Source organism: Streptomyces sp. MB09-02B (assembly GCF_033794485.1).
Lineage (GTDB): Bacteria > Actinomycetota > Actinomycetes > Streptomycetales > Streptomycetaceae > Streptomyces.
Window position 1 is genome coordinate 1 of record NZ_JARGEE010000001.1, and the last position, 57,671, is coordinate 57,671.

42 protein-coding genes and 2 pseudogenes (1 of these 44 running past the window's edge) are annotated in these 57,671 nt (G+C 72.0%); 21 read left to right on the forward strand and 23 right to left on the reverse strand.

Features of this window, described 5'->3' with window-relative positions; translation table 11 throughout:
- Positions 1–43 precede the first annotated feature (43 nt).
- On the forward strand, positions 44–1,729 hold the full coding sequence (locus tag P1P70_RS00005; RefSeq protein ID WP_319233418.1) for a cellulase family glycosylhydrolase: 1,686 nt from the start codon (positions 44–46) through the stop codon (positions 1,727–1,729).
- Between the two features lie 59 nt (positions 1,730–1,788).
- Here P1P70_RS00005 and P1P70_RS00010 read toward each other — a convergent pair whose 3' ends face one another.
- On the reverse strand, positions 1,789–3,276 hold the full coding sequence (locus P1P70_RS00010; protein WP_319233420.1) for an MFS transporter: 1,488 nt from the start codon (positions 3,274–3,276) through the stop codon (positions 1,789–1,791).
- A gap of 309 nt (positions 3,277–3,585) precedes the next feature.
- Here P1P70_RS00010 and P1P70_RS00015 point away from each other — a divergent pair, with 309 nt between their 5' ends.
- The 14 genes from P1P70_RS00015 (at position 3,586) to P1P70_RS00080 (ending at position 20,429) form a co-directional block, all read left to right on the forward strand.
- Positions 3,586–5,169: a hypothetical protein gene (locus tag P1P70_RS00015; protein ID WP_319233422.1), complete on the forward strand. Its 1,584-nt coding sequence runs from the start codon at positions 3,586–3,588 to the stop codon at positions 5,167–5,169.
- A 138-nt stretch (positions 5,170–5,307) separates the two neighbouring features.
- The gene (locus P1P70_RS00020) at positions 5,308–6,561 is read left to right on the forward strand and encodes a MoxR family ATPase (protein ID WP_319233423.1); all 1,254 of its coding nucleotides are present in this window, start codon (positions 5,308–5,310) and stop codon (positions 6,559–6,561) included.
- On the forward strand, positions 6,558–7,814 hold the full coding sequence (locus tag P1P70_RS00025) for a DUF2201 family putative metallopeptidase (RefSeq protein ID WP_319233425.1): 1,257 nt from the start codon (positions 6,558–6,560) through the stop codon (positions 7,812–7,814). The genes P1P70_RS00020 and P1P70_RS00025 overlap by 4 nt, the downstream gene beginning before the upstream one ends.
- A 166-nt stretch (positions 7,815–7,980) precedes the next feature.
- Positions 7,981–9,237, forward strand: a complete 1,257-nt coding sequence (locus tag P1P70_RS00030) for an ATP-grasp domain-containing protein (RefSeq protein WP_319233426.1) — start codon at positions 7,981–7,983, stop codon at positions 9,235–9,237.
- Positions 9,234–10,085, forward strand: a complete 852-nt coding sequence (locus P1P70_RS00035) for a Rossmann-like domain-containing protein (protein ID WP_319233428.1) — start codon at positions 9,234–9,236, stop codon at positions 10,083–10,085. The genes P1P70_RS00030 and P1P70_RS00035 overlap by 4 nt, the downstream gene beginning before the upstream one ends.
- Positions 10,082–11,170 carry a cysteine synthase family protein gene (locus P1P70_RS00040; RefSeq protein ID WP_319233430.1) on the forward strand — a complete coding sequence of 363 codons (1,089 nt, stop codon included), beginning with the start codon at positions 10,082–10,084 and terminating at the stop codon, positions 11,168–11,170. Before P1P70_RS00035 ends, P1P70_RS00040 begins: the two co-directional genes overlap by 4 nt.
- The gene (locus P1P70_RS00045) at positions 11,167–12,252 is read left to right on the forward strand and encodes a dipeptide epimerase (RefSeq protein ID WP_319233432.1); all 1,086 of its coding nucleotides are present in this window, start codon (positions 11,167–11,169) and stop codon (positions 12,250–12,252) included. The genes P1P70_RS00040 and P1P70_RS00045 overlap by 4 nt, the downstream gene beginning before the upstream one ends.
- A complete protein-coding gene (locus P1P70_RS00050) occupies positions 12,236–13,498 on the forward strand; it encodes an MFS transporter (protein WP_319233434.1) in 1,263 nt (420 codons plus the stop codon). Before P1P70_RS00045 ends, P1P70_RS00050 begins: the two co-directional genes overlap by 17 nt.
- Positions 13,495–14,286, forward strand: coding sequence for a class I SAM-dependent methyltransferase (locus P1P70_RS00055; RefSeq protein WP_319233436.1), 792 nt, complete (start codon positions 13,495–13,497; stop codon positions 14,284–14,286). The genes P1P70_RS00050 and P1P70_RS00055 overlap by 4 nt, the downstream gene beginning before the upstream one ends.
- Positions 14,287–14,353: 67 nt before the next feature.
- Positions 14,354–15,946: an ABC transporter substrate-binding protein gene (locus P1P70_RS00060; RefSeq protein WP_319233439.1), complete on the forward strand. Its 1,593-nt coding sequence runs from the start codon at positions 14,354–14,356 to the stop codon at positions 15,944–15,946.
- A 29-nt stretch (positions 15,947–15,975) separates the two neighbouring features.
- Positions 15,976–16,968, forward strand: coding sequence for an ABC transporter permease (locus P1P70_RS00065; protein WP_319233562.1), 993 nt, complete (start codon positions 15,976–15,978; stop codon positions 16,966–16,968).
- Positions 16,965–17,840 (forward strand): ABC transporter permease, encoded by an 876-nt coding sequence (locus P1P70_RS00070; protein ID WP_413471396.1) that lies wholly within the window; start codon positions 16,965–16,967, stop codon positions 17,838–17,840. The genes P1P70_RS00065 and P1P70_RS00070 overlap by 4 nt, the downstream gene beginning before the upstream one ends.
- Positions 17,837–19,579: an ABC transporter ATP-binding protein gene (locus P1P70_RS00075; protein ID WP_319233441.1), complete on the forward strand. Its 1,743-nt coding sequence runs from the start codon at positions 17,837–17,839 to the stop codon at positions 19,577–19,579. Before P1P70_RS00070 ends, P1P70_RS00075 begins: the two co-directional genes overlap by 4 nt.
- Positions 19,580–19,886: 307 nt before the next feature.
- Positions 19,887–20,429 (forward strand): hypothetical protein, encoded by a 543-nt coding sequence (locus tag P1P70_RS00080; protein WP_319233443.1) that lies wholly within the window; start codon positions 19,887–19,889, stop codon positions 20,427–20,429.
- A 24-nt stretch (positions 20,430–20,453) separates the two neighbouring features.
- On the opposite strand, the gene P1P70_RS00085 is transcribed toward P1P70_RS00080, so the two are convergent.
- A complete protein-coding gene (locus tag P1P70_RS00085; RefSeq protein ID WP_319233445.1) occupies positions 20,454–23,828 on the reverse strand; it encodes a pyruvate carboxylase in 3,375 nt (1,124 codons plus the stop codon).
- A 451-nt stretch (positions 23,829–24,279) separates the two neighbouring features.
- Here P1P70_RS00085 and P1P70_RS00090 point away from each other — a divergent pair, with 451 nt between their 5' ends.
- Together P1P70_RS00090 and P1P70_RS00095 are read left to right on the forward strand one after the other, a co-directional pair.
- Positions 24,280–27,489: a family 78 glycoside hydrolase catalytic domain gene (locus P1P70_RS00090; protein WP_319233447.1), complete on the forward strand. Its 3,210-nt coding sequence runs from the start codon at positions 24,280–24,282 to the stop codon at positions 27,487–27,489.
- A 110-nt stretch (positions 27,490–27,599) separates the two neighbouring features.
- Positions 27,600–29,396 carry a protein kinase domain-containing protein gene (locus P1P70_RS00095; protein ID WP_319233449.1) on the forward strand — a complete coding sequence of 599 codons (1,797 nt, stop codon included), beginning with the start codon at positions 27,600–27,602 and terminating at the stop codon, positions 29,394–29,396.
- Positions 29,397–29,467: 71 nt separating this feature from the next.
- Here the strand turns inward: P1P70_RS00095 and P1P70_RS00100 are convergent, their stop codons facing one another.
- The 5 genes and pseudogenes from P1P70_RS00100 to P1P70_RS00120 all read right to left on the reverse strand — a co-directional run bounded on the left by P1P70_RS00100 (position 29,468) and on the right by P1P70_RS00120 (position 33,925).
- Positions 29,468–30,310 (reverse strand): MurR/RpiR family transcriptional regulator, encoded by an 843-nt coding sequence (locus tag P1P70_RS00100; protein ID WP_319233565.1) that lies wholly within the window; start codon positions 30,308–30,310, stop codon positions 29,468–29,470.
- Between the two features lie 113 nt (positions 30,311–30,423).
- Positions 30,424–31,347, reverse strand: coding sequence for an ABC transporter substrate-binding protein (locus tag P1P70_RS00105; protein ID WP_319233567.1), 924 nt, complete (start codon positions 31,345–31,347; stop codon positions 30,424–30,426).
- 28 nt (positions 31,348–31,375) lie between these two features.
- Positions 31,376–32,065: an ABC transporter permease gene (locus P1P70_RS00110; protein ID WP_319233451.1), complete on the reverse strand. Its 690-nt coding sequence runs from the start codon at positions 32,063–32,065 to the stop codon at positions 31,376–31,378.
- A complete protein-coding gene (locus P1P70_RS00115; RefSeq protein WP_033532706.1) occupies positions 32,062–32,727 on the reverse strand; it encodes an ABC transporter permease in 666 nt (221 codons plus the stop codon). The genes P1P70_RS00110 and P1P70_RS00115 overlap by 4 nt, the downstream gene beginning before the upstream one ends.
- A pseudogene (locus P1P70_RS00120) lies at positions 32,724–33,925 on the reverse strand (ATP-binding cassette domain-containing protein). Before P1P70_RS00120 ends, P1P70_RS00115 begins: the two are co-directional and overlap by 4 nt.
- Before the next feature lie 207 nt (positions 33,926–34,132).
- On the opposite strand from P1P70_RS00120, the gene P1P70_RS00125 reads away from it, so the two are divergent.
- On the forward strand, positions 34,133–35,038 hold the full coding sequence (locus P1P70_RS00125; RefSeq protein WP_319233457.1) for an amidohydrolase family protein: 906 nt from the start codon (positions 34,133–34,135) through the stop codon (positions 35,036–35,038).
- A 120-nt stretch (positions 35,039–35,158) separates the two neighbouring features.
- Here the strand turns inward: P1P70_RS00125 and P1P70_RS00130 are convergent, their stop codons facing one another.
- From P1P70_RS00130 to P1P70_RS00140, 3 genes are all read right to left on the reverse strand, one after another.
- Positions 35,159–36,595, reverse strand: coding sequence for a cytochrome P450 (locus P1P70_RS00130; protein ID WP_319233458.1), 1,437 nt, complete (start codon positions 36,593–36,595; stop codon positions 35,159–35,161).
- Positions 36,596–36,756: 161 nt separating this feature from the next.
- On the reverse strand, positions 36,757–37,374 hold the full coding sequence (locus P1P70_RS00135) for a phosphoribosylanthranilate isomerase (protein ID WP_319233460.1): 618 nt from the start codon (positions 37,372–37,374) through the stop codon (positions 36,757–36,759).
- 101 nt (positions 37,375–37,475) lie between these two features.
- On the reverse strand, positions 37,476–38,720 hold the full coding sequence (locus P1P70_RS00140) for a helix-turn-helix domain-containing protein (RefSeq protein WP_319233462.1): 1,245 nt from the start codon (positions 38,718–38,720) through the stop codon (positions 37,476–37,478).
- A gap of 359 nt (positions 38,721–39,079) precedes the next feature.
- Here P1P70_RS00140 and P1P70_RS00145 point away from each other — a divergent pair, with 359 nt between their 5' ends.
- Complete coding sequence (locus tag P1P70_RS00145; RefSeq protein ID WP_319233464.1) at positions 39,080–39,943, forward strand: DUF4394 domain-containing protein; 864 nt, start codon at positions 39,080–39,082, stop codon at positions 39,941–39,943.
- Positions 39,944–40,030: 87 nt separating this feature from the next.
- Here the strand turns inward: P1P70_RS00145 and P1P70_RS00150 are convergent, their stop codons facing one another.
- The 5 genes from P1P70_RS00150 to P1P70_RS00170 form a co-directional block, all read right to left on the reverse strand.
- On the reverse strand, positions 40,031–41,344 hold the full coding sequence (locus tag P1P70_RS00150) for an LCP family protein (protein WP_319233569.1): 1,314 nt from the start codon (positions 41,342–41,344) through the stop codon (positions 40,031–40,033).
- A 259-nt stretch (positions 41,345–41,603) separates the two neighbouring features.
- Positions 41,604–42,017: a hypothetical protein gene (locus P1P70_RS00155; protein WP_239751372.1), complete on the reverse strand. Its 414-nt coding sequence runs from the start codon at positions 42,015–42,017 to the stop codon at positions 41,604–41,606.
- Between the two features lie 112 nt (positions 42,018–42,129).
- Positions 42,130–42,600, reverse strand: coding sequence for an SHOCT domain-containing protein (locus tag P1P70_RS00160; RefSeq protein WP_319233468.1), 471 nt, complete (start codon positions 42,598–42,600; stop codon positions 42,130–42,132).
- A gap of 114 nt (positions 42,601–42,714) precedes the next feature.
- Positions 42,715–44,082 carry a hypothetical protein gene (locus P1P70_RS00165; RefSeq protein ID WP_413471397.1) on the reverse strand — a complete coding sequence of 456 codons (1,368 nt, stop codon included), beginning with the start codon at positions 44,080–44,082 and terminating at the stop codon, positions 42,715–42,717.
- A 159-nt stretch (positions 44,083–44,241) separates the two neighbouring features.
- On the reverse strand, positions 44,242–44,952 hold the full coding sequence (locus tag P1P70_RS00170; protein WP_319233471.1) for an HdeD family acid-resistance protein: 711 nt from the start codon (positions 44,950–44,952) through the stop codon (positions 44,242–44,244).
- 265 nt (positions 44,953–45,217) lie between these two features.
- Here P1P70_RS00170 and P1P70_RS00175 point away from each other — a divergent pair, with 265 nt between their 5' ends.
- Positions 45,218–46,633: a DUF2252 domain-containing protein gene (locus P1P70_RS00175; RefSeq protein ID WP_319233472.1), complete on the forward strand. Its 1,416-nt coding sequence runs from the start codon at positions 45,218–45,220 to the stop codon at positions 46,631–46,633.
- A gap of 1 nt (position 46,634) precedes the next feature.
- Here P1P70_RS00175 and P1P70_RS00180 read toward each other — a convergent pair whose 3' ends face one another.
- The 5 genes and pseudogenes from P1P70_RS00180 to P1P70_RS00200 form a co-directional block, all read right to left on the reverse strand.
- Positions 46,635–46,832, reverse strand: a complete 198-nt coding sequence (locus P1P70_RS00180; RefSeq protein ID WP_045560456.1) for a hypothetical protein — start codon at positions 46,830–46,832, stop codon at positions 46,635–46,637.
- A 196-nt stretch (positions 46,833–47,028) separates the two neighbouring features.
- A complete protein-coding gene (locus tag P1P70_RS00185) occupies positions 47,029–47,550 on the reverse strand; it encodes a hypothetical protein (protein ID WP_319233473.1) in 522 nt (173 codons plus the stop codon).
- 96 nt (positions 47,551–47,646) lie between these two features.
- Positions 47,647–49,275: an MFS transporter gene (locus tag P1P70_RS00190; protein WP_319233570.1), complete on the reverse strand. Its 1,629-nt coding sequence runs from the start codon at positions 49,273–49,275 to the stop codon at positions 47,647–47,649.
- A gap of 217 nt (positions 49,276–49,492) precedes the next feature.
- The gene (locus P1P70_RS00195; RefSeq protein WP_319233474.1) at positions 49,493–50,842 is read right to left on the reverse strand and encodes a hypothetical protein; all 1,350 of its coding nucleotides are present in this window, start codon (positions 50,840–50,842) and stop codon (positions 49,493–49,495) included.
- A 259-nt stretch (positions 50,843–51,101) separates the two neighbouring features.
- Positions 51,102–52,375, reverse strand: a pseudogene (locus P1P70_RS00200) (ArgE/DapE family deacylase).
- 170 nt (positions 52,376–52,545) lie between these two features.
- Here P1P70_RS00200 and P1P70_RS00205 point away from each other — a divergent pair.
- Positions 52,546–52,983: an Lrp/AsnC family transcriptional regulator gene (locus P1P70_RS00205; RefSeq protein ID WP_319233477.1), complete on the forward strand. Its 438-nt coding sequence runs from the start codon at positions 52,546–52,548 to the stop codon at positions 52,981–52,983.
- Between the two features lie 236 nt (positions 52,984–53,219).
- Here P1P70_RS00205 and P1P70_RS00210 read toward each other — a convergent pair whose 3' ends face one another.
- From P1P70_RS00210 to P1P70_RS00225, 3 genes are all read right to left on the reverse strand, one after another.
- Positions 53,220–54,437 carry an acetylhydrolase gene (locus P1P70_RS00210; protein WP_319233478.1) on the reverse strand — a complete coding sequence of 406 codons (1,218 nt, stop codon included), beginning with the start codon at positions 54,435–54,437 and terminating at the stop codon, positions 53,220–53,222.
- Positions 54,438–55,359: 922 nt separating this feature from the next.
- Positions 55,360–56,448, reverse strand: a complete 1,089-nt coding sequence (locus P1P70_RS00220) for a LacI family DNA-binding transcriptional regulator (RefSeq protein WP_319233479.1) — start codon at positions 56,446–56,448, stop codon at positions 55,360–55,362.
- 321 nt (positions 56,449–56,769) lie between these two features.
- On the reverse strand, positions 56,770–57,671 hold the 3' portion of the coding sequence (locus tag P1P70_RS00225) for an acyltransferase (protein WP_319233480.1). The gene runs 331 nt beyond the window's last position; only the last 902 of its 1,233 coding nucleotides appear in the window; the start codon falls outside the window, past its right edge; the stop codon is at positions 56,770–56,772.

The window sequence follows — 57,671 nt, forward strand, 5'->3', positions numbered from 1 at the left end:
ATCCACCAGCGCCCCTCCTCACTCCCCGTCTGCTGGAGCCGCCATGAGATTCCGTACGCGTCCCCCGGGCCGCCCACGCCCCACACAGCCCGCACGCCCCGTACTCGCCTCCGCGCTCGCCGCCGCCCTCCTCGGCTTGCTGCTCCCCCTGTTCGCCTTCGGCGCTCCGGCGCAGGCGGCCCGGGCGGCCCCGGCGGCCCCCGCCGGTTTCCGGGTGGAGAACGGTCGGCTGCTGGAGCGGTCGGGCGACGACTTCGTGATGCGCGGCGTCAACCACGCCCACACCTGGTATCCGAACCAGATCGGCGCCCTGGCCCACATCAAGGCCAAGGGCGCCAACACGGTCCGCGTGGTCCTCTCCAGCGGAGACCGGTGGACCCGCAACGACACCGCCGACGTGGCGAACGTCGTGGCGCAGTGCAAGCGCAACCGGCTGATCTGTGTGCTGGAGGTGCACGACACCACGGGGTACGGCGAGCAGAGCGGGGCGGTCACGCTCGCGCGGGCAGCCGACTACTGGATCGGTGTGCAGGGCGCGCTCACCGGCCAGGAGGACCACGTCATCGTCAACATCGGCAACGAGCCCTACGGCAACAACAACTACGCGGGCTGGACGGCCGACACCAAGGCGGCGATCCAGAAGCTGCGCGCCGCCGGATTCGACCACACGATCATGGTGGACGCCCCCAACTGGGGCCAGGACTGGGCGTTCACGATGCGCGACAACGCGGCGTCGGTCTTCGCGGCCGACCCGGACGCCAACACGGTCTTCTCCATCCACATGTACGGCGTCTACGACACGGCGGCCGAGGTGAGCGACTACCTCAACCGGTTCGTCGCCGCGAAACTCCCCCTCGTGGTGGGCGAGTTCGGGCACGACCACTCCGACGGCAACCCCGACGAGGACGCCATCCTCGCCACCGCGCAGCGCCTCGGCCTCGGCTACCTCGGCTGGTCCTGGAGCGGCAACGGCGGCGGCGTCGAGTATCTGGACATGGTCACGAACTTCGACCCGAACCAGTTGACCGGCTGGGGGCAACGCCTGTTCAACGGCGCGAACGGGATCGCCGCCACGGCGAAGGAGGCCGCGATCTACTCGGCCTCCGGCGGTGACACCACTCCCCCGACCGCGCCCGGCACCCCGACCGCGTCCGGGGTGACCTCCTCGTCGGCGACGCTGACCTGGGCCGCCGCCACCGACGCGGTCGGTGTCACCGGCTATGACGTGGTCCGTGTCAACGGCTCGACGGAGACCACCTCGACGACCACGACCGGCACCTCCGCCACGCTCACGGGCCTGACGCCCGCCACCTCCTACACCTTCGCCGTCTACGCGCGCGACGCGGCCGGCAACCGCTCGCCGCGCTCGGGGACCGTGACCCTCACGACGGCCTCCGGTGGCTCCACGGCGGCCTGCGCCGTCGGCTACCGGGTGACGGGCGAGTGGTCCGGTGGCTTCCAGGGCGAGCTCGTCCTGCGCAACACCGGCACCTCGGCGGTCAACGGCTGGACCCTCCGCTGGGCCTTCGCCGGTGGGCAGCGCGTCTCCCACCTGTGGGGTGGTACGGCGACCCAGTCCGGCGCGGACGTGACCGTCACCGCGGCCTCGTACACCGCGAACATCCCCGCGTCGGGTTCGGTGACCCTCGGCTTCACGGCGACACGCGGCGCCGCCAACCCCGCACCGACCGCGTTCACGCTGAACGGCGCTGCCTGCACCACCACTTGAGGCGCGCTCAACGGGGCTGCCTGCAGCACCAGTTGACACACGCTCCGGCGTGCCGCGCCTCAGCCGGGCGGCGCGCCGGGGCCCATCCCGCCCTTCAGCCGCTCCAGGTCGGAGGGCCGTACCTGGATGGCCAGGACGGCGATCAGGGCCGCGATCACGGTGAAGATCGCCGCCATGACGAAGGCGGCCGAGACACCCGCGGTGAGCACCTCGTCGGACCAGGGCTTCGGCAGCTGCCCGGTCCGCTCGAACTCCAGACGCTCCGCCGGGGTCGCCTGTGAGAGGAAGTCCGGGACCTGTTTCTCCGCCTCGTTGGTGCTGGCCGTGCCGAACATCGTGACGAGGATGGAGAGGCCGAGGGAACCGCCGACCTGCTGGGTGGCGTTGAGGAGTCCGGAGGCGGCGCCGGTCTCCGCGGGGGTGACGTCGGAGAGCGCCATCAGGGTCAGTGCGACGAACTCCATGCCCATGCCCAGGCTGAAGACGAGCATCGGGCCGAGCACACTGCCGGCATAGGTGGAGTCCACGTCGGTCAGGGTCAGCCACCCCAGGCCGGCCGCCGCGAGGATCGCGCCCACCACCATGAACGGTTTGGGTCCGTACACGGGCAGGAACCGTGAGGTCAGCCCGGCGCCGACCGCGATGACCGCGCTGACCGGCAGGAACGCGAACCCGGTGGCCAGCGGGCTGAAGTCCAGGACGTTCTGGGTGAAGAGCGTCAGGAAGAAGAACATGCCGAAGATCGCGGCGGCCAGGCACAGCATGATCCCGTAGGTGCCCGCGCGGTTGCGGTCGGCGAACATGTGCAGCGGGGTGATCGGCTGCCGGGACCGCCTCTCCACGAGCACGAACACCACGAGCAGCACCACGGCCCCGGCGAACGACGCCAGCGTCAGCCCGTCACGCCAGCCCTCCTGCGCGGCCCGGATGAAGCCGTACACCAGGAGCACCATGCCCAGCGTGGAGGTCAGCGCGCCGGTGATGTCGAAGTGACCCGGGTGTCGTTCGGACTCCTTGATCCAGCGGGGCGTGGCCAGCGCGATCAGCAGGCCGATCGGCACGTTGACGAAGAGCACCCACCGCCAGTTCAGCCACTCCACGAGGATGCCGCCCGCGAGCAGCCCGATGGCCCCGCCGCCCGCCGACACGGCCGCGAACACCCCGAAGGCCCGGTTGCGTTCGGGTCCTTCGCGGAACGTCGTACTGATCAGCGCCAGGGAGGTCGGGGACGCGATGGCGCCGCCGACGCCCTGGAGGGCGCGGGCGGCGAGGAGTTGGGCCTCGTTCTGGGCGAGGCCGCCGAGGAGCGAGGCCAGCACGAACAGCAGCACACCGAAGATGAACACCCGCCGCCGGCCGAGGATGTCCCCGGCCCGTCCGCCCAGCAGCAGCAGACCGCCGAAGGTGAGTGTGTACGCGTTGACCACCCACGCGAGGCTCGTCGTCGAGAAGTCCAGCGACCGCTGGATGTCCGGCAGCGCGATGTTCACGATGGTGATGTCGAGCACCACCATCAACTGGCACGAGGCGATGACGAACAGCGCCATCGCGCTTCCACCACCACCTGGTTCCGAGGTGGTGGTCGGCGCTGGGGAGGTCGGCCGCGAGTCGCTCATGAGGTGTCGCCAAGGCGTCGCTGAGGCAGGGTGCGGTGCACGGTCGCGTCCACCGCCGCGTTCACTGTTCGACCGTACGCCGGTGCCCTGACCCTCACCACTTGGGCACGGTGAACCCGGGCGCGCACACCAGGTCGAAAAAAACAGGTGCGGGAGCGAGAGGCGTGGCGCTACGATCCCCGCGATGACTACTCATTCCCTCAGCAGATCGGGGGTCCCGTCCGCGCAAGGTGAGTGCTGATGCTCACCGATGTCGCGAACGGGGACTCCCGGCTTTCCTTCTGGTGGCGCGTGCGCGAGTTCGCCGTGCCACCCTCCATGATCGAGACTGCGACCGCCCGCCGTGCTGTCGGCGACTGGGCCGGGGCATGTGCCGCCGCAGCCATCGACATCGATCTCGACCTGCGTTCCCTGACGAGCCGTCACGGCTCGGAGCTGGCCGGCCGAGTCCGGTCGGATCTACGGCACTTGGCGCCTGACCTGCTGCGCTGGCACATGCCGAGGATCGCTCCCGACGGGCTGCTGCGCCCGGGCCTGACCCTCACTCTGGCGCGGTACCGGACGGCGGGTGATGCCGGCCCGGGGCCGGTGCATCTGGTGGCCCGCACTCCGCCCGCGTGGGCGGACGCCGGTCAGCGGATCGGTCTCGCGCTGTGGGAGGGTTCCGGGCCCGAGGCCCGGGGTCATCCCCATCCACGGCCCAGCCGTCGCCACCGGTTCGATCTGCATCGCCACCTCTGGGACGCGCGCAGGGCCGGTGAGCTGCGGAGCCGTGCGGGAGCGGACCGGCCGACGGTCGACGGGGCACCGCCACCGCCGGACCCGCAGCCGCACCCGCACCCGCACCCGCACCCGCCGCTGTCTCTTCCTGCGTATGCGCATGCGCCTGCGCCTCCGCCCCAGCCTCTGCCTCTGCCTCTGCCTCTGCCTCTGCCTCTGCCTCTGCCTCTATCGACGGCATCGGACGAGTTGTGGGCATGGGCGGCGGAGCACGGTGGTGCTGTCGAGCGGTGGGCGGAGGAAGCGGCGATCGTGTTGCGCGCCGAAGGGCGGTCCACCGGCTCCGTCGTCGTACGGTGCGGCGCCCGGCGGCTCGTCCTCGACCTGGGCCCGGATGCCGTCACAGGCCGGGCACCGGGCGAGGACGCCCGCCCGGCGGCTGGGGACGGCGCCCGGCCGTCCGTGCCACGGCTCACGGCCGTGTCCGGGGACGACGGTGCCCTCGGCGCGTTGCCGGTGCTGCCCGACGCCGCGACCTGGGTCCTGCCCGATCTGGAGCTGATCCGTGCCGGTGCGATCGACGTCCATCGGTTGCATCCGCTGGTCGCGTCGGCGCTGGTAGAGGACCATGTGCCGTCGGTCCCGGCCGAGGCGCCGGACCGGGCGGGGCAGCCGCGGATCGTGGAGTGCCGGGGAGAGCGCCACCGGATCGGTCTGGTCGACGGCGTGCTGGTGGCCCTCGACCACGACCCGGACGAACTCCGGCGTGAGGACCTGCTGGTCGCACTGACCGGTACCCCGCTGCCCTGTCTGCGGGCCATCGACGAGGCACACCGTCGCCCGGACTGTCTGTCCGGTGTGCGCGAGCGCCTGGACCACGGGGACGTCGCCGGTGCGCTGGCGGTCGTCGAAGGGCTCCTGGGTCCCGACGCGGTCCTGCGTGACGGCCCGCTGCGGGACGAGTTGGAGTCCGCCGCGCACCGGCGCATCGTCTACGGGCTGTACCGGGCCGGTCTCGCCGAACCCCTCCCCGGCCGGGTCCGCTCCAACGTCGGCCGTCGCCCGTCCCGCCAGCGCCGCCCCCGCGTGGCGACCTTCTTCTGACCACGCACCTCACGCGCTGACGACCGCGCATCTCACGCGCTGACGCCTGCGCACCTCACACGCTTCCGACCGCGCCATTCGCGTGCGCCCGACCGCGCACGTCCGACTTCGGCTCTCTACACCCCAAGGTGATCACACATGTCCACACGCACGCCGTTCGCCCTCCCCTCCGACGCCGACCCGCTCTCCCAACTCGACGTGGCCGCAGACCTGTTGAGCATGCTGCGCACCACGTCCACCGAACCGCGCCCCGACATCCAGCTGGAGGCGCTGACCCTGGCCGTCGCCGCGGACCTGCCCGTACTGCTGTGGGGTGAGCCGGGCATCGGCAAGACCGCGGCGCTGACCCAGCTCGCGGCCTCGCTGGATCTTCCGCTGACGACCGTGATCGCCAGCGTCCACGAGCCGTCCGACTTCTCCGGCCTGCCGATCGTGGGGGACGACCCGGCCGAGCAGGGTGTCCCCATGGCTCCGCCGGACTGGGCGGTGCGGCTGGTGCGCGCCGGCCGGGGGCTGCTGTTCCTGGACGAGCTGTCGACGGCGCCGCCCGCAGTCCAGGCCGCGTTGTTGCGGCTGGTGCTGGAGCGCAGGATCGGCACGCTCCAACTGCCGCCGGACGTCAGGATCGTGGCCGCCGCCAACCCCAGGTCCTCGGCGGCCGACGGCTGGGAGCTGAGTCCGCCGCTGGCCAACCGGTTCGTACACCTGCAGTGGACGCACGACCACGAGGTGGTCGTACGAGGGCTCGGGGGAACCTGGCCCCGGGCCACCCTGCCGCGGCTGGCACCGGAGCGGCTGGCGGAGGCCGTGGACTTCGCCCGGCGCGCGGTGTGCACGCTGCTGGCCGCGCGGCCCAAGCTGGTGCATCAGCTGCCCAACAGCGAGACCCGACGGGGCGGGCCGTGGCCGTCGCCGCGGAGCTGGGAGATGACGCTGCGTCTGATCGCCTTCGCGACGGCCTCCGGTGTCTCGCGCGAGGTGCTGTCCCTCCTGGTACGGGGCACCGTCGGCGACGGTCCGGGGCTGGAGCTGCTGGCCGGACTGGACCGGCTGGACCTCCCCGATCCCGAGGTGCTGCTCGCCGATCCGACGGCGGAGGAACTGCCCCAGCGGGGGGACTTGCGGCAGGCGGTGCTCGACGGGGTGGTGGCGGCGGTCCGGTCGCGGCCGGACAAGGCACGCTGGGACGCGGCATGGACGCTGCTGGTCCGGGCGTTGGAGACAGGGGCGCCGGATCTGGTGGTCGTGCCCGCCACCACCCTGGCCTCACTGCGCCGCGACGACTGGGACGTTCCGACGGCGATCGAGAACCTCGCCGGAGTGGTCACCCTCTCCCGGCGGGCGGACGAGGCGGCGGCCCGCGCGAAGACGGCGACGAAGGTCCGCCGATGAGCACGGACACCGGGCACGACATCGGCGACGGCGCCCTCGACCTCGACAAGCTCTTCACCGCCCGGCTCCAGGCGGCGCGGGCCCGGCCGTATCTGGCGACGGCCCTCTTCGCGCTGCACACCGTCGAGTCCCGGCGGGTCCCCACGATGGCCGTGGACCGGTACTGGCGGTGCTACGTCTCCCCCGGCTTCGTGGACCGCACGCCGGTGGAGGAGCTGGCCGGGGTGTGGGTGCACGAGGTGTCCCATCTGCTGCGGGACCATCACGGGCGCAGCGACCGGGTCGCCAAGGAGCGGGAACTCACCGGCCCCGGGGAGCGGCTGCGGATGAACATCGCCGCCGACTGCGAGATCAACGACGACATCTTCGGCGACGGACTGGTCAAGCCCGCGGGGGCCGTCGAACCGGCGTTCCTGAAGCTGCCCCCGGGACAGTTGATGGAGGACTATCTACGGCAGTTCCAACTCGGCGCTGCCACCTTGGAGTTGGCGTGGCTGGACTGCGGCAGCGGCGCCGACGGGCTGGAGCGGGGGTGGGAACTGGGCCCGGACGGGGCGCACGGACTGACCGCGCAGGAACGGGACGCGGTCCGGTTCCGGGTGGCCCAGGGCATCAAGGGCCGTCCGGGATCCGCGCCCGAGGGCTGGCAGCGCTGGGCGGAGGAGGCGTTCCATCCGCCGCAGCCGTGGCGGGCGTTGCTGGGTGCGGCGGTCCGGTCCGCGGCGTCCGCGCCGGGCGCCGGCGAGGACTACAGCTACGGCCGGCCGTCGCGGCGCTCCGCCGGTGTGCCGGGCACGGTGCTGCCGAGCCTGCGGCGCCGCCCGCCCCACGTCTCCGTGATCATCGACACCTCGGGGTCGGTCAGCGACGCGGAGCTGGGCAGCGCGCTGCTGGAGGTCGCCGCGATCTCCCGGGCCGTGGGAGGCCGCCGTGACCTCGTCACCGTCGTCCCGTGCGACGCGGCGGCCCGGATCGCCCACCCGCTGTGCCGGGCGGAGGGCATCCCGCTGATGGGCGGCGGCGGGACGAACCTGCGCGCGGGGTTCGCCAAGGCGCTCCGCAGCCACCCCAGGCCCGACGTGATCGTGGTCCTCACCGACGGGCAGACCCCCTGGCCCAGCTCGCGGCCCCCGTGCCGGACGGTGGTCGGCCTCTTCCCCCGTCACCACGCGCACACCACGTACGACGAGGACGATCCCGACTACGTACCGGACACACCGCCCGACTGGGCCCGCGTGGTCCAGATCGGCTAGGCCGGGACGGGTCCCGCCCTTCCTCCACCTCCTCCGTCTCCTCCACACTCCCCGATGACAATGAAAACGATTATCGATAAGGTGCACACGTCAAGCCGGGCGCCTCCTGGTCGAGGTGCCGTCGGGCTGCCCTGACGCCTGAACGCACCGCACGAAAAGGGGAGCTGTGGCTCATCTGTTGGTCGTCGAGAGCTGGGTCGGATCGATGAGCAGGCTGCTCCCACGGGCCATCCGGGAGGGCGGACACGAGTTCACGTTCCTCACCCGCGACCTGCACCACTACCTGCGCTCGGCCCCCGAGGGCACGGCCCATCCGCTGCTGGGCGCGCGGAACGTGGTCACGGCCGACACCAACGACCTCGACACCCTGCTGCCGGAGACGGAACGCCTGCACACGGTGTTCGGCTTCGACGGGGTGATCTCGTCCTGCGACTACTACCTGCCGACGGTGGCCCGGATCGCCGGGCTCCTCGGGCTCCCCGGACCGGGCCCGCAGGCCGTGGCGGACGCCTGCCGCAAGGACGCCACCCGCCGGGTCCTCGCCGACGCCGGTGTGCCCGGACCCCGCTTCGCCCTGCACGAGGAGTGGGCCGACATCGCCCGCGCGGCACGGGAGATCGGCTATCCGCTGGTGGTCAAACCCGTCGACCTGTGCGCGGGCATGTATGTGCGCAGGGTGGACGACGAGACCGAACTCGCCTCGGCTGTACGGTCGTTGGCCGACTTCCCGCTGAACGCGCGCGGGCAGCGCCGGGTACCCGCCGTCCTCCTCGAAGAGCTGCTGACCGGCCCCGAGGTGAGCGTCGAGACCGTGTCCCACGCGGGGGCGGTGCACGTCGTGGGCGTGACCGACAAGAGCGTCGGCGGGGCGCCCGCGTTCATCGAGACCGGGCACATGTTCCCCGCCGCGCTGACGGGCGCCGACACCGAGGCGGCCGAACAGACCGCGCTGGGGGCGCTCAAGGCACTCGGGCTGACCGACGGCGTCGTCGCCCACACCGAGATCAAGCTGACCCCGGCCGGCCCACGCGTGGTCGAGGTGAACCCCCGGCCCGCCGGGAACCGCATCACCGAGCTGGTCCGCCATGTCACCGGCATCGACCTCGCCGCGGCCGCCGTGGAGGTCGCCCTCGGCCGCGAACCCGACCTGCGGCGGCGGGAGACCGGCCTGCGCAGCGCGGCCGTCGGCTTCCTCGTACCGGAGACCTCGGGCACCCTCGAAGCCCTGGACGGCGGTGAACTCGCCGACGGGGCGAACGTGTTGGAGGTCCAGCTCGCCGAGCCAGGCCGGCAGGTCAGGTCGGCCGGCAGCAACAACGAGTATCTCGGCCACGTCATGGTGGGCGACCCCGGTGGACCGGGCGCCCGCGACCATGTCGAGTCGCTGTTGGGCGAGTTGAGTGCCGCACTGGTGATCCGGTGAGCACCGTCGCGCCGGTGGCCGGGACGGTCACGTACGAAGAGCTGCTGGAGCGGGCGCGGGCCGGTCGGCTCGGTCCGGACCCCGGAACGCTGCGCATCGCGGTCGCGTTCGTGACCCGGCAGGCCGTGCGGCACGACGGGCGGGGCACCGGCTACCGCAACGAGGTGCTCAGTCTGCGTCTCGCCGGCGCCGTGGGATCCTGCGCGGTCGAGCCCGGAGCCCTGCCGGACGCGGCGATCGACGACTGTGTCGGCGCCGATGTCGCCCGGCTCCTGGACCATCCGCTGCCGCCGGTGCGGGTGGCCGCCCTGGACGCCTATCTGATGCACGTCGGCCCGCACACACCCGAGAACGGCGCCCGGCCGTTCCCCCTCCCGGCCGGTACGTCTCTGGAGAAGTCGCGGGCGCGGGCGCGGGCCGTCGTCGAACTGCTCGACCTGCCGCCGGGCGCGACCGTGCTCGTGGTCGGGGTCGTCAACTCCCTCCTGGAGGCCCTGCGTTCACGAGGGCTGCGGTATGTGCCGTGCGACCTCAAGGGCGGGACCACGGAGTGGGGCGAGGAGGTCGTCACCGACGCGCTCGACGCGGCCGAACGCTGCGACGCGCTGCTGGTCTCCGGGATGACACTGAGCAACGGCACCTTCGAGCCGTTGCGGCGCCACGCCCTGTCGCACGGCAAGCAGCTGGTGATGTTCGCGCAGACGGGCAGCGCGGTACTGCCCCGGTTCCTCGGGCACGGGGTGAGCGCGGTGTGCGCGGAGCCGTACCCCTTCTTCTGGCTGGACGCGGGCGCGGGCACGCTGCACCGCTACCGCGTGGAGAGCCCGGGATCGGGAGACCGCCCGTGACCTCGTCGACCGTTCTGCGCACCGTCGCCCGGCCGGAGCTGCTGTCCCTCGTCGGACGGACCCCGCTGGCGCGCATCACCGCGGATCTGCCCGGCCCGCAGCCCGGGTTCTGGGCCAAGCTGGAGGGACTCGCGGCGGGCGGGATGAAGGCACGGGCCGCCGTGTCCATGCTGCTGGGTGCCCGGGAGCGCGGTGAACTGCGGCCCGGCGCACCCGTGGTGGAGTCGACCTCCGGCACGCTGGGCATCGGTCTCGCCTTCGCCGGGCAGGCCCTCGGCCATCCGGTCGTGCTGGTCGGCGACAGCGAACTGGAGCCGTCCATGCGGCAGTTGCTGCGCTCGCACGGTGTACGCCTGGAGCTGGTGGACCGCCCGGCGGCGCAGGGCGGCTGGCAGGCGGCGCGCCTCACGCGACTGCGGGAGCTGCTCGCCGTACTGCCCGGTGCGTACTGGCCCGACCAGTACAACAACCCCGACAACACGGCCGGTTACGCCTCGCTCGCCGCCGAACTCGCCGTGCAGCTCGACCACTTGGACGTACTCGTGTGCAGCGTCGGCACCGGCGGCCACAGCGCGGGCATCATCGGCCCGCTGCGACGGCACTGGCCCTCGCTGCGCCTCATCGGGGTCGACTCCCCCGGTTCGACGATCTTCGGCCAGCCGGCCCGGCCGAGGCTGATGCGCGGTCTCGGCAGCAGCATCCATCCGCGCAACGTCGCCTACGACGCTTTCGACGAGGTGCACTGGGTCGGCCCGGCGGAGGCCGTCGACAGCTGTCGCCGCCTCGCCCGGGGCAGCTTCGTCAGCGGCGGCTGGAGCACCGGCGCGGTCGCGCTGGTCGCGGCCTGGGCGGCCCGCGTCCACCCGGGCGCCGTCGTCGCCACCGTGTTCCCGGACGGCCCGCACCGCTACCTCGGCAGCGTCTTCGACGACGACTTCGCCACCGCCCACGGCCTCGACCCGGCCTCCGCCGCCGCGCGGCCCGTCGAGATCCCCCGTCCGGGCGCGGCCGAGGCCGTCGGCTGGGTGCGGTGCGGCAGGGTCGCCGACCCGCTCAAGGTCCCCGCTTCGGAAGAGAGACTGTGAAGGTCAGCCAGCGCACCGTACGCCTCGAACTCACCGAGCCGTTGCGCATCTCCCGCTCCACCATGGCCGCGCGTGACGCGGTGTGGCTCACCGTCCAGGACGACGACGGGGTCCAGGGCCACGGTGAGGCCGTCACCAGCGTCTACTACGGCCTCGACGCCCACACGTTGGGCCGGCTCCTCACGGACGCCTCCTCCGACCTGCGGCGCTTCCCCGATCCGGAGAGCGCACTGGAGGCCCTCCGGGACGGCGAGGTCGCCGGTTCTCCGGAGACTCCCCCGGCCGTGACCGCCGCCGTCGGCGCCGCGCTCCTCGATCTCGTCGGCAAGCGGGCCGGAGCCCCGGTGCACCGACTGCTGGGCGCGCCGAGCGCGCCGATGGCCATGACCGCCCGGACCATCGGCCTCACCTCACCGACCCGGGCCGCGGCCGAGGCGCGCCGCCTCGCCGCGAACGGCTTCGAGGTCCTCAAGGTCAAGGCCGGAGCGCCCGACCCCGAGAGCGACGTCGAACGCGTACGGGTCGTCCGTGACGCCGCCCCCGGGGCCCGGCTCCTCCTCGACCCCAACGGCGCCTGGACGGTGCCACAGGCGGAGGCGCTGCTGCCGCGCTTCGCGGAGCTGGGCGTGGAGGCGGTCGAGCAGCCGCTCGCCCCGGGCGACCCGGACGCGCTGGCCGCGCTGGCCGAGCGCTCCCCGCTGCCGGTCGTCGCCGACGAGGACGCCGTGGGGCTGGAGGACGTCCGGCGCCTCGCGGGTCGGGTGCACGGGGTCAACGTCAAGCTCGCCAAGTGCGGTGGTGTCCACGCGGCGTTGCGGATCGCCGCGCTGATCGAGGGCAGCGGGACGGAGCTGATGCTCGGCTGCCTGACTGCCAGCAGTCTCGGTCTCGCCCCGGCCGTCCACCTCGCCGACCGCGCCCGCTGGGTGGACCTCGACGGACACCTCCTCCTCGCGGACGACCCGTGGACCGGTATCGGCGGCACCGACGGGGTCGTACGGACGACGGACGTGCCAGGACTGGGAGTTCGGCCGCGAGCGGCGGACGGGACCAGGGAGGCACGCCGTGCGGACGTGGCATGAGATACGTCGTTTCCCGTTCGCGGTCCGCCTGCTCCTGGTCAACCAGCTCGGCGTCAACATCGGGTTCTACCTGCTGATCCCCTACCTCGCCACGCACCTCACCGAGAACCTGGACATGTCGGCGGCCGTCGTCGGCGTCGTCCTGGGTGTCCGCAACCTCAGTCAGCAGGGCCTGTTCATCATCGGCGGTTCCGCCTCGGACCGGCTCGGCGCGCGGGGCGTGATCATCGCCGGGTGCGCCCTGCGGACCGTCGGGTTCGGGCTGTTCGCGCTCGGCGACGGACTGGCGGTGCTGCTCGCCGCGTCGGTGCTCAGCGGGCTCGCCGGGGCGCTGTTCAACCCGGCGGTGCGGGCGTATCTCTCCCAGGAGGCCGGGGAGCGCAAGGCCGAGGCGTTCGCGCTGTTCAACGTGTTCGCGACAACGGGTGCGCTGATCGGGCCGCTGCTGGGCAGCGCCCTGCTGCTGGTGGACTTCCGGACGTCCGCCCTCACGGCCGCCGGGATCTTCGCCGTCCTCACCGTCGCCCAGGCCCTCGTCCTGCCGGCACGAAAGGCCGAGCCGAGCGGCGGCAGAGTCCTCGGGGACTGGCGGGAGGTGCTCGGCAACCGGGCGTTCCTGGCCTTCGCGCTCGCCATGGTCGGCATGTTCACCCTGGAGAACCAGCTGTATCTGCTGCTGCCGGCCGGGGCCCGCGAGGCCACCGGCTGGGACGGGGCGGCGGGGCTCGTCTTCCTCGTCGGCACACTCGCCAACCTCGCGCTGCAGCTCCGTATCACCAAGTCGCTCAAGTCACGTGGCGACCGGGCCCGTTGGATCAGTGTGGGACTCGCCGTGACCGGTCTGGCGTTCCTGCCGCCGGCCCTGGGGGCCGTGCTCGGCGCCTCCGGGTGGACCGCCGCCGTCTCCGTCCTCCTCGGCGCGCTGCTCCTCCACCTCGGCCTCATGGTGGCCTCGCCGTTCGTGATGGAGCTGATCCCCCGCTTCGGCCGCCCGGAGCTGACCGGCACGTACTTCGGGATCTTCTACGTCGTCTCGGGCGTCGCCGCCGCCGTCGGCAACACCGTCGTCGGGTGGGCCATGGACACCGGGGAAGGGGACGGCCACACCTGGCTGCCGTGGGTGTGCTGCGCCGTGTTCGGCCTGATGTCGGCGGCCGGCGTCGGCTGGCTGCACCGGCTGGGCGCGCTGCCCGCGAACCCCGAACCCGTGGTTCCCGCCACGGCCGGTGAGAGGAGCAGGGCATGACGCACGCCAACCTCCTCACCGACAACCCGGAGCTGTACGAGGCCCGCTTCCCCGACCCCGAGCGGCTGGCCGGGCGCTGGGCCGAGGACTGCCTGCGGCGCCGCGGCGCCGGTCCACGGGTCCTGGACCTGGGCTGCGGCACCGGACGCGACGCCGCCCACCTGCATGACGCCGGCCGTACGGTGACCGGCGCCGATCTGTCCGAGGCGATGCTCTCCCACGCCCGCGCCCGGTATCCGGGTCCGGCGTACAAACGGGCCGACCTGCATGGCTTCGACCTGGGCCGGGCGGCCTTCGACGCGGTCGTCTGCCTGGACAGCTCCGCGCTGTACTGCCACACCAACGACCAGCTCGACGGCTTCCTCTCCTCCTGCCGCCGGGCCCTGGCACCCGGCGGGCTGCTGGTCGCCGAGATGCGCAACGGCGCCTACTTCCTGGGCCGTACCGACCTGCTCGACACTCCGGCCGTCAACTCCTTCACCTGGCAGGGCACCGCCTACCGGTCCACCACCACCCTCGCCGTGGACCGCACCGCCCAACTGCTGCGCCGTACCCGCGTCTGGACCTCGGACGACGGCAGTCCACCCGTCGAACAGCGGTCCGCCTGGCGGCTGTTGTTCCCACAGGAGCTGCGCCACTTCCTGACCGCGCACGGTTTCGACGTGCTCGAACTGCACGACGGGCCGGGCCCGCGCACCGAACCGCCGTGGCGGGAGGGCTTGTTGCCGGGCCGAACGGCGGACGCGGACCGTCTGCACGTCGTCGCGCGCCTCGCCGCCACCCACTGATCCCTCCTCGCCCCCACCCCTGATCCCTCCTCGCTCCCTCCTCCCCATCGACATCCAAGGAACCCTCATGCACGACGAACGTTTCCCCGGTCTGCGCCGACGCGGCTTCCTCGCCGCCACGGGCGCCGCCACACTCGGCGCTCTCGCCCTGACCGCGTGCGGCGCGGGCGGCACCGACACCGACTCCGAGGCCGGCGGCGACGGCGGCACCCCCAAGCGGGGCGGACGGCTGCGGGCCGCGTTCGCGGGCGGCGGTGCCAGCGAGACCCTCGACCCGCACCTGGCCAACCTGTTCGCCGACGTCGCCCGTGCCAAGGCCCTCTACGACAAGCTCGCCGACTACGGGGCCGACCTGTCGGCGCGGCCGCGCCTGGCCACCGAGTGGCAGCCGAACAAGACCTTGGACCGCTGGCAGGTCACCCTGCGCGAGGCCACCTTCCACGACGGCAGGCCGGTCACCGCGAAGGACGTCCTCTACAGCTACCGCCGGATCGCCGACCCCGAGAAGGCGTTCCGCGCGAAGGCGTCCCTGGAGCCCATCGACCTCGACGCGAGCCGGGCCACCGGTGAGCGGTCCATCGAGTTCGTGCTGAAGCGCCCGACCGCCGAGTTCCCCAACGTGCTGGCCGCGTTCGGGGCGTACATCGTGCCGGAGAACGCCGGGAAGAACGCCGGCGACTTCGACAAGAAGCCGATCGGCTCCGGCCCCTTCCGCTTCGTCTCCTTCTCCCCCGGCCGCTCGGCCGTCTTCCGCCGCTTCGACGCCTACTGGGAGGGCGCCCCGCACCTCGACGAGCTCGAGTTCGTCGTCGCCAACGAGGAGTCGGCCCGGGTCAACGCCCTCCTCGGCGGCCAGGTCGAGTACGCCCACGAGCTCAACCCCACCACCGCCCGCGCCCATGAGGGCAAGGGACAGATCGAGATCGTCCGACTGCGGGGCAGCGCCATGCAGGCGTTCTGCATGAAGACCGACCGGCCGCCCTTCGACGACAAGCGGGTCCGGGAGGCCTTCTTCCTGATCGCCGACCGGCAGGAACTCGTCGACGGCGCCCTGTCCGGCGCGGGCGTCGTCGGCAACGACCTGTTCGGCAAGGGCTACGAGTACTACGCCGCCGACCTCCCGCAGCGCGAGCAGGACCTCGACCGGGCCCGGGCCCTGCTGAAGCAGGCCGGCGCGGAGAAGCTGAAGGTCACCCTGGACACCTCGGCCGTGGCCGCCGGGTTCACCGAGGCCGCCAGCATCTTCAAGGACCAGGCCGCGAAGGCGGGCGTCACGATCGACGTGCGGATGGGCAGCAAGGACTCGTACTGGAGCGACATCCTCGACTCCGGCACCCTCTCCTGCTACCGGTCCGGCGCCATGCCCATCGAGGCCCACATCTCGCAGCGGCTGCTCACCGACTCCACCACCAACGCCACCAAGTGGCACCACAAGGACTTCGACGCCCTCTACCAGCAGGCCCAGTCGACACGGGACAAGACTCAGCGGGCTGCCGTATACGAGCGGATGCAGCGTCGGCTGTACACCGAGGGCGGCTTCCTGATCTGGGGGTTCGCCGACTGGATCCTCGGCACGGCCAGGACGGTGAAGGGAGTGGAGACCAAGGCCCCCGCCAACACGCTCGACTGGGCCCGCTTCGACAAGGTGTGGCTGGCGTGACGACGAGCGCCCCGAAGGGGCGCGGGGAGCTGCGCGACCAGCCACGACGGCGCCCCGGCCGCCGGACGACGGATCGCGGCACGTCGTTCGTCGTCCGGCGGCTGTTCCTCGGTGTCGCGCAGACCGCCGCCGTCGTGCTGCTGGTCTTCGCGCTCACCGAGGCGCTGCCGGGCGACGCCGCGGTCGCGCTGGCCGGCGACCAGCCCGACCCGGCGCGCATCGCCGCCATCCGCGAGGCGATGCACCTCGACCGGCCGGTGCACGAACGGCTGGCCGAATGGGCGACAGGTCTGCTGCACGGCGACTTCGGCACCTCGCTGACCTCCGGCCGCCCGGTCGCCCAGTACATCGCCGACGGTTTCGGGCCGACGCTGCTGCTCGCCTCGCTCACCGTGGCGCTGCTCGTCCCGGTCGGCTTCGGACTCGGCGTGCTGGCCGCCCGCCACGAGGGCGGCCCGGTCGACCGGCTGGTCAGCTCCCTGACGCTCGCCGTGTACGCGGTCCCCGAGTTCGCGCTCGGGGTGCTGCTGGTGACGGTGTTCGCGCTGCGACTGGGCTGGCTGCCGCCGACCGCCGTCGGCTACGGCACCGATCTCCTCGCCCACCCGGCCGCCCTCGTCCTGCCCGTGCTCGTCCTGCTGTCCCGGCCGGTCTGCTCCCTCGTCCGGCTGGTCCGGGCCGGCATGATCGACACCCTCGCCTCCCCGTACGTCGCCCACGCCCGACGGTACGGCGTGTCGGGCACCCGCGTCCTCTACACCCACGCCCTCCCGAACGCCCTCGCCCCGGCCGCCCAGCAACTCGCCCGCACCATCGACTGGTTGCTGTGCGGCGTCATCGTCGTGGAGGCCCTCTACGTGATCCCCGGACTCGGCACCGTCCTCCTCAACGCCGTCGCCGAACGCGACGTCCCCGTCGTCCAGGGCCTCGCCGTGGTCTTCGGTGTCCTGACCGTCGTGCTCAACCTGGGCGCGGACGTGGTCGCCCGCCGGCTGGCACCCCGGGCGGGGGTGGCGGCGTGACGACGGGCACGGACCTCCGCACGCCCGGCACGGTTGCCGTCCCACGCACCGGGCGCGGGCGGCCCACGGCACGTTTCGCACTCGGCGTCACGGTCATCGCCGTCCCCCTCGTCCTCGCCCTGCTGGGACCGGTGTTCGCGGGGGAGCCGACCGCACGGGCCGCGTCCTTCACGCTGGGCGACGGGCACTGGCTCGGCACGGACTTCGTGGGCCGGGACGTCTGGCAGCAGGTGCTCCACGGCGGCCGGCCGGTCGTGCTCACGGCGCTCGGCGCCGGAGCGCTGGCCTATCTCGTCGCCCTGCCGATCGGTCTCGTCGCCGCGCTGACGCAGCGGCGCTGGCTGGAGGAACTGCTGATGCGCCCGCTGGACGTCCTGATCGCCGTCCCGTCGCTGCTGCTGATCCTGCTGGTCGCGTCGGTCCTCACCCCCGGAGCCGTGGGCCTCGCCCTGCTCGTCGCGCTGGTCAACGTGCCCGACGCGGCCCGCCTCGTGCGCGCCGCCGCCACGGAGGCCGCCGCCCGGCCGGTCGTCGAGGCGCTGCGTCTGCAGGGCGAGAGCTGGTGGCGCACGGCTGTCGGCTACGTCGGCCGGACGATCCTGCGCACCCTCGGCGCCGACGCCGGCACCCGGCTGACCGGGGTGCTGTACCTGGTCGCCACGGCCGCCTTCCTCGGCGTCGGGGTGACTCCGGACGCCGCCGACTGGGCGGTGATGGTCGACCGCAACCGCACGGGCCTGTTCGTGCAGCCGTGGGCGGTGGTCGTCCCCGCCCTGCTGATTGTCGCCCTCACCACGGGCACGAACCTCCTCTTCGACGCGGCGCTGGAGAAACCCGGTGGTCGACAGGCACGGAAGGAACGACGTTCGTGACGCGGTACGACGACGGGAGCGGCACGACCGCCCCGGCCCCCCTGGCCGAGCTCACGGACCTCCGGGTCGAGGTGGGCGGACGGGCGATCGTGGACGGGGTGAGTCTGCGGGTGCTTCCCGGCAGGGTCACCGCGCTGGTGGGCGCCTCGGGCAGCGGGAAGACCACCACCGGGCTGGCGCTGCTCGGCGAGTTCCCGGCGGGCGCGCGCGTCACCGGTGAGGTCCGGTCGGCCGCAGGAGGATCCGGCGGGGCCGAGGGCCTCGTCGGCTACGTCCCCCAGCATCCGGCCTCCGTCCTCAACCCCGCCCGCCGGATCGGCGCCCTCCTGACCGACATCGCCCGCCCACGCGTACGTCATCTCCCGCGCGGCCGGCGCCGGGCGGCCGCGCGGGCACAGGTGCTCCGCGCTCTCGCCGACGCCCGACTCCCGGACGGCGAGACGCTGTTGCGCCGCCACCCGCACCAGCTCTCCGGCGGTCAGCAGCAACGTGTGGTCCTCGCCCAGGCCCTCCTGCTCGGCGCCGAGGTCGTCGTCGCCGACGAGCCCACCACCGGCCAGGACGCGCTGACCAAGAGCCTTGTCGTCGAACAGCTGGCGACGGTCGCCGCGCGCGGCATCGCGGTCGTCCTGCTCAGCCACGACCTCGACGTCGTCCGCTCGCTCGCCGACGAGGTCCATGTCATGCGAGCGGGACGTGTCGTGGAATCCGGACCCACACAGCAGGTGTGGTCCGCGCCCCGGCATGAATGGACGCGCCAACTCCTGGATGCCCAGGCGTCGTTCACCCACCGGGGCACCACGGACGAGCCGGACGGAACAGCGGCCACGGGCGGCGACCGACCGGTGCTGCGCGTACGAAGCCTCGTCGCCCGCCACCGCGACGGCTCACGGGGTGCTTCGGTGACCGTGCGGGCGCCCGAACTCGACTTCCACGCGGGACAGTTGCTGGCCGTCGTCGGCCGTTCGGGCAGCGGCAAGACCACGCTGGCCCGCTGCCTCGCCGGACTCCACCGCGACCACGACGGCGAAGTCCTCCTCGACGGCACCCCGCTGCCCCGCAGCCTTCGCGACCGCACCCGGGGCCAGTTGGCGTCCGTGCAGTACGTCTTCCAGGACGCCCGCGCCACGTTCGACGAACACCGCCCGGTCCTGCGGCAGGTCGCCCGCACGGCGGTCCGGCTGCGCGGAGTGGACACGCGAACCGCTGAGACCGAGGCGCTGGCGATCCTGACCCGCCTGGGCCTCCTCCCGGAACTGGCCCAGCGCCTCCCCACCCAGCTGTCGGGTGGCGAACTCCAGCGAGCCGCCCTGGCCCGCGCGCTGCTCGCCCACCCCCGCGTCCTGATCTGCGACGAGATCACCTCGGGCCTGGACACGGTCAGCCGACGCGGCATCCTCGACGTCCTCACGGGCCTGCTCGACACCGGCCCGGACACCGGAACGGCTCCCGCCGCACCGGCGCTGGTCCTGATCACCCACGACCTGGACACCGCCTCCGTCGCCGATCGCATCGCCGTCATGGACGCGGGGGAGATCGTCGAGCAGGGCCCCGCCCGTCAACTCCTCACCACACCACAGCACCGTTCCTTTGGACTGAGCATGAGTGCACATGTCCAGCCGCACGCCCCGAACGGTCTTGAGCGCACTGGTCCCCGGCGTACTCGACCCCTGGGCAGCGACACGCATCGCGTGCGTGGTCCGAGCCAGGGAGGCCAGTTCCCTCACGACCTGGCCTAGTGGGTACGGACAAAGGGCGACGGAGAGACCCCAAACCTTCTCTCCGGAGGAGAGGGGGCTCCGCACGCTGGCTCCGTTCCCGGCGTCCCAGATCGCCCGAGCACGTCAACCCGATCAGCCCAGGACACCGCAAGCCAGCGAACTGACCATCACACGATCGAGCCAACTCGACCTCGTACGGACTCCCCGGCGAGCAGTTACCACCCCTTCACGGCTTCGCTCGTCGCCACGGACCGCGTATAAAGGGACGCGTCCCGTAACGAGGCGTCAACAGGGTGTAGGGGCGTACGAGTTGAAAGGTGGGCGTATGGGCACGGGCAGGGGCCGGTTCGGCGTCTTGGCGGCGGCGGCCCTGGCATGGGCGCTCACCGGCTGCGGCGGCGACGGCGACGGCGTTCGGCACGACGGCTCCGGCGGCGGGGACAGGCCGCCGGCAGAGACGCGGCAGCGGCCGACGACGCCCCCGACGTCCACCACGACCGCCGAGGCCGAGGCCGAACCCGAGGCCGAACCCGAGGCCGCCGACAAGAGCGACGACAACGGTCGTCGAGGCACGGCCGCAGGCCCCGCCACAGGCACCGGCACCGGCACCGGACCCTGCTTCGACGGCCGGTGCGAACTCACCGTGTCCGAGCCGCTGTCCATCGAGGTCGACAGCCGTTTCGGCGTCGGTGATCTCCGCGTCACGAAGATCACCGACGACGCCGTCGTACTCCGGTCCTCGGGAGCCGGTACGCATCTCAGCTCCTCGATCGGCGAGGGCGGCACCGGCGGCCTCAACGGCCTCGGCTTCCGGGTGAAGTCCCTCGAAGGCGGCACGGCGGTGCTGCAGTTCTTCCCCCGCGCCTGAGCCGGCCTCATATGCCGTCAGCCGTTAGACGATCTCGACGAGCAGGTCGCCGCCCTCCACCTGCTGGATCTTGTTGATAGCGAGGCGTGAGACCCGGCCGGCCTTCGGGACGGTGATGGTGGCCTCCATCTTCATGGCCTCGATGGTGGCGACCGTGGCACCGGCAGCGACCTCGTCCCCCTCGGCGACCGCGAGGGTGACCACCCCGGCGAACGGGGCGGCGACGTGGCCCGGGTTGGAGCGGTCGGCCTTCTCGGTGACGGGGATGTCGGTGGAGGCGGCCTTGTCGCGGATCTGGATCGGCCGCAGTTGGCCGTTCAGGGTCGACATCACCGTGCGCATCCCGCGTTCGTCCGCCTCGCCGACGGCCTCCAGACCGATGAGCAGCCGCACACCGGGCTCCAGGTCGACGGCGTACTCCCTGCCGGGGCCGAGACCGTAGAAGAAGTCCTTGCTGTCGAGGACGCTGGTGTCGCCGTAGGTCTGGCGGTGGGTCTCGAACTCGCGCGTCGGGCCGGGGAAGAGGAGCCGGTTGAGGGTGGCGCGGCGGTCCTTCTCCAGCCCGGCACGGTCCTCGGTGCCGAGATCCTGGACGGGCTTGGCGTCGGCGCGGCCCTGGAGGGCCTTGCTGCGGAACGGCTCGGGCCAGCCACCGGGCGGGGTGCCCAGTTCGCCGCGCAGGAAGCCGATGACGGAGTCGGGGATGTCGAACCGGTCGGGCGTGGCCTCGAAGTCGGCGGGGGTCACTCCGGCGCCGACGAGGTGCAGCGCGAGGTCGCCGACCACCTTGGAGGAGGGGGTGACCTTCACCAGGTGGCCGAGGATGCGATCGGCGGCGGTGTACATCGCCTCGATGTCCTCGAAGCGGTCGCCTAGGCCGAGCGCGACGGCCTGGGTGCGCAGGTTGGAGAGCTGGCCGCCGGGGATCTCGTGGTCGTAGACGCGGCCGGTCGGGGAGGCGAGGCCCGCCTCGAAGGGGGCGTAGATACGGCGGACGCTCTCCCAGTACGGCTCCAGGTCGCCCACGGCCCGCAGATCCAGTCCCGTGGGCCGGTCGGAGTAGTCCGTCGCGGCGACGATCGCGGACAGAGACGGTTGTGAGGTGGTGCCCGCCATGGAGGCCACGGCCCCGTCGACGGCGTCGGCGCCGGCCTGGATCGCGGCGAGGTAGGTGGCGAGCTGGCCGCCGGCCGTGTCGTGGGTGTGGATGTGCACCGGCAGGTCGAACTCGCGGCGCAGCGCGGTGACGAGCTTGGTGGCGGCGGGGGCGCGCAGCAGGCCTGCCATGTCCTTGACGGCCAGGACGTGGGCGCCCGCCTCGACGATCTGCTCGGCCAGCCGCAGGTAGTAGTCGAGGGTGTAGAGCTGCTCGGCGGGGTTCGACAGGTCGGAGGTGTAGCAGAGGGCGACCTCGGCGACGGCCGTGCCGGTGGCGCGTACGGCGTCGATGGCGGGCCGCATCTGGCCCACGTCGTTGAGCGCGTCGAAGATCCGGAAGATGTCGATGCCGGTCTCGGTGGCCTCCTGGACGAAGGCGTCGGTCACCTCGGTCGGGTAGGGCGTGTAGCCGACGGTGTTGCGGCCGCGCAGCAGCATCTGGAGGCAGATGTTGGGGGCGGCGGCCCGGAAGGCGGCCAGGCGCTCCCAGGGGTCCTCGGCGAGGAAGCGGAGGGCTACGTCGTAGGTGGCGCCGCCCCAGCACTCCAGGGACAGCAGCTGCGGCAGGGTCCGGGCGACCACGGGGGCGACGGCGAGCATGTCCTTGGTGCGGACCCGGGTGGCGAGCAGCGACTGGTGGGCGTCACGGAAGGTGGTGTCGGTGACGCCGATGGTCGGTGACTCGCGCAGCCAGCGGGCGAAGCCCTCGGGGCCGAGTTCGACGAGCTTCTGCTTGGAGCCGGCCGGGGGTTCGGCGTCGGTGGGCCTCGGGAGCTTGGTGGAGGGGTCGATCAGGTCGGGGCGCGGGCCGTTCGGCTTGTTGACCGTCACGTCGGCCAGATAGGTGAGCAGCTTGGTGCCCCGGTCGGCGGAGTGCCGGGAGGTGAGCAGGTGCGGGCGCTGCTCGATGAACGACGTGGTGACCTGGCCCGCCTGGAAGTCCGGGTCGTCGAGGACGGCCTGGAGGAACGGGATGTTGGTGGCGACGCCCCGGATGCGGAACTCGGCGACCGCGCGGCGGGCCCGGTTGACGGCGGTGGTGAAGTCCCGGCCCCGGCAGGTCAGCTTGACCAGCATGGAGTCGAAGTGGGCGCTGATCTCCGTACCGGCGTGGGTGGTGCCGCCGTCGAGGCGGATGCCGGAGCCGCCGGGCGAACGGTAGGCACTGATGCGGCCGGTGTCCGGGCGGAAGCCGTTGGCGGGGTCCTCCGTGGTGATACGGCACTGGAGGGCCGCGCCGCGCAGGGTGACGGTCTCCTGGGAGAGCCCGAGGTCGGCGAGGGAGGCCCCGGCGGCGATCCGCAACTGGGACTGCACGAGGTCGACGTCGGTGACCTCCTCGGTGACCGTGTGCTCGACCTGGATGCGGGGGTTCATCTCGATGAAGACGTGGTTGCCGTCGCGGTCGAGAAGGAACTCGACGGTGCCCGCGTTGCGGTAGCCGATCTCGCGGGCGAAGCGGACGGCGTCGGCGCAGATACGGTCGCGCAGGGCCGGGTCGAGGTTCGGGGCCGGAGCCAGCTCGATGACCTTCTGGTGGCGGCGCTGCACCGAACAGTCGCGTTCGAAGAGGTGGATGACGTTGCCGCGGCCGTCGGCGAGGATCTGCACCTCGATGTGGCGGGGCTCGACGACGGCCTTCTCCAGGAAGACGGTCGGGTCGCCGAATGCGGAGGCCGCCTCGCGGGACGCCGCCTCGATGGACTCGCGCAGCGCCGCCGGGTCCTCGACGCGGCGCATACCGCGACCGCCGCCGCCCGCGACGGCCTTGACGAAGACGGGGAAGCCGATCTCGTCGGCGGCGCGGACCAGTTCGTCGACGTCGGTGGAGGGCTCGGAGGAGCCGAGAACCGGTACGCCGGCGGCGCGGGCGGCGGCGACGGCGCGGGCCTTGTTGCCGGTCAGCTCCAGGATGTGGGCGCTGGGGCCGACGAAGGTGATGCCGGCCTCCTCGCACGCGCGGGCCAGCTCGGGGTTCTCGGACAGGAACCCGTAGCCCGGGTAGACGGCGTCGGCGCCCGCCAGCCGGGCGGCGCGCATGATCTCCTCGACGGAGAGGTAGGCGCGCACGGGATGCCCGGGTTCGCCGATCTCGTAGGCCTCGTCGGCCTTGAGCCGGTGCAGCGAGTTGCGGTCCTCGTGGGGGAAGACGGCGACCGTCCGCGCGCCCACTTCGTACCCGGCGCGGAACGCGCGGATGGCGATCTCGCCACGGTTGGCGACCAGTACCTTGCGGAGCATCCCTGATCCCTTCGAGCTGCCATGGGGACACCATGGTTCCGGCAATGATGCAGTCGCACCACAGGAATCGTGTCACTCAGTGCCATGTGAGCCCAGTCACTTCCCGGCCCAGACTGTACGCCAGTCGGACATTCCGCCCGGTCGGCGCGCCCGTGAACAGCCGCGCCCCCACGACCTCCTGGCCACCATGACCCTCAGTGCCACGCGGGCCGCCGCTGCGCACCCGGCTCACCCGTCAACTCCCCACCGCGAACCGGCCGTCGAAGCGGCCGCCCACCTCCTCGCCCTCGCCGGTCCGTGCCGCCAGATCCGGGGCCCTGTTAAATCGTTTCATTCTAGTGAGCGCGATCGGTTCCGAACCATTGACCGGATTCGACGTGGAACCATAACCTCCGGGCAATCGCGTTGAAACCATTCATCCCACCGGCCCCAGCGAAAACCGAAGGTGCACATGGCACGGGACTTCTCACGGCGAAGACTTCTCCAGCTCGGCGGCACCGTGACCGCCTCCGTCGTTCTGTCCGGGCCCCGGGCCTTCGCGGCCCCCGGCACGGGAGCCGTGGCCACGGCCGCCGGGAAGCCGCCCGCGCCCACCGGAACGCTCACCGACCTGCTGCCGCGGGCCCTCGGCACGAGTGCCGGGCAGGGCCCCCGCTTCAGCTGGCAGGTGCCCGACTTCTGCGCCGGCACCGTGCAGCGGGCCTACCAGTTGCAGGTGGCGGCCACCCCCGGCGGTTTCGAGGACGACGACCTGGTGTGGGACTCCGGCAGGCGGAAGTCCGCCGACTCCACGGCCGTCCCCTACGGGGGACCGGCGCTGAAGCCCCGCACGGCCTACTGGTGGCGGGTCAGCAGCTGGGGCGAGAAGCGGTCGGCCTGGTCGGAGCCGACCCTGCTGGCCACCTCGGTCGAGGACGAGTGGGAGGCGAAGCCGATCTGGGCGCCGGCCGGGCCGGTGATGACCGACGGCACCCTCACCGTCCGCGTGAAGATCACCGCCGTGGCCGCCGGGCTGTGGTTCCGGGCCACGAACACCGCCAACAACTACATGTGGCAGCTGCGCGCGGGTGCCACCGGCGTGCTGCGCAAGCACGTCTGTGTGAACGGTACGTACACCGTGCTCGCCGAGGTGCGGCTGCCGTTCGCGGTCACCGCCGGGGAATGGGTCGACCTGAGCGTCACCATGACCGGCTCGACCTTCACCACCACCGTGAACGGCACGGTCGTCGACACCACCACCGACACCCGCTACGCCTCCGGCAACATCGGACTGCGCAACGGCAGCACTGAGTCCCAGACCTACGACAGGGTCACCTTCACGGCCGCCGACGGCACGGTCCTCCTCGACGACGACTTCGCCTCCGACAAGGGCACCTTCGCCACCGGCACGGTCTCCGGCGGCGTCCTCACCTTCCCCACCGGCGCGTCCTCGCTGTCCTCCTACGGGGCCGACGACACCTGGGCGCTGCTGCGCCACGAGTACGACACGAAGGCCGGCAAGGAGATAGCCGCCGCGATTCTCTACGTCGCGGCCACCTCCCCCGACCCGGCCCGGCAGTACGTCGCGAAGGTGTGGAGCAACGGCACGACCGTCGGCTACGCCTCCGTCCGCTCCGGCACCGGCACCGCCTACCAGGCCTTCGACGTGACCTCCACGCTGCGGGCGGACGGGAAGGCCAACGCGCTGGCCGCACTGTGCTGGACCACCTCGCAGCAGAAGTTCCTGGCCCAGCTGGAGATCACGTACACCGACGGCAGCCGGTCCACCGTCGTCTCCGGGGACCACTGGAAGGCCCGCCGCCAGGCCGGGCTTCTCCCCTCCAAGGGCAGCGCCGGCAGCAGCTACTTCACCGTCCCGCAGGAGTACTGGGACCTGCGCCGCGAGCCGGTGGGCTGGACGAAGCCCGGCTTCGACGACGGCGACTGGCTGAAGCCGGCGGTCCGTACGGCGATCGACGGTCTGGTGCCCGCCCTGATCGAGGCGGTGCGGCCGCACGACGTCACCCCGGCCTCCGTCACCCGGGTCGCCGAGGGGCGCTGGCTGGTCGACCTCGGCCGCGAGATCGTCGGCGGACTGGCCCTGGAGGTCACCGGCGACGCGGGCGACACGATCGAGGTGCGGCTCGGCGAGGAGCTGAACGCGGACGGCACGGTCAGGTACCAGCTGCGCGCCACCAACACCTACCGCGAGGTGTGGACGTTGCGCGACGGCGAGCAGCGCTTCGAGCACTGGGGCTACCGGGGCTTCCGCTGGGCCGAACTGCGCACCACGCTCGACCTGTCGGAAGCGGTCGTCACCGGCCGCGCCTGGAAGGCCGACTGGGACGACTCGCACGCCTCGTTCCGCAGCTCCGACGCCGACCTGGACCGGGTCTGGGAGCTGTGCCGGTACTCCATCGAGGCGACCCGGGGCGACCTCTACACGGACACCCCCACCCGCGAGCGGGGCCCGTACGAGGGTGACGCGCTGATCAACCAGCTCTCGGAGTACGGCGTCCAGCGCTCCTACGCCCTCGCCCGCTGGTCGAACGACTATCTGGTCCGCAAGGGCACCTGGCCCACCGAGTACCGGCTGATGTGCGCGATCTCCGCCTGGGAGGACTACCTCGCCACCGGCGACGACCGGCAACTCGCCAAGGACTACGACCTGTTGACCGCGAAGAACCTCACCTCGTACCTGGACTCCGCCGGGCTGGTCCGCAAGGCCCCAGGCAACACCAGCCAGGACCTCGGCGATCTGGTCGACTGGCCCGCCGCCAGCCGGGACGGCTATGTGTTCACCCAGGTCAACACGGTCGTCAACGCGTTCCAGTTCGCGGCGTTCGAGGCGCTCGCCGAGTGTGCGGCGGCCCTCGGCAAGGACGCCGACGCGAGCGCCCTGCGCGGCCGGGCAGACACCCTCGCCACGGCCATGCGCGCCACCCTGCTGGACAGCGCGGGCGGGCGGTTCCTCGACGGTGTCGGCACCACGCACAGCGCCCAGCACGCGACCGCCTTCCCGGTGGCGCTGGGTGTGGCGGACCCGCTGCAAGAGGAGGTGCTGGCCAGGCTGGGCGACACCCTGGCGGCCGGTGGCATGAAGGTGAGCGTGTACGGGTCTCAGTTCCTGCTCGACGCGCTGTTCCGGCTGGGCCGCTCCGACGCCGCGCTCGCCCTGCTCACCTCCACGGCGACCAACTCGTGGCTGCACATGTTGGACGCGCTCAGGGCGACGATCGTCACGGAGGCCTGGGACCCGGCGCTGAAGTCCAACATGACGCTCTCGCACGCCTGGGCGTCCGCTCCCGCCAACGCGGTGGCCCGGCACGTCCTCGGCGTCCAGGTCAGCGAGCCCGGCGCGGCCGCCTTCCGGATCCGGCCCAGGACCGGGTCGTTGACGGAGGTCGAGGGGACGGTGCCCTCCGTGCGCGGGCCGGTGTCGGTCCTGGTGCGCCGCTCCGGGGACGCCCACACCACCCGGGTGACCGTGCCGCCGAACGCCCGTGCCGTGGTGGAGGTCGAGATCGGGGACGCCGACCCGGCGGCGTACCGGGTGAAGGGCACCACGCCGGGCGGGGAGGGCCGTGTGCGGGTCGAGTCCTTCACCGATCTCACGGGCACGGTGCTGCGGATCGGTCCGGTCGGCTCGGGCACGACGGAGGTGCGACGCACGGTCTCCTGAGGTGCCGAGGGGCCGGAAGTGACCGAAACCCGGACCGCGAGCCCTCGCTGAGCTAGCCTCAGCCTTCAGGGGGCGAACTGACGTACGCCAAAAATCATTTCGGGGGTGTTGTGTCAGACCAGCGGCCGGGGCCACCGGGTTCAGCGGACAGGGCTCCGGCGCTACGGCAGGCGGGGGCGCTGCCGCTGCGTCCCGGCGACCCGGAACGGATCGGTCCGTACGTGTCGCTGGGGCTGCTCGGCAGCGGCGGGATGGGGCGCGTCTATCTGGCGCGCCCCGCCGACGGCGGCCCCGACCTCGTCGCGGTGAAGGTGATCCGGCCCGAGTACGCGGAGGACGAGCGGTTCCGCCGCCGGTTCGAGCGGGAGGCGGCGGTCCACGGCCGCGTGCGCACGCCGCGCATGCCGCGACTGGCCGGGACGGGCTTCCGGGACGAACTGCTGTGGATGGCCACCGAGTTCCTGCCGGGGCTCGACCTGGCGGCGGCCGTCCACGAGGACGGGCCGCTGCCCGTCGTCGCCGTCCGACGGCTGGTGGCGGAGCTGGGGCGGGCGCTCGCCGACCTCTCCGCCGCCGGGATCGTGCACCGGGACCTGAAGCCGTCCAACGTCCTGCTGTCCGCGTGGGGCGCGCACGTCATCGACTTCGGTATCGCCAAGGCCGCCGACGCGAGCGCGATCACCGGCACGGGCAACCGGGTCGGAACCCCGGCCTACATGTCGCCGGAGTATCTGCGCACGGGCGCCTGCGACACGGCCTCGGACGTGTTCTCGCTGGCCTGCGCGCTGGTCTTCGCGGCGACCGGCAGCGCGCCGTTCGGTGACGGCACCGGCGTCGACGTCATGCACCGGGTGGCGTTCGAGGAGCCCAACCCGGAGGTGCTCGCCGAGATCGCGGCGGCCGACGCCCCGCTCGCCGCCCTGCTCGCCGCCTGTCTGGCCAAGGAGCCCGACCAGCGGCCGACACCGGAACAACTGATCGAGGAGATGGCCCCCGCGGGCAGCGGGGCGCAGCCCCCGCGGGACGGGACGGGCGGGGGCGAGAACACCTCGTGGCCCGAACCACTGGCCGGCAGGGTCCTCACCCGACAGCGGGCCTACGAGACCCTGCGCCGCCTCCCCCTCGAACAGCCCGGCCCCGGACGGGAAGAACAGGCTCCCGCCGCCGCCCCCGCGCCGAGCGGCCCCGGCGGTGCCTCGGCGCAGCCGTTACCTCCGGCACCGCCCCGCTCCCGGCTCCGCCGCAAGCGGGTGCTGGTCGGGGCCGCCGGTGTGGCCGTCTGCACGGCGACCGCCGGTGTCGTCGTCCTCACCCTGCTGAGCCCCGCCACCACCACGGCCTCGCCGCAGCGGGGTGCGACGCGGTCCGCCGACGCCCTCCCCGACGACGACGCCCCGGTGTCCTCGGCCTCGAAGCAGGACGGTGCGGACGCCGCCCCGGACGGCGGGTCGAGCGACGCGGAGGTGTCCGGCAAGGACGAGCGGGCCTCGGCCGACGGCGGCCCCGAGGACCCCGACGCGACCGCCTCCGACTCCGGCGCTGGGACGGGCACGGGCACGGACGACGACCCGCACACCGGCCCTTCCGCGCCCGACCCCGGGAGCAGCGCCCCCGACGAGCCGGTCCAGGAGCCCACCGACACGCCCACCGAGCCCTCCACCCCGGCCTGGCTGACGGACTGCACGTACTACTACGGCAACGGGCGAACCCGCGTCGGGGACAGTGGCGACCGCGTCCTCCAGGCACAGTGCATGCTGAGCAAGCGCGGCTACAGCCTCGACGTCGACGGCGAGTTCGACGCCGACACGGAGGCGGCGGTACAGAGCTTCCAGGAGGACAGGGGGCTGTTGGTCGCCGACGGTGTCGTACGGCCGCGCGTCTGGAAGGCGTTGCGCTCCACCGAGTGAGCCGCGCCCCTCGGGCGGCCGTGCCCGGCTGTCGGTTCGGCCGGGTGCGTCAGTCGGCGCGGCCGGGTGCGTCAGTCGGCGAACAGGCCGCGCGCGGCGGCCCGGGCGTCGAAGTCCTCCAGGTGGGCCTGGGCGTCCGGCAGCGCGTCGCACATCGTCTCCAGGAGGACCTGGCCCAGTAGTTGCGGGGCGCCGGCGGTGTCGAAGACCAGCCCGGTGCCCACGGCGGCGGGGAGCAGTAGGTCGCTGTGGGCGGCCACCGGCGCGAAGGTGCCGTCGGCGACGGTCACGATCGTCAGGCCGGAGGACCGGGCCCCGGCGAGCGCGTCGAGGAGTTCGCGCGGGTGGCGGGGCAGCGCGAAGCACAGCAGCGCGCTCGCCCCGGCCCGGCGGACGGCGTCGACACGGTCGGCGAGCAGGGAGCCGCCCTCGTCGAGGAGGCGTACGTCGGGGTGGACCTTCGCCGCGAAGTAGGCGAAGCCGCGCGCCTGGGCCGCGGAGGCGCGTAGGCCGAGCACCGGGAGGGGCCGGGAGGCGGCGAGCAGACGGCCGGCGCGTTCGACGGGTCCGGGGTCCGTGAGCAGGGACGCCAGGTGCCGCAGGTTGTCGATCTCGGCCTGTACGGCACGCTGGTAGGGGTTGGCCGGCCGCCCGTCGACGCCGTGCCCGGTGGGTGCGACCGCCCGCAGGTGGTGGCGCAGGGCGGGATAGCCGTCGAAGCCGAGGGCGACCGCGAAGCGGGTCACCGACGGCTGGCTGACCCCGGCCACCCGGGCCAATTCCACGCTGGACAGGTAGGACGCGTCCGCGGCCCGCCGGACCAGGCAGGTCGCGATGCGACGCTGTGTCGGGGTGAGCCGACGGCCCTCGAAGAGCCGCTGCAGCCGCGCGGCCGCGCCGACGGCGTCCGTCATCCGGTCCTCCAGCCGGTCGGCGTGCTCGGTCCCCTCCCCCGCCCGGCGGAGTGGCGCGGTACCGGGCGGGGCGGGGCGGACGGTGGTGGAGCGGCCGATCCCGTCGGCTCGGCTCACTTCACGAGGCCGGCCGAACTCAGCCAGTCCTCGGCGACGGAGTCGGCGTCCTCCTTGTCGTTGACGAGCTTCTTCATCATCTCCAGCAGGTCCTCGGTGGTGAGCTTGGCGGAGACGGCGTTCAGCGCCTCCTTCGCCTTGTCGTCCACGGCGGCCTTGTAGACGAGCGGGGTGACGTTCTGCGAGGAGAAGAGGTTCTTCGGGTCCTCCAGGACCACCAGCTTGTCCGCGACGATGGCGGGGTCGGTGGTGTACAGGTTGGCGGCCTGCACCTTGTCGTCCTTGAGCAGCTTCACCAGGGTGGTCTGGGCACCCGCGTCGAGCGGCTGGAACTTGCCGAACTTGACGCCGTACACCTTCTCCAGGCCGACGCCGCCCTGCGTGCGGGTCTTGAACTCCGATCCGGCGCCGAGCGTCAGGTCGCCCGCGACGGGCTTGAGGTCGGCGAGGGTCTTGAGCTTGTACTTGGCGGCGGTCTCGGCGGTGACGGTCACCGAGTCCTTGTCCTCGGCGGCGGCGGAGTCGAGGATCTCCACGGACGACGGGAGCTTCTCCTTCAGTTCGGCGTTGATGTCCTCGGTGCTGGTCGCCGTGCTGTTCTTGTCGACCGCCACGGACAGCAGGGCGCCGTTGTACTCGGGGAAGACGCCTATGCCGCCCTTGACGACCTGGTCGTAGTAGACCTCGCGGGCCCCGATGTCGAACTTGCGGGTCACCTTCAGACCCTTGCTCTCCAGGGCCTGCGCGTAGATCTCGGCGAGCAGCTGGTTCTCGGGGAAGTTCGCCGAGCCGACGACGATCGACTTGCCGCCGCCGCTGCCGCCGCCGTCGGTCAGCGGGTTGTCGTCGCTGTCGCCGCCCCCGCCGCAGGCGGTCAGCGTGAGCGCGGTGATGAGGCCGAACGCGGCGCCTCGGTACATGCCTCGCATGGGATGTTCCCTTTCTGGTTCAGGACTTCGACGCCGAGGCCCTGAGGCCCGGCGAGACGACGACGCGTCGCAACGCGGTGAACACGATCTGGACGACGAGTGCGAGGACGACGACGACCGTGGAGCCGCCGATGACCAACTCGTAGTCGTTGCGGGAGAGTCCGTCGACTATGTAGCGGCCCAGACCGCCCAGACCGGGGTACGCGGCGACGGTCGCGGTGGCCACGACCTGGATCGCGGCGACCCGTAGGCCCAGGAGGATCAGGGGCAGCGCCATCGGCACCTCGACCCGGGTGAGGACCTCCCACTCGGTCATGCCGACGCCGCGCGCGGCGTCCCGGGCGGCGGGGTCCACGCCCCGTACGCCCTCGAAGGTGTTGATCAGGATCGGCGGTACCGCGAGCGCGACGAGGGCGACCAGGACGGGCGCGGTGCTGAGCCCGGCGAGCGTGACGACGAGGACGACCAGGCCGAAGGTGGGGATCGCGCGGGCGAGGTTCGCCACGCTGGCCACGGCGAAGGCGCCCCGGCCGGTGTGCCCGACGAGCAGTCCGAACGTCAGACCGATGAGGGCGGCGAACAGCAACGACAGTCCGCTGTAGGTGAGATGTTCCACGAGCCGCCGGGGTATGCCGTCGTCGCCGTGCCACTGCGCGGAGGAGGTCAGCCAGTCCCCCACGAGCTCCATCTGGTTCAGGAAGTCGTTCATGCCGACGTCACCTTGTTCCGGGACCACGGGGTGAGCAGGCGCTGCGCCAGCACCAGCAACGCGTCGGTGGCGAGCGCGAGCAGCATGATCAGGACGATCGCGGTGACGATCGGGGTGGGGAAGTCGAGTTGGAGACCGCGGGTGATGTAGTAGCCGAGGCCGCCCTGCCCGATCAGCTGCCCCACCGCGACGAGGCTGATGGAAGAGACCGCGGCGACCCGTACGCCGGCGATGACGACGGGGACGGCGATCGGCAGCTCGACCTGGACGACCCTGCGTACGGCGCCGAAGCCCATCGCGGTCGCCGCGAGCCGGACGGGCTCGGGGACGGAGGCGAGTCCGTCGACGACGTTGGGGACCAGCACGGACAGGGTGTAGAGCGTCAGCGGGATCATCACGGTCTGTTCGGTCAGACCCGTGTACCGGACGAAGATCATGAACAGGGCGAGCGACGGGATCGAGTACAGGATGTTGGACACGGTCAGCACCGGCGGGTAGAGCCAGCGCCAGCGGTGGCACAGGATGCCGAGCGGCACGGAGACGATCAGCCCGAACAGCACGGGCAGCAGGCCGAGTCTGAGGTGGATGCCGGTGTACTCGGCGAGCTCGCCGGTGTGATCGGCGATCCACTGCCACCGGACGAGCGGTTCGTCACCGGTCATCGGTCACCACCGCCCGGGGTGTCGACGGCGGCGGTCCCGTCCACGGCCGGGGCCTTCGACGCCGAGGCCTCGGTCGCCGTGGTCACGCCGGACGCCGTGGTCGCTGTGGTCACCGCGTTCGCAGCGGTCGAGAGTTCGTGTGCGTCCACGACTCCCGCGACCGCGCCCTCCGCGTCGACGGCGACGGCGAGGCGGGCGGGTGAGAGGAGGGCCGAGTCGAGGGCGGCCCGTGCGGAGTCCCCGGCCAGGCTGAACGTGTGACCGAGCGGGGTCAGCGGGGCGTCGGCGAGGGTGCCGGCCGTCGGGAGGTCGGCGGTGGCGGCCCAGCCGAGCGGTCGTCGCGCTTCGTCGACGACGAGCACCCAGGGCGCGTCCGCCGCCCGGGCCTCGGCGACGGGGGCTTCGGACGGCAGCACCGGACCGTCGCGCAGCGGCAGTCGGGCCGCGTCGACGAAGGAGAGCCGCCGGATTCCCCGGTCCTGGCCCACGAAGTCGGCCACGAAGTCGTCGGCGGGGCTGCCGAGCAGCCGCTCGGGGGTGTCGAACTGGGCGAGTCTGCCGCCGGTGCGGAACACCGCGATGTTGTCGCCGAGCCTGATCGCCTCGTCGATGTCGTGGGTGACGAACACGATCGTCTTGTGAAGCTTTTTCTGCAGCCGGACGAACTCGGCCTGCAACTCCGCCCGCACGATCGGGTCGACCGCGCTGAACGGCTCGTCCATCAGCAGCACCGGTGGGTCGGCGCGCCCAGCGCCCTGGCCACCCCGACGCGCTGCTGCTGTCCGCCGGAGAGCTGGTTGGGGTAGCGCTTGGCCATCTCGGCGGGCAGGCCCACGAGTTCGAGCAGCTCCGCGGCCCGGGCGCGGGCCTTCTTGCGGCCCCAGCCCAGCAGCAGCGGGACCGTGGCTATGTTGTCGAGGATGGTGCGGTGCGGGAAGAGTCCCGCGTGCTGGATCACATAGCCGATGCCCCGGCGCAGCTCGGGCGCGTTGACCTCCCGGATGTCCCGCCCGCGCAGGCTCACGGTGCCGGCGGTCGGTTCCACCATGCGGTTGATCATGCGCAGGGTGGTGGTCTTGCCGCAGCCGGAAGGACCGACCAGGACCGTGATGCCGCCCTCGGCCAGCTCCAGGGACAGGTCGTCCACCGCTGTCGTGCCGTTGGGATACTTTTTGCTCACCGCGTCGAATCTGATCAAGACTGCCCCTTACCCGACTGCATATGGTCATGCAGAGTTGTCGGTGCCTGAATGACAGTCAATGGAATTACGTGAACGGCACGTTACGTTCACACCGAGCCGCACCAGGGGTGACCGATTTCCCCGCCTTCCCTAACCCTGCGCCCTTATGTGCAGGACCACGACGGCAGCGCCGGGGAGGTACCGTTCGGGGGTGGGAGGAGCGTCATGACCAACTGCGACGTGCACCAGCATCTGTGGACCCCCTCGCTGGTGGCGGCCCTCAGGTCACGCCGCGAACCGCCGTACCTGGACGGCTGGACCCTGTTCCTCGACGGCGAGCCGCCCTACGAGCTCCCGGCCGCCGACCATGACATCGTCCGCCGTGCCGAACTGGCCGACAGCGACGGCCTGGGCCGGGCCCTCGTCTCGCTCTCCTCCCCGATCGGCGTGGAGTGGCTGCCCGCGGCCGAGGCACGCCCCCTGCTCGACGCGTACCACGAGGGCTCCGCCGCGCTCCCCGAACCGTTCGGCGCCTGGGCCGCCGCCTGTGTACGGGACATCGACGCGAAGGCCACCGTCGAGGTCCTCGACCGGGGCTTCGTCGGCCTCCAGCTCCCGGCGAACGCCCTGGCCGACGCGGCCGGTTACACCCGTTGTGCCCCGCTCCTCGATCTCCTCGAAGAGCGCGACCTCCCCCTGTTCGTCCATCCGGGTCCCGCCCCCGGCGGCACCGAGGGGCCTGCCTGGTGGCCCGCGATGGTGCCCTACGTCCAGCAGATGCACTCCGCGTGGTTCGCCTTCCGTGCCTTCGGCCGCCCCCGCCACCCCCGGTTGCGGGTCTGCTTCGCCCTGCTGGCCGGGCTCGCCCCGCTCCACGGCGAGCGTTTCGCCGCCCGCGGCGACGGCCGTGACACCGGGGTGGACCCGGGCGTCTTCGTGGAGACGTCCTCCTACGGGCCGACCGCCGTCGAAGCGGTGGTCCGTGCCCTGGGCGTCGACGCCGTCGTCCAAGGCTCCGACCGCCCCTACGCCGAGCCCCCGCAACAGCCCGGCTTCGGCCTGGGCGGGCCGGCCGCGTACGCGTTCCGCATCGCCAACCCGCGACGCCTGCTCACGGGCACGGACAGCTGAGACCGGCGAGCGGACCGGCTCGGAACGCGGAGATCCAGGACCCGAACGGCACGGCCGAGGCCGGCGAGCGGCCCGGCCGGCCCGCCCGGCCGACCCGGCCCGGTACGTGCGGGGCGTCGGTCACCGGCCGGGGCGGATCAGTCCCGTGAGGTAGCGCCACAGGGAGGAGCGTTGGCGGGCGGACACGTCCGGCGTCACCGCCGCCGTCGTGCCCGGGCCCCCCTCGCCGGCGTCCCGCGCACCGGGGTCCCCCGCCTCCGTCGGCGGTCGTTCGGCCGTCGGCGCGAGTTCGTACCGTACGGGCAGCGAGCGCAGGCCCCGCATGAAGGGCGAGGAACGCCAGGGCAGTTGGTCGACGGGGAGGGCCAGGTCCAGGTGGGCGAACCGCTCGAACAGCCGGCCCACCCCGACGGCCGCGACCGTCGAGGCCAGCTCGCGGGCCGGGCACTGCCGCGGGCCGGCACCCCAGGACAGGTGCGCACGGGTGCTCACCGTGGTGCTGGGGGCCACGTGGGCGGCGAAGAGCGGGTCGGCGTGCGCTGCGGCGGAGGAGACCCAGACCGGGTCACCCGCGCGGATCGTGTACTCGCCGAGTTTCGTGTCCTCGGCTGCGAACCTCGGCACGAAGTTCACCAGCGGCGGCTTGCGCATGACGACCCGGTTCATGGCCTCCCGGACCATGCCGGCGGAGAGGCTGGCCCGCACGCTGTCCTCGCCGGAGAGGACCTCGACGACCGTGTTGGAGACGAGGATGCCGACGTGGTCGGAGGTCATGCCGAGCAGCATGAAGAGTTCGCGGGCCAGCTCGTCGAGCGAGAGGTCCGGGTGGGCGGCCAGCAGATAGGACGGGAAGTCCTCCCCCGGCGTCTTCAGCTTCGACTCGGCGAGTTCCGCCAGCGCGCCCAGCAGCCGGTCCAGGGCGGGCCCCGCGTCGGGACCCGCGTCCAGTACCCGCCACATGTCCATCAGGGCGTCGTCGCCCTGGGAGCCGGGGAAGCCCAGCAGATGGCTGGCCACCATCAGCGGCAGGGGCCGGGAGAACTGGGCGGACAGGTCCGCCAGCCCCGTGCCGCCCGCCTGGCCCATCAGGGTGATCAGCTCGTCGGCGTAGGCGGTGACGGCCGCCTTCAGCCGCTTGGCCTGGGGGTTGCGCGGGTCCTGGAACGGCTTGAGCGCCTGGTCCCACGCGGTCCGCAGGGTCCGGTAGCCGGGGCCGCCCTGGATGAGTACGTGGTTGACCTCCAGGGAGGGACCGAGCGGCCAGTCGGCGGGGACCCGGCCCTCGGTCCTGGCCCGCCAGTTCTCCAGGCCCTTGGGCCAGCCGGCGTCGTCCTGGAGCACCTGGAGCGCCTCGCGGTAGCCCAGCACCAGCCAGGCGGGCACGCCCAGCAGATCCACCGGCGCCACCGCGCCGTGCCGCTGCCTCAGCCGCTCGTACACCAACGACGGACGCGTCTCGTAGTCCCGGGTCAGCAGCGGCTCGGGAGACATCTCCTCCAACCCCACACCGTCCAGCTCCACGGACACGCCCTCACCCGAGTGGGTTTCCCTCACCATGCCGCCCCTCCGACACTCCCCGTACCGGCCCACCTTCAGCCGGTAGCCGGGACCGTGGGGACCCTACCCCAGGGTCACTTCCGGGGGAACGGCGGGCAGCACACTCACAGCTCCGGCCCCGTGACGCACAGCCGTGAATGTGGCGGTCCGGGCGCCGCCCGTCACCTCCCCGATCGGGCCGCCCTGATGAACTCTCTGATCAGAGCGGGGTCCTTGACACCCCGGCGCTGCTCCACGCCGCTCGAGACGTCTACGCCCCAGGGGTCGGTGGCGGCGACGGCGTCGCGCACGTTCTCCGGGGTGAGGCCGCCGGCGAGGAGCCATTTCTCCCCGGAGGCCGCCAGCGGCTTGCTCGCCCAGTCCCAGGCGATGCCCGAGCCCGGGACGGGGGCGTCGAGGAGAAGCATGTCCTCCCCGTACTCGCCGCAGCGCGGTACGGCGTCCCCGAACGCGGCCGCCCGGATCAGCGTCCGGTCGTCAGCCGCCAGCTCGTCGTAGTAGGCGCGGTCGTCGGGACCGTGCAGCTGGATCGCCCGGATGCCGGACTCGGCGGCCAGGGAGCGCACGTCGTCCAGGGGCTCCTGCCGGAAGACGCCCACCGTCAGGACGTGCTCCGGGATCCGGCGGCTCAACCGTGCGGCGGTGGCCGCGTCGATACGGCGCGGGCTGGCCGAGAAGACGAAGCCGACGGCGTCGGCGCCGGCCTCGACGGCGGTGTCGACGTCCTGCTCGGTCTTCAGACCGCAGATCTTGATGAAGAGGGGGTCGCTGTTGCTCACGGGCCCAGCCTGCCGTATCGGCGCCGGAACGGGGACGGCGACCGTCAGGTCCGGGCCGCCGACGCGAGGAAGGCTGCCGCACGGCCCGGCACTCCGCGTGGTCAGCGCCACGCTCCCGACTGGCGCCGGGCGACGGCCGCGCTGAGCGCGCGCACGCCCCGGGTCGAGCCCGGGTCCATGCCGGTGAGCTCCCGCACCCGGCGGAGGCGGTAGTCGAGAGTGCGGGTGTGGACGTTGAGGGCGGTCGCCGTGGCGCCGCGGTGCATGTCGTGCCGGTAGTACGTGTCGAGCGTGACCAGCAGGTCCGGGCCCGCTGCCAGCCGGTCGGACAGTGCGCGCAGCCAGGTGTCGACGAACGGCACGTCGGCGACGGCGAGTTCGACGAAGAGGTCCGCCAGGGTGTGCGGCCGCTGCCGCGCGGAGGCGTCCCGCAGCGGGGCGGTGTCGCTGATCCGCCGGGCCCGGTCGAGCGCGTCGGACAGCTCGGGCAGCGGCGCGGTGGAGGTGCCGACGGCACAGGGCCGACCGAGGGCCTGGGCCACGTCCCGCACGAGGTCCGCCACGTGCTCCGGGGTGAGCTCGGGCAGGAGGTCGCAGCCGGCGTGCGGCGGCGCGTTCTCCGCCCGTGCGGCACCGGAATAGACGGGGACGAGGGCGATCAGCTCACCGCTCCCGTCGCCGCCCCGTGAACCCCATACGATCGGGGTCCGGTGACTCTTCACCAGGGTTTCGATCTCGTTTTCCAGGACGCGGTCGACAGAGGGAGGGTCCGGCAGCCGGAAGACCGTCACCGCATACCGGTCCGGGAGTTCCATGTCGACGGCGTCGGCGAGTTCCGCCGCTATCGGATCCCCGTTCAGCAATGCCCGGGACAGCAGGGCGACCTGTTCGACGTACGGCATTCGACGGCGCAGTACACGGACGAATCCCTGGCGGTAGGCGCCGATGCCGCGCTCGCCCTGTGGGGCGAACCAGGTCATCATCCGCATGAGTTCGTCCACACCGGCGCCGCGCTGGGCCTCGGTCGCCTCGTTGATCTCGCGCAGCATCAGCGCGGTGTGCACCCGCAGCACCTGCTGCCGTGCGTCGAGCGACATGCCCGCACCGGCCCGCAGCTCCCCCATCGATGCGATGTACTCAAGATCGCTGTCGCTCAACTCGCTGTTGTGCGGGGACAGTTCGACGGTGCGGTGCCGGAGCCAGACCGCGTGGTCCAGCGTCTGTGACCGCGCCCGCGGGTCCTTGTCCAGGAACCCGAACTCCGCGATCTCGCGGGTGTACGTCTCTACCTCCCGGCGGGCGTTGGTCGGCGCCTGACGGGCCAGTTCGGCGAAGAGGGTCCCCATGGACGCGAGCATGTCATTCCGGCCGAACGGGCCGACAGTCGAGATCCGGACGGCGTTCATCACTCCGCATAAAACGGCGGCAAGGGGGCCGACCGGGTTTTGTCACCGTGCGCAAAATTCCCGGATCGGGTCGTTCCCGTCACCGCTTCCGCTTGTGTAGGAGTCGTAAAGCGGCCTTAATGAGAGCCGCGTACCCACCCGTGGGGGAAGAACGCCGCAATCATTCCGGCTCCACTCCGGAACGGTTCCGGCCATCAGTACGGGCAGGAGTACGGAAATTCCTCGACCGAACGCCGGACACGGGCGCACGCCCAAACGGGAGGGAAACTCCGATGAAAGCAGGAACACGAAAGAGAATCATGGCGGCGATGGCGGTCATGGCCACCTCGACCGCGCTCATGCTCGGGGCGCCGGGCACCGGTTCCGCCGCCCCCGCCGCCGCCCCCAGCCTGCGCGCCTACGGGATCACAGGTGACGGCACCCTGATGGCCGCGTTCTGGACCGACCGGGCGGACGTGCTCAACTGGGTCAGGGCGGTCACCGGCCTCAGCGGCGACACGGCCCTGATCGGCATCGACTTCCGGGTGCAGAACGGCACGCTGTACGGCGTGGGCAACAAGGGCGGCATCTACACGATCAAGATCCCGACGGGCAGCCAGGACGTCGTGGTCACCAAGGTGTCCCAGCTCCAGTACGCGCTGCACGGCACGAACTTCGGCGTCGACTTCAACCCGGCGGCCGACCGGCTGCGCGTCATCAGCGACAACGGGCAGAACCTCCGCCACAACCTCAATGACAACACGACCATCCAGGACCTGAACCTCACCACCCCGCCGATCGAGGGCACGACCAAGGGCGTCTCCGCCGCCGCCTACACCAACAACGACCTCGACGGGTCCACGGCGACCACGCTGTTCGACATCAACACGACCAGCGACCAGGTCGTCATCCAGGCGCCGGCCAACAACGGCACACTCTCCCCGACCGGCAACCTCGGCCTGGACGCCCAGATCAATGCCGGGATGGACATCTACAGCACGCTGAGCGGCGGCAAGACGGTGGACAACACCGCCTTCGCCTCCCTCACCGCCTCTGGCGCGAGCACGCCGTCCCTCTACACCCTCAACGTCTTCACCGGGCAGGCCACGCTCGTGAACGACGCCGCCAAGTCCAAGTTCCCCCTGAACATCACGGACGTGGCCGTCTCCCTCACCGGCAGCTGAGCCCCGTACCACGCCCTCGCCGCGGCCCGGCCACCACCGGACCGCGGCGAGTCCGCGCGTCACCGCAGCCCTGTCACCGCGGCAATGTCACCGCAGTTTCTCCAGGTCGAGATCCGATCCCACCACCAGCGTCACCACTCCCGCCGCCGCGTCGGCGGACCGCGTGGCCTTGATGTCGGGCAGCCGTGAGGCGAGGACCCTCGCCTGCTTGGTGAGGTCGGCCGGATGGGCGACCGTGGTGGTGTCGGTGTTCCCGGGCGCGTTGCCCGTACCGACGACGGTGAACCCCGCCTCGCGCAGCTCCTCGGCGACGGCGGCGGCCCGCCCGGAGACACCGGTGCCGTTGAGGACCTGGACACGCACGTCGGAGGCGTAGATCAGCTCGTTCTTGGCCTGCGCCTGGAGCTTCTTCTTGTCGACCTCCTTGTCGTTGGCCAGGGAGGTGAACAGGTCGGCGGCCTGCGGGTACTGCCAGACTATGTTGGCCCGGTCGGCCGGGACGTCGGCCTCACGGGGATAGTTGGGGACGGTCAGGAAGGTCAGCCGCTCGCTGGGGATGCCCTTGAGTTGGGAAGCGAGGTCGTAGAGCGGATCGATACCGTCGAGATCCTCGTCCGTGGTCAGCGACTTGGTGGCGGACTTCAGGAAGCCGTAGAGCGAAGTGGGGCTGGTCAGGCGGGACTTGGCCTTGGCCGCCAGGGTCTCCATGAACTCCTGCTGCCGGCCGATGCGTCCGATGTCGGAGCCGTCGCCGACGGCGTAGCGGGTCCGCACGTAGCCGAGTGCCGTCTCGCCGTCGACGGTCTGGCAGCCGGCCTCCATGTCGAGGAGGGCGTTGTCGTCCTTGATGGCCTGCTCGGGGCAGACCTCGATGCCGTCCAGGGCGTCGACCATCCCCTTGAAGCCCTGGAAGTCGACGGACATGAAGTTGTCGATGCGCAGACCGGTGTTGGCCTCGACCGTCCTGATCGAGCAGGCGGCCGCGCCGGCGACCTCGCCGCCCGAACCCCCGATCGCGAACGCCTCGTTGATCTTCGCCAGGTGCGGGCCCGACGTGCTGCCGTCGCCCTTCTCGCACGCCGCTATCTCGACCCAGGAGTCACGCGGGAACGACACGACGGTGGCCCACTCCCGGTTCGCGGGGAGGTGCAGCACCATGAGCGTGTCGGACTGCATGGTGGTCAGGTCCTTGCCGTACTTCGCGTTGGCCCCGTCGCGGCTGTCCGAGCCGACCACCATGATGTTCTTCGAACCCGGGCTCAGATTGACCGGGCGGTCCCCGCCGAGCTTGCTGTCGACGTCGGCGCCCGTGATGTTGTTGTCCAGGTCCTTGTAGACCCAGGCCCCGACGCCGCCGACTCCGAGGACGACCAGGGCCGCGCCGCCGGCGAGCCAGCTCACCGTACGGCCCCGCCGTGTCAGCCGCGTCCCGCCGCCTCCGGCACCCGCGCGCCGCCTACCCGTACCACTCACCGGCCCTCCCCCACCTCGGCCGTGCCCGGCCGGTCGACTGCCCCCTGTACGCCCGGCGGTCGTGATCACCGAACCCGCAGGACTCTACATGCAGGTAGATATACGGATCGGCGCCGCAGGCGTCTCACCACGCCCGGCGCCCCCGAACGTTCAGAGGCTCGGCGCGCAGTGGAGCGCCGCCCCGGAGTCAGTCCCGCCTGACCACGCACAGCGCCCAGATGATGAAGGCCGAGAAGGCGATCATCACGATGGACCAGACGGGGTAGTACGGCAGGGACAGGAAGTTGGCGACGATGATCAGGCCCGCGATGGCGACGCCGGCGACGCGGGCCCACAGGGACTCCTGGAAGAGTCCCAGGCTGACCAGCACGGCCACGGCGCCGAGGGCGAGGTGGACCCAGCCCCAGCCGGTGAGATCGAACTGGAAGACGTAGTCCCGGGTGGAGACGAAGACGTCGTCCTCGGCGATGGCCATGACGCCCCGGCAGATGTCGAGGACGCCCGCGATCATGAGCATGACGGCGGCGAAGGCCGTCAGCCCCTCGGCGAAGGGCCGTGACCGCTTGGTCGAGTGCATGCGTCCGGTGTGTGTGGCGGTCATACCGTTGCCTCGATTCGGTGTCGTCCGGGACGGGGGTCGTCCGGGATGGAGGTCGTCCGCGACGGGGGTCGTCCGGGACGGAGGTCGTCCGCGACGGGCGTCGGATCCGGCCTCAGCGTCCGGCGGCGGTCGGGCCGACGCCCGTGCCCGCCGAGGCTCCGTGACCGCTCAGGACCAGTTCCTTCGCGCGACGGAACTCCTCGTCCGTGATGTCGCCGCGCGAGCGGATCTCGGACAGCCTGGCGAGCTCGTCGACGCTGCTGGACCGTCCGTCGCCGCCCTTGGCCGTCTGCCGGATGTAGTCGTCGAAGGCCGTCTGCTGCGCACGCGCCTGTGCCACCTCGCGGCGGCCCATGTTCTTGCCCCGGGCGATCACATAGACGAACACGCCCAGGAACGGCAGCAGGATCGTGAAGACCAGCCAGCCCGCCTTGGCCCAGCCGCTCATGTCGTCGTCGCGGAAGATGTCGACGACGACCCGGAAGAGCAGCACGAACCACATGATCCACAGGAACAGCAGGAGCATGGACCAGAAGACGCTCAGCAGCGGGTAGTCGTACGCGAGGTACGTCGGACCACTCATGTCTCTCCTCCGTCCCGGGCGTTCGCCCGGCAGGTGTCCTGCCGTCCTCGGCGCCGCCCGTGGCACCACGGGCGGCGCCGGTCTCAGCATGCGCACGACCGGAGCCGGGCGGCCTCACCCCGGGCGGGTGAGACCGGCCTCGTCCGGGGCGGGATCCGCCGCGGCGGCGACCACCGCCACCAGCGCCAGTACGGCCATGACCAGGACGGCGACGAGGACGACCGCGCCGACCGTGGGGCGGTTCCAGAGCAGCAGGGCCAGCGCGCCCGCCCCGAGGACGACGCCGGTGGTCCAGCGAGGGTGGGCCGCCAGGCCGCGTCCGGTGCGCCCGGTGCTCACTCCCGCGCTGTGCAGCGACCGTCCGGCCGCCGTGGTTCCGCGCCGGGCCAGGGCCCGTACCCGACGGGCGACCCGCCCGGGACCGTACAGGTAGGCGGCGAGGGCGGTGGCCAGGAAGACGACGAGCAGGGTGCGCGTACTGTCGCGCAGGAAGCGCAGGAAGGTGTCGAAGACGGCCGCCGCGGCGTCGGGCGGCAGGGTCGCGGAGGGTACGGCGTCCAGGTAGATGCGGCGGACGACGGCCAGCGAAACGAGCAGCACCCCCATCATCAGGCTGAGGCCGAGCGACGTGATCAGCAGCATCACCCGGTGGCCGGGGGCGGTCCACACCGCCAGGGCGGCGAGGGCGATCGTGATGACGGGCAGCCAGGTGCCCAGGATGTTCAGCAGCCGCATGGCGTCCTGGGCCTTGCCCAGTTCGTCGGTGTGGAACAGGGTGACCGTCCGGTCGCTGTCGGGGATGGCGGCGGCCTTGTCGAAGCCCGCGTCCACGAGGCGCTCCCGCACCTGGTCGACGACGGCGCCGACATCGAGCTGGATCGTGTCGCCGGTGGCGCGCAGCGCGCCCTCCCGCTCGCCGGTGAGCATGTGCACCACGGCCGCGTGCGCCTGCCGGTTGGAGCCCTCCCAGACCTGCCGGAAGAGCTCGCTGGTGATGACGCGGGTGACGTTGCGGTCCACGACGGTCCGCACGACGGAGCGCAGCGGGCCGTCGAGGGCCCCGGCGCCGGCCACGACCTGCGGCGGCGCGCCGTTGTCGGCGAGCACCTTCGTGAGGGCGTCCGTCACCGCCTTGACGTCCACGTTCTTGACGACCTCGTCGGTCAGCCGCTCGATCACCACGTTCTGGACCGCCGGGTCGGACGCCAGCGGGGCGACCGTCTCGACGTACCGGTCGGTGTCGGCGACGGTGTCCTCCACCCAGGCCGCGACGACGGCGAGGGGCGCGAGCAGCAGGGTCACCACGAGCAGAACAGCGGCCCCCGCCTTGCGCAGCCGCCGGTGCCGCACCCCGGCGTGCCGCCGCAACCGCTCGTACTCGGCACGCTCCTCGGAGCTGAGCGGGTGCCCACCGCCCTCAGCGCCGGGTACGGCGCCCCCGGCCGGACCGGATTCACCGTCCGGACGGGCACCACCGGCCATACCGGATCCACCGTCCGGTACGGCGCCGGCGGCCGAGCCGGTTTCGTCCCTCGGGCCGGGGCTGCCGGGCGGGCCGGGGCTGCCGGGCGGGTCGGAGTTCGGTGGGGGTACGGCGTCGTTGCCCGGGACCATGGCTTCTCCTCGGGGTGTGCGGGAGGCTCAGACGGCGCCCGTGGTCGGTGCGCGGGAGCCCGTGAGGGCCGCCCGGCGGAGGGCGGCCCGCCAGGCGAGGGCGACCGTCGCCTCGGCCAGGCCGAGCAGGACGAGCCACAGGCCGAGCAGGCGGGTCAGTGCCGTGGCCGACTCGGCCGGCAGCACCAGGACCACGATCCCCGCGACGATGCCGAGCACCGCCACGCCGAGGACGAAGCCCCGGTGGGGGAGGTTCTTGGCGGCGAGAGCGGTGTAGAGCGTCAGGATGCCGCCGGCCAGCCAGACGATCCCCACGATCAGCGAGAGCGCCGTGATGGTCTGCAGCGGGTTCCGCAGGCACAGGACACCGGCCAGCACGTACAGCAGCGCGAGGAGCAGCCCGGGCAGCCGCTCGCCCGGCTCTTCCCGGGCGAACACGTCGACGAACCGGAACGCCCCGATCGCGAGCAGGTACAGCCCGAGCAGGACCGCGATGACGTGCAGGGTCCCGTCCGGCCAGACCAGGAGGATGACACCCGGCACGAGCGTGGCCAGCGCCGATCCGAGGATCCACTTCCAGGACCGGCCGACCCTCCCCAGCACCTCCGCCGGATCACCCGACACTGAGGAGGCGCCCCCGCCGGGCGGACGGTCCGCCTCGCCGGGCCCGGGGTCGGTCCCACCAGGCCTGTAATCGTCCGCCCCGGTACGCGGTGGCGGGCCAGGAGACTCGGTCATGGCTCCTCCTCGCGTCCTCGCGTCTCGCGTCGCGTCTTCGCGTCGCGCATCGCGTCCTCTCGCATCGCGTCCTCTCGCATCGCGTCCTCGCGCCGAGCGGGCCGCTTCCGCGCCGCCGACGCACGGCGGTACGCGGTGACCTCACCGGGCCAGCGTCCCGCCCCTCCCCGCCCGCGGGCATCACCCCCGGCGGGTGATCCCCGTACGCAACGGGGCCGAGGAGGGTGGACGGTACGCCGGGCCGGCGGTTCAGGAGGTGTGTGTCATGACGAGTGCCAGCGCATCCACGGCGTCATCGACCGTGGCCGAGAGGGCGGCGCACGGACGGGAGGCGCGCAAACGCGCGTCGCGGTCCTGCCACGGCTGGTTCGAGTCGGACGCGGACGCCCACCGGACCGACCCGATCGAGGTGATTGATCGTCAGTCGGTCACGCGCGTACCGGAGTTGGTGCCCATCCGCTACGGCCGGATGCTCGAATCCCCGTTCCGTTTCTACCGGGGCGCGGCGGCCGTCATGGCGTCCGATCTCGGGCCCCTCCCCAACACCGGTCTGACCGTGCAGCTCTGCGGTGACGCCCATCTGCTCAACTTCCGGCTGCTGGCCTCACCCGAACGCCATCTCGTCTTCGACATCAACGACTTCGACGAGACCCTGGCCGGTCCGTTCGAATGGGACGTGAAACGGCTGGCGGCCAGCTTCGTCATCGCGGGCCGGGCCAACGGCTTCTCGACCGAGGAGCAGGACAGGGCGGTACGGACGTGCGTGAAGACGTACCGGCGCCGCATGCGCGAGTTCGCCGGCATGCCCACCCTGGACATCTGGTACGCCCAGGACGACGCCGACCGGCTGCGGGAGCTGATGGCCTCGTCGATGGACAGGAAGAGCAGACGCCGTACGGCCGAGGCGACCGCGAAGGCCCGTACGCGCACCCATCTCCAGGCCTTCGAGAAGTTGACCCGGGTCACGGCCGAGGGCCGTCGGATCGCCCCCGACGCTCCGCTGATCACCCCGCTCCGGGACCTGCTGGCGGACTCCGCCGTGGAGAATCAGGAGAAGGAGCTGCGGAACGTGCTGGACCGGTACGCACGGACCCTGTCGTCCGAGCGCCGGCATCTGCTGCGCCGCTACCACGTGGTCGACATGGCCCGGAAGGTGGTGGGCGTCGGCAGCGTCGGAACGCGGTGCTGGATCGTGCTGCTGCTCGGCCGTGACGACACCGACCCGCTGCTGCTCCAGGCCAAGGAGGCTCAGGAGTCCGTCCTGTCCGCGCAGCTCGGCGGCGACAACTACGACAACCAGGGCCGCCGGGTGGTGTCGGGGCAGCGGCTGATGCAGACCACGAGCGACATCTTCCTAGGCTGGACCCATGTCCTCGGTCTCGACGGGCGCGAACGGGACTTCTACGTACGGCAGTTGCGTGACTGGAAGGGCATCGCGCGCCCGGAGACCTGGGATCCGGCCCTGCTGCGGCTCTTCGCCCGGGTGTGCGGCGCCGGCCTGGCGCGGGCCCACGCCCGCTCCGGCGACCCCGTCGCCATCGCCGCGTACCTGGGCGGCAGCGACCGCTTCGACCGGGCGCTCGCCGAGTTCGCGCAGTCCTACGCCGACCGGAACGAGCGGGACTTCGAGGCGTTGGGCGTGGCCGCGCACACGGGCCGGGTCCGCGCCGAGAACCTCTGACTCACTCCGGCAGCTGACGCATCTCCAGGACGCGCAGCCCCAGGGACTGGCAGCGGGCCAGCAGCCCGTACAGATGCGCCTCGTCGACGACGTGCCCGAACAGGACGGTGTGGCCGGACATCACCACATGGTCCAGCTCGGGGAAGGCACCGGTCAGCGCCTTCGACAGCTTTCCGTCGACGCGGATCTCGTAGCGCATGAGCGGTGTACCCCCATGGCCGGCTACGGGCGGGCTACGCCCCTTCTTTTCGACCGACTGCTCTTCGACGTCTGCTCTTCGACGTCTGCTCTTCGACGTCTTCGATCGTCGTCTCTTCGTGCGTCTTCTCTTCGTACGTCGTCTCTTCGATCGTCGGTCCTGCGGCACCGGCCCGGCCTCACCCCGGGGAGGTGAGTCAATGGGTCAGGTAGAGCTTGAACGCGATGATCAGGAGGCCGAGCAGCAGGTTCACCGAGGCAGTGACGGCGACCAGGCCCCAGGGGGCGTGGACCCGGCGGGCCGCCGCCACCGACCAGCCCACCTGTCCGGCCACGGCCACCGCGAGACCCAGCCAGAGGGCGCCCGGCACATCGAGGCCGAGGAGCGGGCTGACCGCGACGGCGGCGGCCGGCGGGACCGAGGCCTTGGCGATCGGCCACTCGTCACGGCACACCTCCAGCACGATCCGGCGGTCCGGGTGCCGTTGCGCGAGCCGAGCCCCGAACAGTTGGGCGTGCACATGTGCGATCCAGAACACCAGCCCGGTGAGCAGCAGCAGAAGAACGAGTTCGAGGCGGGGGAAGTCCCCCAGGGTCCCGGCACCGATGATCACGGAGGAGGCGAGCATCGAACCGTAGACACCGCCGGTGTAGTCGGCGCGGGCCCGTCGCTCCGCGCCGTGCCCGTCGCGGGACGCGGCTCGCCTGCTCGTGGACATCTCCCCTGCCTCCTCTCATGCCGACGCCGGTTGGGAACGCCCCGGTCACCGCCTCCGGTGGCAGTTCCATGCCCTGTTCCTGTGCCCGCCGCCGCCTCAGTGTTCCGAGTGGCGCGGAGCGGACGGGGCCCCGGTACCGGGTGGCATCGGACGGTCGGACCGTCCGCCCGGCAGTCGTGGGGTGACCAGGAACGCGGCGAGGGTGATGCCGCCGGTGGCGAGGATCGCCGCCTTCAGGCCGTCCAGCTGGGCCGAGGCGTAGGAGTCGGCGAGGGCGTCGACCTCGGAGGGTGACAGCCCGGCACGCTCGGCCGCCGTGCGCACCTGATCGGTGGGGACGAAGCTGATCCCGGCCTGGAGAGCGACACTGGTCTGCTGTTTGGCCTCCCGCGACAGCGCCGGGTCGTCCTCGACCTGGGAGGTGAAGGCGTGGGCCAGGGCGCCGATGAGCAGCGATCCGATGAGCGCGGTGCCGAGGGCGGACCCCAGGTTCTGGGCCGTGAACTGCAGTCCGCCGACCTCGCTGCGTTCTTCTTCTCCCGCGCTGGACTGCACCACGTTGCCCAGTTGCGAGGCGAGCAGCCCCATGCCGATGCCGAGCAGTGCCATGGCCAGCGCGAACTGGGTGTCGTCGATGACGGGGTCGATGGTGGACAGCAGCCACACGATGGCCCCGGCCAGCGTCACCAGGGCCAGCCGCACCACCCGGCGCGGACCGGCCCGTCGGCCCAGCCGGGAGGCGACCAGGGAGGCCGCGAGCATGGTGACGGACACCGGGAGCAGCCGCAGTCCGGTCTGGAAGGCGTCGAAGCCCTGCACGACCTGGAGGTAGAGCGGGATGGTGAAGAACAGCCCGAGCAGGATCAGGTTCTGGCTGAGCAGGGCCAGCAGACCCGACCGCAGCGGGGGCCGGTGCAGAAGGGGCAGGTGGACCAGGGGTTCGGCGCCATGGGCGGCCCGTCGATGCTCCCAACGCGCGAAGGCGGCCAGGACGAGCACCCCGGCGCCGATGACGAAGAGGGTCGGGGCGAAGCCCATGACGGTGAACGGCGGGTTGCGGGGCTGCACCCAGCCCCAGGTACTGCTCTGCAGCACACCGAGCACGCCGAGACCGAGGCCCGCCGCCGACAGCACGGCGCCGACACCGTCCATCGAGGGCCGGGTCCCGGTCCGGGGTGCTTCGGTGATCGCGCGGCGGAAGCACAGCACGGCCACGACGACCAGGACCTCACCGGCGAAGACCAGCCGCCAGGTGAGGTACGTCGTCACCCAGCCGCCGAGCAGCGGGCCGACGGCGATCCCGGCCCCGGCGAGGCCGCCGATGACGCCGTAGGCGACGGCCCGGTCCCGGCCCCGGTAGGACTCGGCGACGAGCGCTGCCATGGCCGGCAGCACCATCGCGGCGCCGAGACCCTCGATGACCGACCAGCCGAGGGCGAGGACCCACAGGGTGGGCGCGACGGCGGTCAGGGCCGAGCCGGTGCCGTAGACCACCAGGCCGAGGAAGAAGAGCCTGCGACGGCCGAGGATGTCACCGAACCTGCCGCCGATGATCATGAAGGCGGCCATGACCAGCGCGTACAGCGTGATGACGGCCTGGATGGCAGTGACCTCGGTGTCGAAGTCGTCGACCAGTTGGCTGATCGAGACATTCATGACGGACGTGTCCAGCACCATCAGGAACTGCGCCGTCCCGAGCACGATCAGAGCCCGCCACTGCTTCACGGCCACCACCTCGCCGACTGGACCCGGCACCCCGACGGGGGTGACCGGCGGCGACCCGTTCGCCACCTCTATCGCAGCTCAGAAGCCCTTCCCCCGCCTCACCCGCCACGGGCGAGGCAGCCACCGCACGGCCGAGGGCCCGCGCCCGCGTGAGCGCCGAGCCGGTCACCACAACAGCTGCTCGCGGTCCCGGAGACGACCTCGGAGACGTCCGCGATCAGCCCTGGGGAGAATCCGGGGAGTTTCGACCGGCAGGGCGCTCCGCAACAATCGCGCGACGGGTTCTGAGTGCGGCGGCCAGAAGGCTTTCGTCCAGTCTCATCTCGGCGTCGCGGGTGGAGTCGTTGACGGGGATGCGGGTACGTCTGTCGATCAGCGCCGTCACGGCCGGCAGTGCGGCGCGCGCGTGGCCGCCCATCCGGGCGAGGCCCGCCAGGTAGTACTCACCGATCGCGTAGTCGGCCAGGTGCGGTGTCATGAGGGCGAGCAGCCGTGGCAGTGCGGAAGGACCGGCGTGCCGCAGCCACAGAGGGGCACACTCCGCCTGTGACCGGCCGGGGCGACGGAAGGTCAGGTTGTACAACTGGGCCGCCTGCCGGAAGGTCAGCGGCCCGGCGTCCATGAGGGCCCCGAAGATCTCGGAGGTGTGAGCGAGGCGGGTGAGGCCCACGGGCTTGGCGGTGAGGACCGCGGCGGCGGTTGCGCTGTCGTAGGCCGGCGCGGTGGACGGCATCCGGCGCGCTCTCGGGGACGGTGTGCAGGGGATTTCGGTGAGGAGACTTCCGTGCGTCCGTATCGCCGCCTCGGAGATCGAGGCTGTCGTGAGGGCCGCGCCAAGAGCCGGGGTGACCGACTGGCCGCGGTGCTGGACGAGCAGTGGCAGCAGCCTGACCGGGGCCGCCCGCCAGTCGTGGCACGCCTCGCGGGCAAGGTCGGCGCCGATGTCCCGGGTGACGGGGTCGGCGAGGAGCCGGCCGACGAGGGCGTAGGTGTCGTGCTCGCGCCTCAGTCCGTACAGGGCCTGGCCCCAGATGTGCCCGATGTCCTCCAGGTGGTGCGCGGCCTCCCGGACGTCGTCGAGGAGCGCGGCGTCCAGGGAGCGCCATCGCGTGGGTGGCGCCGCCCGCAGCGTCTCCAGGTGGGCGAGGAAGCGGACCGACGCGAGGTCGTCATCCGTCAGGTGGGCGGTGGTCGAGCCGAGCGCCCTGGCCAGGATGGTGCGCACGACAGGGTCGGTGAGTTCGCCGAGGGCCGCGAGAACCAGGTCGGGCTGCCCGCGGTAGCCGAAGAGGCAGGCGGCTCGGCGCCGTACCTCCTCGTCGGGGTCACTGAGCCGGGCCACTGCGGCATTGACGGCTGCCGGCCATGGCCGTTCGTGGGCCATGCTGTCGAGGAGGTTCAAGGCCTCTCGGCGTACGAAGGGGGTGTCGGCGTGGGCGAGTTGGAGCAGCCGGGTGGCGATGGGGCCCGTGCGGTCGGCGCGTACCGCCTCGAAGAGTGCGATACGGGCGGGGTGGGCGGGTGTGGTGGCGGTGCCGTGGGCCACGGCCTCGTCCGGCCACGTCATCGGCCGGGGCGGAGGCCGCCCTTCCGTGCCGGAGCTTTGATCATGCGGCCGATCATCCCACACAACAACGGCACGGGGCTCTCGGTGAAGACGTAGCCCGCGGGCCCGTGATCGGTGTCGTCGGCGCGGGCGGGCGCTTCGTGCTGGGTCGAGAAGCGCTGGACGGCGGCGCTGCGACGGGCCCAAGATCTCGGTCGAGGTCAGGGCAGCGGCAGCGCCCGGCGGTACGTCGTCCAGAAGGGGCGGGGTGCCGGCGGTACTACTCGGCGCCGACTGTCCGCAGCGTGGCGAGTACCAGCGCCCGGGTGACGGTGACGATTTCACTGACGCGGACCTGTTCCTGCGGGCCGTGCGCGAGGCGTACGTCGCCGGGGCCGTACTGCAGCGTGGGGATGCCCGCCCCGGAGTACAACCGCAGGTCGCTGCCGTAGGGAGCGCCTCGCTCCGGCGGGCGTGGGCCGCCGGTGACGTCGGCGTGCGCGTCCCCGACCAGGGCCGCGAGCGGGTGTCCGGCGGGCAGCCGTCCGCTGGCGAACTGGCCTCCGGGCCACGTCACCGTGGCGGGGTGGGTGCGCAGCCACGGATCGTCCGCGCAGGCTTCGGCCACGCACACCTCCAGTTCGTGCGCGCCTGTGCCGGATCCTCGCCCAGCCGGACACCGAGTCTTCCCTCGGCCACCAACAGGTCGGGCACGCTGCTGGCCCAGTCGCCGGCCCGGACGGTACCCACGGACAGCGGGTAGGGAATGGGGTATTCGGCCATCAGGGGGCCGGCGCCGGTGTTGCGGCGGGCCTCGAGACGGGCGAGCGCGCGGTGGATGGGCAGGTAGGCGTCGACGGCGCTCACCCCCACGTATCTGGTGCTGCCGTGGGTGGCGCGGCCGGGCACCTCGATACGGAACGTCAGGGCGCCGGCGTTCGCGGTCATGAGCGCGCCGCTGGTCGGTTCCGTGATGATGCAGGCATCACCGGTGTGGCCGCGTTCGAGGGTTCCGAACGCTCCGAGCCCCCCGTCCTCCTCGCTGACCACGAAGTGCGCGGACACCTGGCCGCGCAGCTTCGCGCCCGCTCGGCGTATCGCGGCCAGGGCGGCGAGTATCGCCACCACGCCCGCCTTCATGTCGCACGCTCCCCGTGCGTGGACCACGTCCTCGGTGACCCGGGGACGGAAGGGGTCGCCCTGCCATCGCGCCAGGTCTCCGGAAGGGACGACGTCGACGTGCCCCTGGAGGACCAGGGTCGGCCCGTCGCCCTGCGGCCGCGTGCCGCCCACCAGGCCCCACGATTCCGTGCGCGGGGCCTCGCTGCCGGGAAAATCGGGATGGGCACGTAGCTCGGGCAGGTTCATGGACCACAGGTCGACATCGAGGTCCATCCGCTCCAGATGCCGGGCCAGGACATGCTGGAGCTCGGACTCGGCGGCGCTCCCCGTCACGCTCGGAACAGAGAGAAGTTCCAGCAGCAGCCGGCCGATGGCCGCCTCGTCCACGGCGGCCAGTGCCGAGGCTTCCACACCGCTCAGGCTTGCTGTCATCTCAACACTGCTCCAGGCACGTGACATCGGGACAAGCCGGAGACTATGTTCGGGCCGACAACGCAAGCAATCGCCATTCGCTGCTGCCTACTGTCGATTTCTTGCAATGTCGGTGGGCTCATGGCAAATACTTGCGCCGCGCCACAGGTTCCGACGTCTGGAGTGGGGTCATGGACGCCATCGATGAAGCGATCATCCGCTACGTGCTGCACCACGCACGTGCCACGTACGCCCAGATCGGCAAGGCTGCCGGGCTGTCCGCGCCCGCCGCCAAGCGGCGTCTCGGCCGCTTGGAGGCCACAGGCGCGATCCGCGGTTACACCGCTCTCATCGACCCTCAGGCATTGGCCTGGCACACCGAGGCTTTCGTCGAGATCTACTGCACCGGCAACCCCACCCCCGCCGAACTGCGCCGAGCACTGGAGGGCATCCCCGAGGTCGTCGAAGCCTGTACCGTCTCCGGCGCCGCCGACGCAGTCGTCCACATGCTCGCCAGAGACATCCACCACCTGGAACAGGCCATCCAGCGCGTGCGCGCCACAGCTCCTGTCGAACGGACCGAAAGCGCCATCGTGCTCTCCCGGCTGTTGAACCGGCCTCGCGTGTGATCGACCCCAGGGACAGGCCCGGGCCCCCTTCTGTAGAGGCCCCCCACGCGGGCGCCGTCGTGCAGGGTCAGTGCACGGTGGCGATCCGGTAGCCCCGTATGACGGACTGGGTGACGGCGCGGCCGTCGTCGTAGGAGACCTGGAGAGCCAGCCGGGTCATAGGACCGGGCCGAGGAGTTCGGCCCTCGGTGCTGCCCGCGGAGGACCCCTGTTGCACCGCCGGTCCGTACGCATCCCTACGGCAGGTACCGCACCTCGGGGAAGGACCGCGAAGGTCCGTCGAGCAGGTGGCCGTGCTTGTGGCGCAGGTGCCGGTCGAAGAAGGCGAGGGGGTAGGCCTGCTGGATCTTCACGGCCCTGGCCGGGGAGAGGGTGCCGATCCAGTCCCGCAGGTCTTCGTCGCTCATGCCGACCAGCTTCGACAACTGGGGCATGAGCACCTGGGTGTCGCCGTAGGACTGATGAGTCGCGCCGTCGGCCTGGAGGTTGAGTCGCCAGTCCTTCAAGTGGGACCAGAACACAGCTACGTTCGGGTCGTCGGCGCGGGTGAATCCGGCGGTCATCATCATGAAGGGCCGGTCCAGGTCGGTGGTGACCGTGGGCTGCGTCGGTCCGGGCCGCATGGGTCCGTCCAGGCTCAGACCGGCCCGTACGCGCCGGTCTGCCAGCATGACGCAGGCGGTGGCCGTGCCGCCCTTCGACCAGCCGAACATACCGATGCGCGACACATCGAGGGCCTCGCACAACCCGGCCGGCAGCGGGTGGTGCCCGGTGTGGGGGCTGTGTCCGGCGGCGAGTTGCTCGACGCGGTCGAGAACGAAACGGACGTCCGTGGCGTAGTCCACCGCGTACAGCGGTTCGTCCCTGATCGGGGTCACCACCCGGCCGTCGGGCAGCTGGCTGAACGCGTCGTTGAGGTGATCCACCGTCACCACGACGTAGCCGTGGCTGGCGAGCTCCTGCACGATGACGGTGTGGTCGGAGCGGTGACTGCCCGCGCCGTGCGAGTACACGATCACCGGCAGGCCCCGTCCCGTGCGGTGCGCCGGCGCGCCCTTGTGGCCGGCCGTCAACGGGGCCAGAGCGGCGTCGGGCGGGAAGCCCGCGGAGGCCAGCAGCGTTCGCAACACACCGGCGGGCATCCACGGCACGCGCGGGTACCGATCGACGTCGCCACGGGCGGGATACCAGACGCTGGCCATCAGCTGCCGGTGACGGCCGGGGCCCGCTCCGGGATCGGGGCGCGCGGTGTCGACGAGGTGCAACTCCACCGTGCCCACCGGGTGCGGGCCGGTGGGCTCCGGCAGTGCGAGCCGCGCCGGGGCCGAGCCGGGCGGGGCCGTATCGCTCCCCCGGACGGACGGGCCCGGGCCGGCCCAGGCGGGGGCCGCGGACGCGAGCGGCACGGCAACCCCCGCACCGAGCACGGCTCCCAGCACGCGGCGGCGCGTCATCCTGTCTCGGCGTGTGAATGGCATGGTGGTCACGGACCCTCCCCAGGGTGCTCTGATCATCGAATGCACCACGGAAGCCGAACCCGGCGGTCCATGAGCACGGACGGAACGCTGTCACGCGCCTCACTCGGGTCGCATCCGCCCACCGATTGACCCTCCGGGCGCTCATCGGCCCACCGATTGCCATCCAGAGGATGACCCGTGGCATCCCTCCGGACGTGTCGGCAAGGCAGTCGTTCGTCACCGAAAGAGCGGCAGCGGCGGACCAGGGGCGCCGCACATCGGCCGGGCGCTTGCTCCCCATGCGCCGGGCAGAAACGGAGATCGCACGCGAATCCCAGCAGGCGTTGCGGAGTGTTGAAGCGCTTCGACGCAGCCAGCGTCGGGATGCACTGTCAATGACGCGGACGTAAGAAAGTTTCTTGGCCCCATGCCTCTTATTTCGCGAGAAGCTTCTCATGAACGTTCGCAGCCAAGCGAAGCGCTTCGATGCGCCGAAAGGCCGAGGAAAGGGCCGCCGCCATGAGTCACGAGTTGAACCGCAGCCCGTAGAGCTTGTCGCCCCAGGCCCCGGCCTGCCACGCACCGGTGGGCACGGCGGCCAGGTTGGGATACTTCTTGATCTGCATGCCGCAGTCCATCTCCACGGCCCGGCCGCGCAGTCCGTCGAGGACACGAACAACGACTGCCGATACCGGGGTGACCTGCTGGCGACCGTGGAGGCCACGTACGCGGGCGGCGGCAACGCCGGTCCGACCGACTGGACGCCCTACCGGGAGTTCAACGAGGCCTTCCGCCCCGACCATCCGGGGAACCGTGACGTACCGCGTGCCGAGGTCAGGAGGTTCGGTGACGGGGAGCGTCGTCTGACCGCCCTCGTCCCGGGTGCCGTACCTGGCACCCGGGGCGCTCTCCGGTCCTCTCAGCTCTTCGGCGCGGCCGTGGACTCCCGGACGGTGAGTGTGGTCGCGATCTCCAGTCCGACCTGGGGCACGTCATCGCCACGGCCCAGTGCCAGGGCGAGTTCGGTGGCGGCGACCGCCATCTCGGCCAGCGGCTGGTGGACGGTGGTCAGGGGCGGGTCCACCCAGGCCACGGCTGGTACGTCGTCGAAACCCACCACACTCAGGTCCTGCGGGATGCTCAACCCGAGCTCGCGCGCGGCCTGGTAGACGCCGAGAGCCTGCATGTCGTTCGCGGTGAAGACGGCGGTGGGGCGGTCGGTCCGGGAGAGCAGCTCACGGGCCGCCGTGCAGCCGTCCTCGCGGGTGAGGAGGGTCTTGACCACCAGGTCGGGATCGACCGGCAGGCCGGCTTCGGTGAGCGCGGAGGTGTAGCCGGCCATCCGCGCGAGACAGAAGGGGTGATCGGGTCCGCTGATCATGGCGATGCGCCGGTGGCCCAGTTCGATCAGGTGCCGGGTCGCGGCCTGGCCGCCTCTCCAGTTGGTGGCACCGACGAACGGGACGTCGTCGGGGAGTTCCTCGTTCGGGTCGAAGACCACGAACGGAATGCCCTTGGCCGACAGCTGGTCCCGTTCCTCCGCCGACAGTTGCGACACCGACAGGACGCACTGCGGACGACGCCCCACGGTGTCGTTGATGGTCCTGGTCGGCGTCGGCGGGTCCTGCAGACCGAACTCCGACACCAGGACACTGACCTTGTTCCTGCGCGCGGCCCTTTCGACGCCGCGGATGATCTCCACGGCCCACATGCTCTCCAGCTCGCGGAAGACCAGCTCCACGAGGTTGCTGCGGCTCTTGGGCGGCTTGCGGTAGCCGTACCGGTGGATCAGTTCCTCGACGCGCGCCCGGGTTGCGTCCGACACACCGGACCGGCCGTTGAGCACCTTCGACACGGTGGGGATGGAGACGCCGGCGGACTCGGCGATGTAGGCGATGGTGACCGCGGGCGGCCCGCCCCCGCGGGTCTCTTCCGTCGCAGGTTGTTCTTCTGATCGCTTGTCCGGCACGGCCCTCGGTCCCGTCCCCTCACCCAGTGGAGCGGTCATCTGGCACCCCTCACGGTCAAGGCCGCCGGATTCGCCGCCGTGGCCCAGGGGAGCGAAAGTATAGCCCGAGCTTTCGTCTTTTCGAGAAACCCCGCATGCGCTCCGCATACCCGCTCCGAGCTGCCCATACGACCTCGTGCCCCGCACCGCGAGACCTCGATGGGCACCACATCGACCGCGATACTTTCGCACCACGGAGCCGGGGGTCCACCTGTCCCTGCGGCATGAGGAGTACGAGCGCCTCCACGCGCCGGACGGCACGGCCTGACCTCGACGGGCGGGGGCCGCGCCCGGTGTCGCGCGGGACGGACGCGGCCTCGGTCAGACGACCGCCAGGGCGTAGCAGGCGAAGACCCCCGCCAGTACCGCCACCGCCGCTCGGCGGGGGCCCCGGATGCCGGTCCAGGGTGCTTCGAAGCGGTGGGTGAAGCGGCCCAGGACCAGCAACGTGACCGCGATGAGGGGCAGCCAGGCGAGCCGGGCGAGGATCCAGACGGCGGTGTCCGGGGACGTGGTGAGCCCGGGCACCGGGGCGCCCAGGAGGGACGTGGGTACCGCCAGGGCGAGCAGGGCCGTCTGGTGCCAGCAGAAGATGGTCATCGCGGAGAGGTTGACGGCCACGACCGCCGCCCACAGGGCGCGCCGGTGCCGCAGCAGACCGTCGAGCCGGTCCCGCAGGAGGATCGCCGCGCCGCACTGCACACAGGCCAGCGCGAGCACGAGCAGGGACGGCGGGTGGGAGTTCGTGCGGCCCGCGCCCGGCACGCCGACCATGCTCACCGGGTAGTGGAAGGCGAGGAGCAGCACGGCGAACAGCGCACCGCCGCCGAGCAGCATCAGCCGGGCTCCGCGCCGCCCGAGTCGCCCTTCGCCCCAGCAGACGCCCAGTTGGTACGCGAACAGCCAGCCCGGCCCGAGGTTGAGCAGGCCCAGCCAGGACGGCATGGCCTCCGCCCAGGGGCCGTGACGCAGCAGGTCCACGACGGCGACCGAACCGAGCAGGGGGACGGCGGCCCACCCTCCGTAGGCCCGCGCGGCGCGCACGCACCACGGCGTGAGGGCCGTCACCAGCACGTAGACGCCGACGAACCACAGCGGCTGGACGACCAGCACCGCCCCGGTCCGCAGCGTCGCGTTCGGCACCCCGGCGGCGTACGACACCGGCAGGAGCACGGCCCACACCGCCGCGACACCGAGGACGGGGCGGCCCAGCCGGGCCAGCC

Bases quoted from the DNA above. Each gene is read 5' to 3' on its own strand.
- P1P70_RS00005 (WP_319233418.1), top strand. From the start codon at position 44: ATGAGATTCCGTACGCGTCCCCCGGGCCGCCCACGCCCCACACAGCCC.
- P1P70_RS00010 (WP_319233420.1), bottom strand. From the start codon at position 3,276: ATGGCGCTGTTCGTCATCGCCTCGTGCCAGTTGATGGTGGTGCTCGAC.
- P1P70_RS00015 (WP_319233422.1), top strand. From the start codon at position 3,586: ATGCTCACCGATGTCGCGAACGGGGACTCCCGGCTTTCCTTCTGGTGG.
- P1P70_RS00020 (WP_319233423.1), top strand. From the start codon at position 5,308: ATGTCCACACGCACGCCGTTCGCCCTCCCCTCCGACGCCGACCCGCTC.
- P1P70_RS00025 (WP_319233425.1), top strand. From the start codon at position 6,558: ATGAGCACGGACACCGGGCACGACATCGGCGACGGCGCCCTCGACCTC.
- P1P70_RS00055 (WP_319233436.1), top strand. From the start codon at position 13,495: ATGACGCACGCCAACCTCCTCACCGACAACCCGGAGCTGTACGAGGCC.
- P1P70_RS00060 (WP_319233439.1), top strand. From the start codon at position 14,354: ATGCACGACGAACGTTTCCCCGGTCTGCGCCGACGCGGCTTCCTCGCC.
- P1P70_RS00080 (WP_319233443.1), top strand. From the start codon at position 19,887: ATGGGCACGGGCAGGGGCCGGTTCGGCGTCTTGGCGGCGGCGGCCCTG.
- P1P70_RS00085 (WP_319233445.1), bottom strand. From the start codon at position 23,828: ATGCTCCGCAAGGTACTGGTCGCCAACCGTGGCGAGATCGCCATCCGC.
- P1P70_RS00090 (WP_319233447.1), top strand. From the start codon at position 24,280: ATGGCACGGGACTTCTCACGGCGAAGACTTCTCCAGCTCGGCGGCACC.
- P1P70_RS00100 (WP_319233565.1), bottom strand. From the start codon at position 30,310: ATGACGGACGCCGTCGGCGCGGCCGCGCGGCTGCAGCGGCTCTTCGAG.
- P1P70_RS00105 (WP_319233567.1), bottom strand. From the start codon at position 31,347: ATGTACCGAGGCGCCGCGTTCGGCCTCATCACCGCGCTCACGCTGACC.
- P1P70_RS00110 (WP_319233451.1), bottom strand. From the start codon at position 32,065: ATGAACGACTTCCTGAACCAGATGGAGCTCGTGGGGGACTGGCTGACC.
- P1P70_RS00115 (WP_033532706.1), bottom strand. From the start codon at position 32,727: ATGACCGGTGACGAACCGCTCGTCCGGTGGCAGTGGATCGCCGATCAC.
- P1P70_RS00125 (WP_319233457.1), top strand. From the start codon at position 34,133: ATGACCAACTGCGACGTGCACCAGCATCTGTGGACCCCCTCGCTGGTG.
- P1P70_RS00130 (WP_319233458.1), bottom strand. From the start codon at position 36,595: ATGGTGAGGGAAACCCACTCGGGTGAGGGCGTGTCCGTGGAGCTGGAC.
- P1P70_RS00140 (WP_319233462.1), bottom strand. From the start codon at position 38,720: ATGGGGACCCTCTTCGCCGAACTGGCCCGTCAGGCGCCGACCAACGCC.
- P1P70_RS00145 (WP_319233464.1), top strand. From the start codon at position 39,080: ATGGCGGCGATGGCGGTCATGGCCACCTCGACCGCGCTCATGCTCGGG.
- P1P70_RS00155 (WP_239751372.1), bottom strand. From the start codon at position 42,017: ATGACCGCCACACACACCGGACGCATGCACTCGACCAAGCGGTCACGG.
- P1P70_RS00160 (WP_319233468.1), bottom strand. From the start codon at position 42,600: ATGAGTGGTCCGACGTACCTCGCGTACGACTACCCGCTGCTGAGCGTC.
- P1P70_RS00165 (WP_413471397.1), bottom strand. From the start codon at position 44,082: ATGGCCGGTGGTGCCCGTCCGGACGGTGAATCCGGTCCGGCCGGGGGC.
- P1P70_RS00170 (WP_319233471.1), bottom strand. From the start codon at position 44,952: ATGACCGAGTCTCCTGGCCCGCCACCGCGTACCGGGGCGGACGATTAC.
- P1P70_RS00175 (WP_319233472.1), top strand. From the start codon at position 45,218: ATGACGAGTGCCAGCGCATCCACGGCGTCATCGACCGTGGCCGAGAGG.
- P1P70_RS00180 (WP_045560456.1), bottom strand. From the start codon at position 46,832: ATGCGCTACGAGATCCGCGTCGACGGAAAGCTGTCGAAGGCGCTGACC.
- P1P70_RS00185 (WP_319233473.1), bottom strand. From the start codon at position 47,550: ATGTCCACGAGCAGGCGAGCCGCGTCCCGCGACGGGCACGGCGCGGAG.
- P1P70_RS00195 (WP_319233474.1), bottom strand. From the start codon at position 50,842: ATGACGTGGCCGGACGAGGCCGTGGCCCACGGCACCGCCACCACACCC.
- P1P70_RS00205 (WP_319233477.1), top strand. From the start codon at position 52,546: ATGGACGCCATCGATGAAGCGATCATCCGCTACGTGCTGCACCACGCA.
- P1P70_RS00210 (WP_319233478.1), bottom strand. From the start codon at position 54,437: ATGACGCGCCGCCGCGTGCTGGGAGCCGTGCTCGGTGCGGGGGTTGCC.
- P1P70_RS00220 (WP_319233479.1), bottom strand. From the start codon at position 56,448: ATGACCGCTCCACTGGGTGAGGGGACGGGACCGAGGGCCGTGCCGGAC.